General features: G+C 32.7%; 37 protein-coding genes and 3 pseudogenes (1 of these 40 running past the window's edge). 26 read left to right on the top strand and 14 right to left on the bottom strand.

The features are described 5' to 3' along the window. A protein-coding gene (accD, locus tag Z054_RS0123995; RefSeq protein WP_024772561.1) for an acetyl-CoA carboxylase, carboxyltransferase subunit beta crosses the window boundary here: on the top strand, positions 1–805 show its 3' portion. Its footprint begins 53 nt before the window's first position; only the last 805 of its 858 coding nucleotides appear in the window; its start codon lies beyond the left edge, outside the window; it ends in the stop codon at positions 803–805. A gap of 86 nt (positions 806–891) precedes the next feature. Here the strand turns inward: accD and Z054_RS0123990 are convergent, their stop codons facing one another. Then, positions 892–1,719: a hypothetical protein gene (locus Z054_RS0123990; RefSeq protein WP_024772560.1), complete on the bottom strand. Its 828-nt coding sequence runs from the start codon at positions 1,717–1,719 to the stop codon at positions 892–894. A gap of 165 nt (positions 1,720–1,884) precedes the next feature. Between Z054_RS0123990 and rpsO the strand changes: the two genes are divergently transcribed. From rpsO to Z054_RS0123935, 11 genes are all read left to right on the top strand, one after another. After that, entirely contained in the window at positions 1,885–2,154 is a 270-nt protein-coding gene (gene rpsO, locus Z054_RS0123985) for a 30S ribosomal protein S15 (protein WP_024772559.1), read from the top strand. Positions 2,155–2,370: 216 nt separating this feature from the next. Next, positions 2,371–4,557: a polyribonucleotide nucleotidyltransferase gene (locus tag Z054_RS0123980; RefSeq protein ID WP_024772558.1), complete on the top strand. Its 2,187-nt coding sequence runs from the start codon at positions 2,371–2,373 to the stop codon at positions 4,555–4,557. A 197-nt stretch (positions 4,558–4,754) separates the two neighbouring features. Further along, positions 4,755–5,813 carry a hypothetical protein gene (locus Z054_RS0123975; protein WP_024772557.1) on the top strand — a complete coding sequence of 353 codons (1,059 nt, stop codon included), beginning with the start codon at positions 4,755–4,757 and terminating at the stop codon, positions 5,811–5,813. Positions 5,814–6,037: 224 nt separating this feature from the next. Further along, positions 6,038–6,592, top strand: a complete 555-nt coding sequence (locus Z054_RS0123970; protein ID WP_024772556.1) for an RNA polymerase sigma factor — start codon at positions 6,038–6,040, stop codon at positions 6,590–6,592. Further along, positions 6,585–8,069: a hypothetical protein gene (locus tag Z054_RS0123965; protein ID WP_024772555.1), complete on the top strand. Its 1,485-nt coding sequence runs from the start codon at positions 6,585–6,587 to the stop codon at positions 8,067–8,069. The genes Z054_RS0123970 and Z054_RS0123965 overlap by 8 nt, the downstream gene beginning before the upstream one ends. 255 nt (positions 8,070–8,324) lie before the next feature. Continuing rightward, on the top strand, positions 8,325–9,188 hold the full coding sequence (locus tag Z054_RS0123960; RefSeq protein ID WP_024772554.1) for a sigma-70 family RNA polymerase sigma factor: 864 nt from the start codon (positions 8,325–8,327) through the stop codon (positions 9,186–9,188). A gap of 252 nt (positions 9,189–9,440) precedes the next feature. Then, the gene (locus tag Z054_RS29155; protein WP_051473886.1) at positions 9,441–9,848 is read left to right on the top strand and encodes a BLUF domain-containing protein; all 408 of its coding nucleotides are present in this window, start codon (positions 9,441–9,443) and stop codon (positions 9,846–9,848) included. Between the two features lie 265 nt (positions 9,849–10,113). After that, entirely contained in the window at positions 10,114–10,776 is a 663-nt protein-coding gene (rpe, locus tag Z054_RS0123950) for a ribulose-phosphate 3-epimerase (RefSeq protein ID WP_024772552.1), read from the top strand. A 10-nt stretch (positions 10,777–10,786) separates the two neighbouring features. Continuing rightward, positions 10,787–11,917 (top strand): helix-turn-helix domain-containing protein, encoded by a 1,131-nt coding sequence (locus Z054_RS0123945; RefSeq protein ID WP_024772551.1) that lies wholly within the window; start codon positions 10,787–10,789, stop codon positions 11,915–11,917. 94 nt (positions 11,918–12,011) lie between these two features. Next, positions 12,012–13,781, top strand: a complete 1,770-nt coding sequence (locus tag Z054_RS0123940) for an FG-GAP-like repeat-containing protein (protein ID WP_024772550.1) — start codon at positions 12,012–12,014, stop codon at positions 13,779–13,781. Between the two features lie 150 nt (positions 13,782–13,931). After that, positions 13,932–14,894, top strand: coding sequence for a YpdA family putative bacillithiol disulfide reductase (locus Z054_RS0123935; RefSeq protein WP_024772549.1), 963 nt, complete (start codon positions 13,932–13,934; stop codon positions 14,892–14,894). Between the two features lie 51 nt (positions 14,895–14,945). Here the strand turns inward: Z054_RS0123935 and Z054_RS29150 are convergent. From Z054_RS29150 to Z054_RS0123920, 3 genes and pseudogenes are all read right to left on the bottom strand, one after another. Next, positions 14,946–15,647: pseudogene (locus tag Z054_RS29150) on the bottom strand (Bax inhibitor-1/YccA family protein). A gap of 68 nt (positions 15,648–15,715) precedes the next feature. After that, a complete protein-coding gene (locus tag Z054_RS0123925) occupies positions 15,716–16,582 on the bottom strand; it encodes a zinc-dependent peptidase (RefSeq protein WP_024772548.1) in 867 nt (288 codons plus the stop codon). A 573-nt stretch (positions 16,583–17,155) separates the two neighbouring features. Continuing rightward, positions 17,156–18,100, bottom strand: a complete 945-nt coding sequence (locus Z054_RS0123920; RefSeq protein ID WP_024772547.1) for a tryptophan 2,3-dioxygenase family protein — start codon at positions 18,098–18,100, stop codon at positions 17,156–17,158. A 629-nt stretch (positions 18,101–18,729) separates the two neighbouring features. On the opposite strand from Z054_RS0123920, the gene Z054_RS0123915 reads away from it, so the two are divergent. Continuing rightward, positions 18,730–21,033 carry a hypothetical protein gene (locus Z054_RS0123915; protein ID WP_152538665.1) on the top strand — a complete coding sequence of 768 codons (2,304 nt, stop codon included), beginning with the start codon at positions 18,730–18,732 and terminating at the stop codon, positions 21,031–21,033. 3 nt (positions 21,034–21,036) lie between these two features. Further along, positions 21,037–21,315 carry a DUF1360 domain-containing protein gene (locus Z054_RS0123910; RefSeq protein ID WP_024772545.1) on the top strand — a complete coding sequence of 93 codons (279 nt, stop codon included), beginning with the start codon at positions 21,037–21,039 and terminating at the stop codon, positions 21,313–21,315. A 450-nt stretch (positions 21,316–21,765) separates the two neighbouring features. On the opposite strand, the gene Z054_RS0123905 is transcribed toward Z054_RS0123910, so the two are convergent. The 5 genes from Z054_RS0123905 to Z054_RS0123885 all read right to left on the bottom strand — a co-directional run bounded on the left by Z054_RS0123905 (position 21,766) and on the right by Z054_RS0123885 (position 27,447). Next, positions 21,766–22,389: a class I SAM-dependent methyltransferase gene (locus tag Z054_RS0123905; protein WP_024772544.1), complete on the bottom strand. Its 624-nt coding sequence runs from the start codon at positions 22,387–22,389 to the stop codon at positions 21,766–21,768. A 183-nt stretch (positions 22,390–22,572) separates the two neighbouring features. After that, positions 22,573–23,985, bottom strand: coding sequence for a TolC family protein (locus Z054_RS0123900; RefSeq protein WP_024772543.1), 1,413 nt, complete (start codon positions 23,983–23,985; stop codon positions 22,573–22,575). Further along, positions 23,986–25,338 carry an HlyD family secretion protein gene (locus Z054_RS0123895; protein ID WP_024772542.1) on the bottom strand — a complete coding sequence of 451 codons (1,353 nt, stop codon included), beginning with the start codon at positions 25,336–25,338 and terminating at the stop codon, positions 23,986–23,988. Beyond that, positions 25,331–27,004 carry a peptidase domain-containing ABC transporter gene (locus tag Z054_RS0123890; RefSeq protein WP_024772541.1) on the bottom strand — a complete coding sequence of 558 codons (1,674 nt, stop codon included), beginning with the start codon at positions 27,002–27,004 and terminating at the stop codon, positions 25,331–25,333. Before Z054_RS0123890 ends, Z054_RS0123895 begins: the two co-directional genes overlap by 8 nt. Before the next feature lie 125 nt (positions 27,005–27,129). Next, positions 27,130–27,447, bottom strand: a complete 318-nt coding sequence (locus Z054_RS0123885; protein WP_152538664.1) for a hypothetical protein — start codon at positions 27,445–27,447, stop codon at positions 27,130–27,132. 709 nt (positions 27,448–28,156) lie between these two features. On the opposite strand from Z054_RS0123885, the gene Z054_RS0123880 reads away from it, so the two are divergent. From Z054_RS0123880 to Z054_RS0123840, 9 genes are all read left to right on the top strand, one after another. Further along, complete coding sequence (locus Z054_RS0123880) at positions 28,157–28,636, top strand: glycine-rich domain-containing protein (protein WP_024772539.1); 480 nt, start codon at positions 28,157–28,159, stop codon at positions 28,634–28,636. Between the two features lie 2 nt (positions 28,637–28,638). Then, entirely contained in the window at positions 28,639–29,556 is a 918-nt protein-coding gene (locus Z054_RS0123875; RefSeq protein ID WP_024772538.1) for a hypothetical protein, read from the top strand. A gap of 71 nt (positions 29,557–29,627) precedes the next feature. Continuing rightward, positions 29,628–32,003, top strand: coding sequence for a TonB-dependent receptor (locus Z054_RS0123870; RefSeq protein WP_024772537.1), 2,376 nt, complete (start codon positions 29,628–29,630; stop codon positions 32,001–32,003). A 16-nt stretch (positions 32,004–32,019) separates the two neighbouring features. Beyond that, positions 32,020–33,204, top strand: coding sequence for a DUF4374 domain-containing protein (locus Z054_RS0123865; RefSeq protein ID WP_024772536.1), 1,185 nt, complete (start codon positions 32,020–32,022; stop codon positions 33,202–33,204). Between the two features lie 7 nt (positions 33,205–33,211). After that, positions 33,212–33,910 carry an ABC transporter ATP-binding protein gene (locus tag Z054_RS0123860; protein ID WP_024772535.1) on the top strand — a complete coding sequence of 233 codons (699 nt, stop codon included), beginning with the start codon at positions 33,212–33,214 and terminating at the stop codon, positions 33,908–33,910. Between the two features lies 1 nt (position 33,911). Then, on the top strand, positions 33,912–35,348 hold the full coding sequence (locus Z054_RS0123855; RefSeq protein WP_024772534.1) for an ABC transporter permease: 1,437 nt from the start codon (positions 33,912–33,914) through the stop codon (positions 35,346–35,348). Further along, on the top strand, positions 35,345–36,784 hold the full coding sequence (locus Z054_RS0123850; protein WP_024772533.1) for a DUF3526 domain-containing protein: 1,440 nt from the start codon (positions 35,345–35,347) through the stop codon (positions 36,782–36,784). The genes Z054_RS0123855 and Z054_RS0123850 overlap by 4 nt, the downstream gene beginning before the upstream one ends. Continuing rightward, positions 36,781–38,991, top strand: a complete 2,211-nt coding sequence (locus tag Z054_RS0123845) for a DUF5916 domain-containing protein (protein WP_024772532.1) — start codon at positions 36,781–36,783, stop codon at positions 38,989–38,991. The genes Z054_RS0123850 and Z054_RS0123845 overlap by 4 nt, the downstream gene beginning before the upstream one ends. 2 nt (positions 38,992–38,993) lie before the next feature. Continuing rightward, entirely contained in the window at positions 38,994–40,358 is a 1,365-nt protein-coding gene (locus Z054_RS0123840; RefSeq protein WP_024772531.1) for an MATE family efflux transporter, read from the top strand. Between the two features lie 26 nt (positions 40,359–40,384). Here the strand turns inward: Z054_RS0123840 and Z054_RS0123835 are convergent, their stop codons facing one another. The 5 genes and pseudogenes from Z054_RS0123835 to Z054_RS31125 form a co-directional block, all read right to left on the bottom strand. Then, entirely contained in the window at positions 40,385–40,993 is a 609-nt protein-coding gene (locus Z054_RS0123835) for a methyltransferase domain-containing protein (protein ID WP_024772530.1), read from the bottom strand. A 10-nt stretch (positions 40,994–41,003) separates the two neighbouring features. Continuing rightward, positions 41,004–41,432, bottom strand: a complete 429-nt coding sequence (locus tag Z054_RS0123830; RefSeq protein WP_024772529.1) for a Fur family transcriptional regulator — start codon at positions 41,430–41,432, stop codon at positions 41,004–41,006. 539 nt (positions 41,433–41,971) lie between these two features. Beyond that, positions 41,972–46,330 (bottom strand): cellulase family glycosylhydrolase, encoded by a 4,359-nt coding sequence (locus tag Z054_RS32350; protein WP_024772528.1) that lies wholly within the window; start codon positions 46,328–46,330, stop codon positions 41,972–41,974. A gap of 363 nt (positions 46,331–46,693) precedes the next feature. Further along, positions 46,694–50,668, bottom strand: a complete 3,975-nt coding sequence (locus tag Z054_RS0123820) for an ATP-binding protein (protein ID WP_024772527.1) — start codon at positions 50,666–50,668, stop codon at positions 46,694–46,696. Between the two features lie 228 nt (positions 50,669–50,896). Continuing rightward, positions 50,897–51,100 (bottom strand): annotated as a pseudogene (locus Z054_RS31125) (type IV secretory system conjugative DNA transfer family protein); the annotation flags it as partial. A gap of 228 nt (positions 51,101–51,328) precedes the next feature. Between Z054_RS31125 and Z054_RS0123810 the strand changes: the two are divergent. The 3 genes and pseudogenes from Z054_RS0123810 to Z054_RS0123800 form a co-directional block, all read left to right on the top strand. Then, positions 51,329–55,417 (top strand): hybrid sensor histidine kinase/response regulator transcription factor, encoded by a 4,089-nt coding sequence (locus Z054_RS0123810; protein ID WP_024772526.1) that lies wholly within the window; start codon positions 51,329–51,331, stop codon positions 55,415–55,417. A 157-nt stretch (positions 55,418–55,574) separates the two neighbouring features. After that, the gene (locus Z054_RS30560; protein WP_024772525.1) at positions 55,575–57,212 is read left to right on the top strand and encodes a leucine-rich repeat domain-containing protein; all 1,638 of its coding nucleotides are present in this window, start codon (positions 55,575–55,577) and stop codon (positions 57,210–57,212) included. A 38-nt stretch (positions 57,213–57,250) separates the two neighbouring features. Next, positions 57,251–57,671: pseudogene (locus Z054_RS0123800) on the top strand (hypothetical protein); the annotation flags it as partial.

Raw genomic sequence — 57,671 nt, 5'->3', positions numbered from 1 at the left:
AAAGGATGTCCCTAAAGGGCTTTGGTATAAATCTCCAACGGGAAAAATTGTAGATGCAGAGCAACTTGAAAAAAACTTCTATGTAAGTCCAGAAGATGGATATCATGTAAGAATAGGTAGTAAAGAATATTTTGAAATCCTATTTGATGACAATAAATTTAAAGAACTTGATAAAGGTGTTACCTCAAAAGACCCTCTTAAATTCGAAGACAAAAAGAAATATGTTGATCGTCTTAAAGACGCGCAAGAAAAAACAAATTTAAAAGATGCCGTAAGAACAGCAGTAGGAAAATCCTTTGGTAATGATTTAGTTATCGCATGTATGGATTTTGCATTTATTGGAGGTTCTATGGGTAGTGTTGTAGGTGAAAAAATCGCAAGAGCTGCTGATTATTCATTAAAGCATAAAATTCCATTTATGATTATCTCTAAATCAGGAGGTGCTCGTATGATGGAAGCAGCATTATCGCTAATGCAATTGGCAAAAACATCTGCTAAGTTAGCTCAATTAGCCGATGCAGGAATACCATATATATCCTTATGTACAGATCCAACAACAGGAGGTACAACAGCTTCTTTTGCCATGTTGGGTGATATTAATATTGCAGAACCAGGAGCATTAATTGGATTTGCTGGCCCGCGTATTGTTAGAGATACCACAGGAAAAGAATTACCTGAAGGTTTTCAAACCGCCGAATTCTTAAAAGAACACGGGTTTCTGGACTTTATAACTCCAAGACACGAACTAAAACAAAAAATAAACCTATATCTAAGTTTAATTCTAAATCGTCCTTTAGCAAATTAAAATATAATATATCAGTTATATAAAAAGGCTCGACTTTAAGTCGGGCCTTTTTATATAATCACATCAAAGACTTGTAGATCAACAGGCTATAATCGAATCTCACGCTCTTCTCCATTATCATTAGTAAATACTGCTAAATTATCGCACTCTTCATTACCATAATCTAACGAACCACTATAATTTGTTCTTACTAACTCAACAACACCACTCACCAAAAATCTACAGCTCGCCTCTCGTCGTAATGGTGTTATAATTGTGGTACTATGTGTGCTTCCATTTTTGAAATTAGTTTCCCAGGCACCTGTAATTAAGAAAACATTATCTCCCCAATTACCATTAAAAGAACCTTCGATCCATTCACGAACCTTCGACCCTGTTCTGGATGCCTGCGTACCATCAGCAAAAGTAACCGTTAAACCAAGACTCATTGTATATTGAGGATTACCATTATCATTAGCTTTTTGTCTGGTTACTATTTTAGATCCAACAAATTGAACATCATCAACAAAAAAGTCTTCGAGAGTATAGTTAATAATCCTTGTCATTGCTTCGGTATCTACCACGTATGACATATTCACCTTTCCTTTTACAATATGCCCTCCTCTAACTTCACATCCTTCAGTGCCAAAATCTACAGTTACTTCTTTAGAAGTATCTGTATCCTCAACGGTTATAGTTGCACAGTCTGGCAAAAAAGGATGTATGGGGCTTTTTACAGCGCTTTCCTCATACTCATACACTTGTAAAAATGTATCACTTATTACCTCGGTCGTATTATCTACCTTGGCATTAAGTTCTGTTTCTTCGGTAGTGAAAGATGTTACCAATTGATCTTCAGTATCATCTTTATTACATCCTACTAAAATCAAAAAAAATAATGCGATTAAACTAAATTTAAATAAGTTACTTTTCATAATATTTAATTTTAACGTTACGATACTAAGACCGTATATTATGCAAAACGTTTAATTGCATTATGTTTTTTCATATAAAATGCATTTCTAATCCAAAAAATATTATATTTGCACGCTAATAGCAAAGAGCTATTTATACATAAAAATCATTTAAATAATATTGGAATGTATTTAACGAAAGAAGTTAAAGAAGAAATCTTCGCAAAGCACGGTAAAGGAAAGAATGACAGTGGTTCTGCAGAAGGTCAAATTGCATTGTTTACGCACAGAATTACTCATCTTACTGAGCACTTAAAAAAGAATCGTAAAGATTTTAATACAGAGCGTTCTTTGGTAAAGCTAGTAGGGAAACGTAGAGATCTGTTAGACTACCTTATTAAAAAGGATATCATGAGATACCGTGCAATTGTAAAAGAATTAGGATTAAGAAAGTAATAAAAAAGAGGCTGCATGCCTCTTTTTTTATATTAAATAATTAAAAAACATTTGTACTTCACTAGAGTATGGATGCATGCCTTAGTTTTTCATTGGTCGCGCAATTACTACAACAACACAACCTTGTCCGTCCGAGTAAGACGGAAACCAATGTTTAATTAAACATATCAGGATTTATCTGTATGATAAAACTGATACGTTAGAATCAAAAAAATTATGATTCCAAAAGTTTATAAAGAGGTCATTGACCTTGGTGACGGTAGAGAAATTTCTATCGAAACCGGAAAATTAGCAAAACAGGCTCATGGTTCTGTTGTTGTACAATCTGGCAAGTGTATGTTATTATGTACAGTTGTTTCAAATTACAAACAAAGTGATGTCGATTTTCTACCATTAACAGTAGATTATAGAGAGAAATTCGCAGCATCTGGTCGTTACCCTGGCGGTTTTTTCAAAAGAGAAGCAAGACCAAGTGATGGTGAAGTACTAACAATGAGGTTGGTAGATCGTGTATTACGACCACTATTCCCAAAAGATTATCACGCAGAAACTCAGGTGATGATCCAGTTAATGTCTCATGATGATGATGTTATGCCTGATGCAATGGCTGGACTAGCAGCATCTGCAGCGATACAATTATCTGATTTCCCTTTTGAATGTGCCATTTCAGAAGCACGCGTAGGACGTGTAAATGGTGAATTTATCATTAACCCAACAAGAGCGCAGTTAGAAGAATCAGATATCGATATGATGATTGGTGCTTCTGCAGATTCTGTAATGATGGTTGAGGGAGAGATGAAAGAGATTAGCGAAGAAGAAATGGTAGAAGCTATCAAATTCGCTCATGATCATATAAAAATACAATGTGCTGCTCAGCTTAAATTAGCCGAAGCCTTCGGAAGAAAAGAAGTTAGAGAGTACGATCCAGAAAGAGAAGATGAAGACTTAGCTAAGAAAATTCATGAAATGGCATATGATGAAGTATATGCTGTTGCAAAAGCGGGATCTTCTAAAAAAGAACGTGGTTTAGCTTTTTCTGAAATAAAAGAAGAAATAAAAGCTACATTTTCTGAAGAAGAACTTGAAGACTTTGGAGATTTAGTATCTAAATATTATTCTAAAGCAGAAAAAGCTGCTATTCGTGATCTTACTTTAAACGAAGGATTACGTCTAGACGGTCGTAAAACTGATGAGATCAGACCAATCTGGTGTGAAGTTGATTATTTACCATCAACTCATGGATCTTCTATATTTACACGAGGAGAAACTCAAGCACTAGCAACAGTGACTTTGGGAACTTCTAGAGAGGCAAATCAAATTGATATGCCATCTTATGAAGGAGAAGAAACATTCTACCTTCACTACAACTTCCCTCCTTTCTGTACTGGTGAAGCAAGACCTATACGAGGAACTTCTCGTAGAGAAGTTGGTCACGGTAACTTGGCACAACGCGCCTTAAAAGGAATGATTCCTGCTGATTGCCCATATACTGTGCGTATAGTATCAGAAGTACTAGAATCTAATGGTTCTTCTTCTATGGCAACTGTATGTTCTGGGACTATGGCATTGATGGACGCCGGGGTACAAATGGTAAAACCAGTTTCTGGTATTGCTATGGGATTAATTTCTGATGGTGAAACAGGAAAATATGCAGTTTTATCTGATATTTTAGGTGATGAAGATCACTTAGGAGATATGGACTTTAAAGTAACTGGTACTGCTGATGGTATTACGGCTTGCCAAATGGATATTAAAGTAAAAGGTCTTTCTTATGAAATTTTGGTAAACGCATTAAAGCAAGCTGCTGATGGTCGTATACATATTCTAGGAAAATTAACAGATACTATTGCATCGCCAAATGCGGATGTAAAATCACATGCACCAAAAATGGTAACTAAAACAATTCCTGGAGACTTTATTGGCGCTTTAATTGGCCCAGGAGGTAAAGTAATTCAAGAATTACAAAAAACTACAGGTACTACTATTGTTATCAATGAAGACCCTGTTACAGAAGAAGGAAATGTAGAGATTCTTGGTACAAGCCAGGAAGGAATTGATGCAGTATTAGCAAAAATCGATTCTATTACTTTTAAACCTGTTGTTGGTAGTGTATATGAAGTGAAAGTAATCAAAATGTTAGATTTTGGTGCTGTAGTAGAATATATGGAAGCTCCTGGTAATGAAGTTTTACTTCACGTTTCAGAATTAGCATGGGAACGCACAGAGAATGTTAGCGATGTTGTAAATATGGGTGATATCTTTGATGTAAAATATTTCGGAATTGATTCTAGAACTCGTAAAGAAAAAGTGTCTAGAAAAGCATTATTACCTAGACCTCCAAGACCAGAAGGTGACAAGCCAAGAGGAGATCGAAAACCTCATAGAGATAAAAAAGAAAATTAATTTTTCTATACTATTTAAAAAAACGCCTTCAAGAATCTTGAAGGCGTTTTTTATTTCACTACACACAATCCAAATTCCAAATACATTCCTTCCGTATAAATTTTACCAATTATTATTGATTTGGATAAATAAGTTAATGTTACGCAACCATTTAAAGGCTATCAGTCTATAAGACAAAGACTTTAAATAATGCAACTATGACAACGTTTAAAACCCTACTACTTAGCGCCCTACTAATTTCAATGGTTTCCTGCCATAATGAATCCTTCGATCTATTTCCTGATAATATTCAAAAAATAGAAACAGATTCAGAATTATTTAATTCGTTAAAAAGTATTTCAGAAAGCAAAAATGAAGATAATAAGCCCGTCTGTATCACTTTTGTTTACCCTTTTAATGTATATCTTTTTGATGAAAATTCTGAAATTGTAGATAGCAGAATAGTCTATGATAATATAGATTTTGTGGGTCTTCTGGAAGACTCAGAAGGAACTAATAGCGCAATAGGCCTAAGTTATCCTATAACTACCATTCTAGAAGATGGCAGTTCGTTTAGCATCCAGGACAATGCCGAATTAAAAAAAACCATAGAAGCTTGTATCGAATCAGAGATTATTATCTATTGTAATAGAATATTAGAAGAAAATTGCATTTGGAAAATTACCTCTTCAACTAATAATCAAAACTATAATGATGCACTACTAGATTTTTATGACGATGGAACCGGTATTTTTTATGATAATGGTAATGCATACAGAACCTCGTGGATATCCTTTTTCCTTGAAGGTAAATTACATATTAATATTCATCTTGAAGGAAATTCTAAAACAGCCAAAGATTGGAATTTTGATTGGAAAGCCATGATAATAGATGATGAAACTGTAGAAGTATCCAATGAAACCGATAAATATATCATCAAAAGACAATGTAATATTAAAAATTCATGCGATTATGTAGAATTTAAGGAATGTGAATTGAAAAATTTTGAAGATACCGCCAATTTTGTTTTTGATGATTACAAAGACTGTATTCTTTCTTTTCAGGAAAATATAGATCCTTCTTTATTAACATTATCATTTTACCAAACCTATGAGCATGCAGAACAAGAAACAAATATATTAGACTCGTCTGTTTATCAAAACACAACTAATCCTCAGTTAGTTTTCGTTAACATCAAAAATACAGATACCAACGAATCTAAAATAATTAGAATAGTTTTATTTGCTGAAGCCTGCGATAATAATAACGAGAGCTAATTGTTATTTTCGGCAATCTTTCCTTGTTTTCAGGAAAGATTGCTTTTTTTTAAATCTTTTACGCAACCATTTAAAACAATTCAGTCTAAAAAGTAAACTAGTGATAATTTATGTGGTATTTTAAGTACCACATAGTGAAAATTAAAGGTGAAAATTGAGTTCTTTTTTGTTTATTAAAAATATTTCAGATTTCGATAAATAGTCTTTGCTAAGCTTAAAACCAATTGGACACAAGAAAGCTAATTAAGAAGTGCCAAAAAAACAACAGGAAAGCACAAAGTGAATTGTTTCACCTTTATAGGGATATACTATTTGCTTTGAGTCTTAAGTATTGCAAAAATTATGATGAAGCAGAAGATAATTTACAAGACTCCTTTATTACAATTTTTAAAAAGATAAATCAATATAATTTTAAAGGTTCTTTTGAAGGTTGGATGAAAAGGATAACGATTAATAAAGCTATCGATAAATATAAAAAAACATCTTTTACTGATATAAATATCAATGAAGAGAATATCGCAGATACCAAAATTGATCCTGAAACATTAAACCTTTCATTAGATGAATTACTAAAACACATACAGGAATTACCCGACAGATATAGATTGGTTTTTAACTTATATGAACTAGATGAGTATTCTCATAAAGAAATAGCCAAAATGTTACATATTTCTGAAGGGACCTCAAAATCAAACCTACATAGAGCAAAAGTTATACTAAAAACCAAAATAACATCTAGTAACAATTATTTAAAAAAAATTGCAATAAGTAATGGCTGACCCAAAAGACATAGGAAAAGCTTTTAAAGAAAAACTTAAAGGCTTTAATCAATCACCTAGTAATTTATCCTGGGAAGATATCGAACCTAAATTACCCAAAAAAGAAGATAACACGCTTTTTTATTGGGCAAAAGTAGTAGGTGTACTTATATTTCTTTTGTTATTAATACTTTTTGCTGCTAATACATATAACTATAATAGTATCACAGAAAACCCAATTAATACTAAAACAAAAAGACCAGTAGCTCCAGAAAATTGCGAAGAAATAGATCTAGAAAACAACAAACTACAAATATCAGGCAATGAAGATATAACAACAGTATCTATGTCACCCAAATCAAAACCTGATATCAATGATCTATATACAAATAAGGTAGAAAACAATTGGTCTTTACTATATAGTGAAACTAATAATGGTATTGGTTTATCATCAAATAAAAATGTTTCGAATTCTAGTCTTTTAATAACAACAAATAAAATGCCGCTTCCTACTCACAAAACTAATCAACAGGCATCCAGCGCAAAAAAAGGAACCAATAGAGGTATCGAAGAAATAAAAAATAAACTAAACACTTCTATTTCTAGTACAAAAACGAACCCTATAAATGAAGGAACCTCAATATCTTCAACCGTAACTACAAGCAAAACAAAAAATAAAGCAGATCAAGTTTTAAATCACAATCGCAACAGAGCATCTAAAAATGAAAAGCATAAAGAACGTAAAGATGATTCTCTAAAAACTTTAATAACACCCAAAAAGAATACCACTATCACTAACCGTAAGAATAAGGATACATTAGTATATATGAATCCTATAAAGAAAAAACCATTTCAAAAATTTAGCATAGGAGCGCAGGTCATCCCAACATATACTATCGCCCCTAATGGGTCTTTGATAAGCAACCATCTGGCAAAAAACACAAATCGTGGTAGAATAAGTTTGAGCTATGGTGTTCTCTTTAAATCATATTATACAGACAAAATAGCGCTAAGGGTTGGATATAACCGACTAAAGTTAAGCAACAAAATAAAAAACATCCAAACTGATCAACTACCCATTATACTTAATGATTTAGGAATAATTTTACCCGTTAATGATATTATAGGAAATTCTGAAAAAGTAGATGTAATACAAAAGACAATTTACAACGAAATTTCATTTGGGTTACAATATCAAATCTTAGATAATCAGATTAGCACTTCACTAATAGGAGAATTAAGTTTTCTGTTTCTAGATGAAAATAATATTGCCATAAATACTGCATCTAACAATTTTAAGTTAGGAAGCAATACTAATATTTTGAAAACAAATTTCAGCATTAACATTGGAACAAATCTTCAATATAAGCTATCAAAAAAAATGTTTTTAAATGTTGAGCCCTTACTTAAGTATCAATTAAAAAATGCCAGCCAAAATTCTGAAAGTTATCGACCTTTGTACTTTACAATTCAAACAGGAGTTTCTTATGAGTTCTAAATAATGTTTCTACAGCATTGTTTTCTACATTCTTTATAAAATTCATTATTTTTTAAATCTTTTTTCAAAAAAAAATATTTTTATAAAAAATAACCAAACTCCCTTATATCCGCACTTGGTAAGGTACAACAAGCTATTCAAAAGATTGTTTTCTATAAAAAAAACAATCTTTTTGTAACATTTCTATAGCATATTACGTATAATAAGTAAAAGGCCCTAAATATTCACAAAATTAAATTTCAAGGAGAACTATAGATGAGACAACTTAAAATTACGAAGCAGGTAACGAATCGTGAGACTGCATCGCTAGATAAGTATTTGCAAGAAATAGGAAAAGTAGACCTTATTACTGCAGATGAAGAGGTGGAATTAGCTCAGCGTATAAAAGCTGGTGATGAGAGAGCTCTTGAAAAACTAACAAAGGCTAACCTTAGATTCGTAGTATCGGTTGCAAAACAATATCAAAATCAAGGTCTTACTCTTCCGGATTTAATTAACGAAGGTAACCTTGGACTAATTAAAGCTGCAAAACGTTTCGATGAAACTCGTGGATTTAAATTTATATCCTATGCCGTATGGTGGATTCGTCAATCTATTCTACAAGCTTTAGCAGAACAATCTCGTATTGTTCGTCTACCATTAAATAAAATTGGTTCGATCAATAAGATCAATAAAACATATGCATTCTTAGAGCAATCACATGAGCGCCCACCAAGTGCCGAAGAAATTGCAAAAGAATTAGACATGACCATCAATGATGTTAAAGAATCAATGAAGAACTCTGGGCGTCATGTAAGTATGGATGCTCCACTTGTTGAAGGAGAAGATTCTAATCTTTATGATGTATTAAACTCTGGAGAGTCACCAAACCCTGATAGAACACTATTGCATGAGTCTCTTCGTACAGAAATAGAACGTGCTCTAGAAACGCTTACTCCTAGAGAAGCAGATGTAATACGATTATATTTTGGTCTTGGAGATCAACATCCAATGACTCTTGAAGAAATTGGAGAAACTTTTGATCTTACACGTGAACGTGTGCGTCAAATCAAAGAAAAAGCAATTCGAAGATTAAAACATACATCTAGAAGTAAAATATTAAAGACTTATTTAGGATAAATTCCTAAATTGCGGTTACAAACAGTTTTATAACATAACTGTTCGTTTTTTGATTGATGAATGACCTCCGGCTGATTACCGGAGGTTTTTTCTTACGGTAATCCGTAAAAATCTTACGGTAACCCGTAAAAAATTCATTTTTAGATCTAAAAATGAAGAATTTCCCTAACAGAACCCCCAATATTTTGGCAAAAGTATCTCAAAATTCGTATCTTTAAGTAGCTACCCCCCCTTCTTAATATATTGTTCATTATGAGATATATAATAAGCTATGTTAGCACGGTAAATCCAAACATATCAAATTCTGATATGACAGAGCTTATGGATTATATTAGACTTAACAATAATACAATTGGCCTTATGGGAATATTAATATATTCTGAAGGAAATTTTTTTCAAATTCTCGAAGGTGAAGAACAAGTCGTTAAAATGATGTTCGAAAAAATAAGAAAAGATTATCGACACCATAATATTATTAAGATGCTGGATAAAGAAATAATGGGTTCTTCTTTTTCAGAATCTCGTTCTTCTTTCACTGTAATATCTGATCATTACAATCAAAGTGAATTACATCAATTCTTAAAAAAAGAACAAGAAAATAACCCTGAGCATTATAAAAGTATTTCCTACCTAGCTCAAAAATTCATGAAATTTAATTAAGAGCATCATAGATTTTAAAAACAAAACACTCTCCAATATAAAACTTATACTATTTATCTTTTTAAATTTACTAGAACAGAAAAATCAGTTTTTTTTACTCTAATAAATAGAAAAAACTCGCCTTCGGTTCGACTGGCTATCAAGCATAGCGGGCTTACCATTTTTTCTTATTCTGAAACAAGGCCGAAAAAAGAGCATTTTATTATAGCAAATTCAAAGGATAAATAGTATTAAATAGTACTTTTGCGGGAAACAACACAGATTTATGGCTTTAAAACGTATAGCCCCTTCAGTATTAGCTGCAGATTTTGCTAATTTGCAACGCGATGTAGAAATGATTAACAAAAGTGAAGCAGACTGGTTTCATATAGATATTATGGACGGTGTTTTTGTTCCTAATATTTCTTTTGGAATGCCAGTTTTACGAGATATCGTAAAACATGCAACTAAAACAATTGATGTACACCTTATGATTGTTGATCCAGATCGATATATTAAAACTTTTGCTGATCTGGGAAGTAATATTCTTACTGTACATTATGAAGCTTGTACACATCTTCACAGAACATTGCAAGCTATTAAAGCCGAAGGAATGAAAGCTGGCGTTGCTATAAACCCACATACCAATGTAAGCTTATTAGAAGATGTTATTAATGATATAGACTTGGTATGTATAATGAGTGTAAACCCTGGATTTGGCGGTCAATCATTTATAGAAAACACTTATAAAAAGGTGAAACAACTTCGTGAGATTATTGTAAAAAATAATGCAAGCACGTTAATTGAAATTGATGGAGGTGTAACCAATAAAAATGCTAAACAACTTATAGATGCCGGAGCAGATGTATTGGTTGCCGGAAGTTTCGTTTTTAAAAGTACTAACCCAAACCAAACCATTAAAGAATTGAAGGAGATTATAAACACTTAGTCAATAAAAAATGGAGCAGAACCCTATTCCGTCTTTTGATACCTGGACATCAATTTTCCTAATCGTAAGTTCACTAGGGTTCTTTTTAAGTATTATTCTAAGTATTCGTAAAACAGGAAGAATGAACAATCTTCCTGTTGTTTTACTTATTTTAGGATTTTCTTTTATTCTACTTCAATACGTGTTTTTCTGGACTAACTACGGGTCTGTATATCCTTACTTTTATTTTTTTGACTCTAGTTGGTATCTCGCGTTTGGACCTCTGCTGTATATTTATATTACAAGATTTTACAGTAAAAATTTCAAAATAAGATGGTATCACTTTGCCCCAGCGATACTATCATTTATTATTAATGGATATTTTCTTATTGTATCAGAAGGTTTTCAAAACCTTAAAGAATATAAAGATGATTTTCTATTTTATCTTTTTTGGTCACTTCGCTCTCCCTGGTTGGTAGCGTTATCGCTAATAATTTATGTAATCATAATAAAAGATTTCATCTCTTTTCATAAAAATGATAAAAAGTCTCAATATGAGATTATCAGAAAAAAATGGTCAACTTTCCTCATCAATTTATTCTTAGTCTTTATTATAGCCTATATAAGTTATTATGTATTGGTTAAATTCTCATTTTTCAACATTCATTGGGATTATGCAATTTCTTTTTCAATGTCTATAGCTATTTATGGTATTGGTTATATGGTATATAAAGAACCTTCTATCTTTAACGGAGAATTATTATCTAATCTATTTTTAAAAGGAGAAACTCATCAAGAGCTAACCGAATCCACTAAAGATGAGTTCTATGATACGCTATTATCATATATTAAAACAAACAAACCCTATTTAAACAATGATTTACGTTTGGTTCAATTAGCAGATAATATTGGTTTTTCTAGCCATATACTCTCAAAGCTTATAAACGAAAAATCTAAAAAGAATTTTAATCAGTTTATAAATGAATATAGATTAGAAGAAGCAAAAAAACTACTTCTAGAAAATTCTAAAGCTAGCATTAAAACAATTTATTTTGATGTTGGGTTTAATAACAAAGCTACTTTTAACACTGCCTTTAAAAATAAGTTCAATTGTACCCCATCTGAGTACAAAAGAAAAAAAATTGAAGTTCAGAATAATTAGATTCAAATTAAAAGGTAAAAAATTATAATTCTAAACCTATCCTCTTCTTGTTTTAGTGAACTTTAATCTTATAACTCTTAAAAATCTTGAGCTTATGAGAACTTTATTTTTATTCATTTTTTACAGTTTTACTAGTATCACTTTTGCACAAAAATTTACACTCATCAAAGACAGTATTAATCCTATAGTATCTGATTCAACTATTCGAGGGACCTATTTTGGTACAGGATGGACAGATATTGATAATGATAGTAATTTGGATTTATTCTATGCCGGGACTATATACAAAAATCTTGGAAACGGAAATTTTAAAATTGCAGAAGGTAGTACAACAATACCTGTTGCTACATCACTAAACAGCTGCAGCTGGGCAGACTATGAAAATGACGGAGATCTGGATTTAATTTATTCGCGATTTACTGCACCGTCTACCTTGCAAACCAGGATTTATGCTAATGATGGCACTGGCCAATTTACCGAAACGAATACAATTCTAAACACAATCAATTCGGCAACCTGGAGTGTACAATGGTGTGATTATAACAATGATAGCTATGTTGATTTTATTCTTACATTCGCCGACTTATTTCTTGGATCAAATCGATTTCCTAATCGTTTATACCGGGGAAATAGTGATGGCACATTTACCGAAGTAACAGAACCCTACGACTTTCTTACAGAAAAAGCAGCCTACACTGTATCTAATTGGACTGATTACGACGAAGATGGAGATACCGATTTATTTATTGCCAGTGGTCCTGCTGCCGGTCCAACAGGAATCAAACACGATTTTTTATTTAAAAATCTACAAGTCGAAACCGGAAGCGAAGGATTTATAAAATTAACCAATACCGACCTTTCATTTGCAGAAGATCCACAAGATGGACAATGTTATAATGCAATTGATTATGATAATGATGGTGATCTTGATATTTGCCTTACCAATTATTCTGGAATCAAAAACAAGTTTTATATTAATAATTCTGGTGCTTACCAAAGTACCAATACCCCATTTACCGCCAGTAACAATCAAAACTTATCCAATGCTTGGGGAGATTTTGATAATGATGGTGATTTAGACGTCATCATTACAGCTTCTAGTGCAATTGGTAGTGGGTATTTTATCAATAATGGAGATGGGACTTTTACAGAAAACAGTTCTAATCTTATTAATACAGCCACCTCTGGAAACTCTACCGGGGCAACTATCGGAGATTACGATAACGATGGTGATTTGGATTTCTTTGTTGTTGGTCAAGGTGTAAAGGGTCTTTTTAGAAATGATTTAGCAGTAAAAAATCATTTTGTAAATATAAAACTCATTGGCAACCCATCAAATAAAGCCGCACTAGGCGCCAGATTAGAATTGATCACCAAAATAAAAGGGAAATTGGTTACTCAAAAAAGAGAAATCTCTGCCTCAAATGCATTTATGGGACAAAATAGTTTGCGAGCTCATTTTGGACTTGGTAAAGCTCCAAAAATTGAGAAACTCATTGTGTATTGGCCTTCTGGAAATATAGATACTTTTTTAAAACTAAGAGTCAATAAATTTTACACTATAGAAGAAGGTAAAAAAAAACCAATTGACCCGCCTATTAAAAAGAGAAACGACGATACTTCTAAAGTAATCGTGTATCCAAATCCTTCTAAAAACATAGTAAAAGTCAAAATTGATAATTTAGACACAAATATTCCGGTTACGATTAAAATCGTAGATGCCACCGGGTTAAAAATTTCGGAAACTAATTTTAATATTAATCAGGAGATTATACTAAACACTGCTTCTTTATCTCCGGGAAATTATTTTTTGAATATTATACTAGGGAAAAAAACAGTTGTGAAAAAATTAATTATTAAATAGTAGTTAACTACTATTTAGAAAAGGTGAGGTTCATAACAGAACCTCATCTTTTTTTACATTAGAGATTACAAAAATCATTAGTTTTACAAGAGTAAGAATAAGGTATTACTCTAAAAGCTAGAATTAGAGCCTTGTCAATATGATTTTTTAATGAAACATATAGATTTGATAATTGTTGGCGGTGGACCTATTGGTATAGCTTGTGGTCTCGAAGCGAAGAAAAAAGGACTTGATTATTGTATTATCGAAAAGGGGCCTATCACTAATTCCTTATATAATTACCCTCTTAATATGCAGTTTTTCTCGTCTTCAGAAAAACTTGAAATTGATAATATCCCATTTATCAGTAATGAAGCTAAACCAAAGCGTAATGAAGCTCTTGAATATTACCGTAGGATTGTAACTTCTAACGATTTAAATATTAATCTGTTTGAAAAAGTTAATACAGTTCTCAAAAAACAAGATACTTTTTATATCAAAACCGATAAAGAGCAATATACTTCTTCTCATGTAATCATTGCTACCGGGTTTTATGATCTTCCAAATACTATGAATGTTCCTGGAGAAGATTTACCTAAAGTTTCCCATTACTATAAAGATCCTCATTTTTTTGCTAAACAAAAATTAGCTGTTATTGGTGCAAGTAATTCTGCAGTAGACGCAGCTTTAGAATGTTATAGAAAAGGTGCAGAAGTAACAATGTTGGTTCGCGGACCAGAAATTGGAAAACGTGTAAAATATTGGGTAAGACCAGATATTATAAATCGTATTGAAGAAGGTAGCATTAAAGTTTTCTACAATGTTACTATAAAAGAAATATTACCAAAAAAAATCGATATCCAAACACCACAAGGAGAATTTAGTATTCAAAATGATTTCGTATTGGCCCTAACTGGTTATAAACCAAATTTTGAATTTCTGCAAAAGATAGGAATCCAACTTTCTAACGATGCAAAATTATATCCTCAATATAACGAAGAAACAATGGAAACTAATATCAAAAATCTTTATTTGGCCGGAGTAATATGTGGTGGTATGGATACTCATATTTGGTTTATCGAGAACTCAAGAATTCATGCCAAAACAATATTAAAATCAATTACAGAAAAATAGCTACAAAAAAAGCCAGACTAAGTCTGGCTTTAATTTTATAGTAATTGTCGTTTAATCTCTAGAGAGAATACTTAATATGTACCAAAACAATAACATCAAAGAAGCAAATAACCCCAATGATGCTCCTACGTATTGGTCTTCAGAATATTTATGTACCATGTTAGAGGTTTGATATAGAATTGACCCAGAAGCCAGAATTACCATCCCTACACTAAACCAAAGGCCAAGATTAAATCCGAATAGTAAACCTGCTGCAATAAGTCCTATCGCAATAAAAAGTCCAATTGCCAGTATGGATTTCAAAAACGAAAAATCTTTTTTGGTAATTAAAACAACAGCCGAAAGCCCTGTAAATAATGATAGAGTCAAAATTGCTGCCTGATTAAGAATATTAGCGCCTCCGCTTTCTGCAATCATCATAGCAATCCCAATAAGTGGAATAAAGATAAAAGCTTCTGCCACTACAAATAATAACAATCCTAAATATTGTTGATTGATATTATGATTCTTAAATGCCATTTTCTCTGCATAATTTGTTGCCAGCATAAAACCGCCCAACATAACAAGCCATCTCCATCCTTATGTCATAGAAAATGCAAAATTTACAATAGGTTCTATTTGAAAAAATATCCATTCTACGATTACAAAAAGTAGAACAGCCATAGCAAGATGGGTATAGGTCTTTTTATAAAACGCAACCCTTTTTTCATCGGTAAGCGAACTAACAGGTAGTATTTGCTGAAATTCTTCCATATATGATATAATAAATTAAAATTATTGATGGCTATAAATATAATCGTTTCTTGAGAATGGTATCATAATTAATCCTCAAAATATCTAAAATTGAACATCTGTACTACATAATAATATATCTCAGGAAATTGTTTTTTTAACTCCTTTGGTGACTCCATAAAAACTTCAACCAGAACTGCAATAAATTCAAATTTATCGGTATATGCATAATCCCTCAATATCTTAGAATCTACTATCTTTTTCCTTATTTCTTCAGCACCAAGATGCTTTTCTAATAATAAAAAAGTGTCATAAAAAATTTCACAGCTAATATTGTTGTTTTTTATAGAGTTATGATGAATCGCATGTGTTATTTCGTGGACACCCAAACTTTTTCCTTTATCCATGTGCAAATTTCCTTTCTGAAAATCTTTCCAGGATAAAGCCAATGCTCTAGATATAGGATTAAACTCTCCTATGTTTTCTGTTTTATTTAAAATTGAATAGAATGATGTTGGATATAAAACTATGGTTTCTAAATATTCTAACAGATAGTGACGCATCCCAAAGGTAAGCTGTGTAACCATGATGGTTACTTGCATACGCATAAAATCATCAATAGCTAATCCTTCTCTTCCTACAAAACGAGTATCTTCAAGAAACCTGACTGTTCTATGTGCAAAATATCGCTTTCTTCTTTTATCAAGAGTAGTATAAAAATCATTCTCATCCAGAAATGCCTGTAAATGAGATGGTAATTTCTTCGGAGTAAGGTAAAAATGAATAAAATAAGGTCTTTTCTTATACTTTACATAAATTGATTCTAAATATCGCAAAACATAATATATACATATCGAAACAATTCCAACAGTAACAAATACTCCAAGTATGTTTTGGAGTAATGTATTAGAAGTTTCTTCTTCAAACAATACTAAAGATGCTATATAAAGATTCAAAAAAAGATAATGTAGGTTAAGGTTACTAAAAATAACGTTTTAGAAGCAGAAATGGTATTAAAATAACAATTTAACATTAATCAATGCTATTTTACACACTACCAACATCTTATATTTCAACCTTATGATATAGGCTCATACATTAAACACAGCAAACATCTATAAACTTATTCTTATCAGAAATTTAACTATTCTGTATGGATTTGGGAATGAAATTTGATACTCATTGGCAGTTGGTGTTTATTTTTAAAGCCACCATACCTAACACTACTAAAATTACAGCCAATAATGTTTTCATTTAAGAGGAATCCCCCAGACTCATTAAGGAACTTAGATCAACTATATAAAAATGTTATCTCAAAACTCCCTATTTCTAATCGAATTAAATATTGTGAATCTCTAATGTATCGTACTAAAGAAGATATATCAAATTCTAATTGTAGATTCACAAAAAGAAAATTAAAAAAGCTCTTAAAAGTTACCGAAATGGAGCTACAGGAACTTAATACCAATTAAGTTCCTGTTATAAGTTACCAGACATTATATCAATAACTATACATAGTTAAAATGAAGTTATGAAATCTTCTCATATCCTTCTAGATTGGTGATTCCCCAATTCTCAAGCTCTTCTTTGTTCCATAATTCTGGAAAAAATATGCGCTTTTGATATTTTGGATGCATGTATTTATGCCAATCACTACCTCCGGTTGCTTCCACATTTACTTTTCCGTGATCCAAATATTTTGCTGCTGCATCATAATGGTGCATTACCCAATTAATGTTTACTGTGTGATCATAGTGACGCATAGCATTAATTAACTCAGTATTTTTCTGATATTCTTCGGGAAGTTCTTTAAACTTTGTCCATAAATTAACTGTATTATATTCTTTCATCCATTCGATCAATTCCTTTTTATACTTTGTTTCAAAATTGATCATCAATTTACTCTTCTCACCTGTTTTATGATCTGTACCGGCCGCTTGCCAATACATATTATCAAAGGCATACTCATATGGAGTGTTTCTATCAATTGTTTTTCTATATCTAAAATCGATTAAATTAATTAATTCTGTAGAAGCAATCTCTATTTTACGATATTGTCCAGATTGAAATCCACTTGCAGGGGTTAAAGTATCTCTAAACTTCATATACTGATCAATCTCCATTCCCTCCCCCATGATATCAAATGAATTTGAAAGCATATCAAAATATCTACTCACACGCATAAGATGCATTTCAAATTTTTTAGGCTCTATATTTTCAGTATGAGAAATTTGACTCATTTCCCAAAGAATCATTTTAAACAATAATTCATTAATTTGATGATACATAATAAACACCATCTCATCAGGCAATTGTGTTCGTTGGGTTTGTAGCCCTAATAAGGCATCTACCTGAATAAAATCCCAATATTTCATGGGTTCGGCATGCAATAAACCAGACAGGTGTACATCTGGATCTTGCCCCATTGCATTATATTTTTTATCTATAGCTTCTAATAATTCTTTTCTAGTCATAATGTTTATCTGTATAATACGGATTTAAATATACTCTCTATATAATTCTGCTTTTACCATGCTTTACAAAATTATTCGAAGAAGGATAATCATACCAAATGAGTATTGTTATGAAAAAATTCAAACTCAAATAGCAGGTAATAAATTAGTAATCAAATTGAAATTATTATGAAAAAGGAGATTTTATATTAATGTAATTTGCAACACTAAGTAATAGATGGGTAGACCGATTGGAAATAGAATTTTTAGCCTTGTTCATTTTATAGATTTTTTTATGAATCCATCATTTTCTTTCTAAAACAGGAATCAGGAAACTATACTTACCGTATTGATAACAATAATTATTTCCCAAGAAACAATCAAAGGTAATAAAGTGATCAATAAATCTATATAAAGTTGCTAATAAATATTAATGATATTTTTTATGAGATACTGTACTTTTAATATATCGACAAAAACCTGAATATATAATTCTCACCGTTTTACCACTCAATAAATTCGGGGTATACACACTTAAAAAACACAATCTAAACACCTTTAATTAAGGGTTTTACACACCTTGACAACCATTTCTTTGTATTCTATTTTTATAATCTTCATTAATTCATATTAATTTAAAAAAGTATATTATGATTATTTCAATGCAAGGGGATTGGAATGTAAAGGTAAAAGCAAAATCTGCTTCTTATCCCCAAAGATTTGTCGTCATCGGAGCGGATACCGGAAACGGAGTTCACTCAGGAACCGTAGGGACTACTGTTAATGTTACAGGTGATCAATGGGCAATTGCCATACAAAACGATCCGGGAGGAGGGTATCAACAATCTGATACCAAAATTAAATTTCCAAAAACTATCGGAGGCAATCACTCTTTCGAAATTCTATCTAATGATGCCGGAGGTGATTCTGATTTTAACGACCTGGTACTCGAATGTTCTACACCAGTAAACATTAATGATTTTCTTATTTATGGTCATGTTTCTATGTATAGTGGAAGATGTCTATTTAACCCATGTTGGAGAGGGCCTTTTGTAATTGACACCTATGTTGGTTTACTCGAAGCACTAAAGAATAATAAAATCAAAAAGTATATAGAAAAAATATACCCAGAGAGAATCCCAGAAGATATAGGTCCATTTCCACCAGACCCTGCTCCTTTTAAACCCATAGTAATCGACTTAAAAGGAGAGGCTACTACCCCAAAAACCGAATTACTGTATCAAAAGTTAGAGAATCCTGATTTGCTGTCTAAGAAAAAAGCTGAAGAAAAAGCTTCAGAATTTGCTGCTACAAACTACAAGCTTATCAACACTAGAAAACGAGAAGTTTCCTTGGTTGATAGATCAAGAGTACAGGATCTAAAATTGGTAAAAGCCATTGAGGGATTATATTTTAGATGTAATACAGAACCCGCAAATAATATCACATTAACTTTTGAGGAATATGATCGTACAGCTGCGGAGCTTGCAGGAGATGCGTATACAGGAGAAGGGAACAGAAGATTGTTGGGAGACACTATTACCGATATGAATGGAAACTATATTTTCAGGTTCTCATTCGATATGAGTTTCCCTGGGATCGAAGATTCTAGTGATCAGGCTCCAGGTGAAAACATTAATGTAGTTGCGTATCCAGATGTAATAGTAAAAGTTACCAGCCTTGCTCCTAATAATGTTTTATATGAAAGTGCTCCTTATTATAATATTCCAAACAAAAAAAGAATAAACCTTTGTTTGCCAAAATCACAAATACAACCTTCGTCTGCATGTTTTAACGGAAACTTGATTGGCAGCTTAGGAAATGTTTTCATTGGAGGGAATCAAAACACAACAGCTTCTTTTTTTCCCTCTCAATTACACCGTAATGGTTTTAATAATGATTTAGAACCAAGTGGTAAAATTTCGGTAAACAGTAGTCTGGCAGGTTTCAAAATAGATTGTGCTGCCTGGGGAGGTACTATAGATATGACTGGTTGCATGTATGATGTGAGTAAGACAGCCACACAAAATAAAATTAAATGGTATACCATTCGTATAAAACGTTCAGGAACCATTCCTTGGGTATTTGTTAGTCAAAATTACAAGCACCCTCGTTATTCTAAACGTAATTTACCTAATTATAACGGTGATGATGTGGGTCCATTTTATAATCAACTCCTAAAAGTTGATGGTGGTCCTGCCGTGAGTGTACCCGCCTACAAGAATATTCAGAGAGAAATGAATGTTGATCATATTGACTGGGTGCCAGATAAAATTGGTCGCTACATGCAGCTTAGAACCAGTATTTATGATAAGGTACAAGGTGAAACCAAACCAGGAACATTCTATGTACGTGTAGATGGTTATGACAGTAATGGTAATCCAGTAGCCAATGCCACAGATATGGTTGCCTTGTATATTCATAACAAACCATTGAATTTTAATTTATCTGCTCTAACCTTTGCTGATTCCTCAATTGTAAATGCAGGTTGCGGATTATATCGTTTAGAAGATTATGAACTTAATACCGAGATCAATTTCAATTTTAGAGCAAATGATCCATATGGATTTGTTGATTCTTATGCCTTAACGATGAGCAGATGTCCTGGTCCGATGATTGGGTTAAGAGTTAATGAGCCTAACCCTCCATTATCTGATACGGTTTCTGGGGATACTATATTTTCTTCTGGAAATGCTTCTGGAAACGAGCCTCATGCCTGTGCTGGATATAGCGGAACTCTTCAGGAATTTTCAGATGCAGGACTAATAAATGTGGGTATACAACCAGCACTGACAGAAGGAGGATGGATAAAGGCTGATGAATATTTTACTCGTCTTTCTTTTCACCTTACCGCTCGTAAGCGAGTTACTAATGGGTATAATAGTGGGTTAAGCAGTTTATACCAAGCTCACAGAGGTATTTTGATGGAGCGTATAAATCTACCAACTCCATAGCCAATGGATTGGTTCATATTTATTCTAAAGGGGCTTTGTATCTGGAGAATTACACATTTGTGTAGTGCCGAAGACGGCCCCTTTGATATGATAATTACGATCAGAAAATGGTTAGGGCAAGGATTCTTCGGATCCTTATTAGATTGTTTTTATTGCCTTAGTATTTGGGTAAGCTTACCCTTTGCAATTTGGAAAGGAGAAAGCTGGAGTCAAATACTCTTGCTTTGGTTTGCATTATCTGGACTTGCTTGCTTGTTAGAACAAGCTACGTCAAAACAATAATTAAAAAAAGAAATCTATGTCATGTTGTTCACAAAAACGTTTGGAACTAACCAGAGAACTCAGTTCCAAAAAAGAGTCAAAAGAAAAATCTTCCTCACCTATTTTGAAGAACGTAAATACAAAGTTTAAATACACAGGAAATACTGCATGATTTTATAGAGGTGTATCAACTCATATTCGATATCATTTTAAATATCATGGGCATATTATCATTATTGATCCCAGAGATACATCTGCAGCCATGGCAGAGCCTTTTTTAGAAAACATTGTTTAGAGATTTAGCTTATATCACCATCGATACCTAAATTAATTATTTTTATAAAATTCTTTTAAAATTTATCTTTCTTTTCTGAAAATGAATTTTCTGGTAACCGTAGCCATCTTATTGATAAAAACTGTTACTATCCAGAAACAATTAAAGCTTTAACAATATATAGTTAATCATAAGTATTAATGGTTTTTACTCAATTTTCTTGCTACAAATCTAATTACGGCACCCTTTCCTATGTGAAATTTACCTTCATCCAAAAGAACTTCTTCTTCCTCTAATAGTACTATTTCATAATTTTTAAAGTCAGCTATTATTTCTTCTTTAGAGTACAGCATGTCAATATCCTTAGGACCTCCAACTTTAGGATTATGATTTCTAAAATGTATATGGTTTTTGCTAAAAGCTTCTAAAATAATGATGCCACCTTCTTTGAGATAGTCATTTAATTTCTTGTGAAATACTGATTTCTTTTCGGCAGAAAAATGAGCATACACAAGTCCAATAGCATCGAATGTTTCTCTTTTAAACTTGAGTTGTTCTAAATCTCCAACAATATACTCAAGAATAACACTGTTCTCTTTTGCAAGTTGTACTGCTTTTGACTGCCCTTCTATACTTAGGTCAAACGAAGTCACTTCCCACCCTAGTTGCGCCGCAAATACTCCATTACGTCCTTCTCCGTCTGCTGGCATCAATATAGATCCCGGTTCAAATTTTGAAAGCCATTCTTTAAAAAACATATTTGGCTCTTTGCCATAAGCAAATTCTTGACCTTTATACCTTTTATCCCATTTCTGATTCATATCGATTCGGTTTACATTTTACTAATCAATTGTAATTGATTATTTATCTACAAAAATAGTTCTCGCCGCAATCTATAGAATAGGATAAAATTATAATTTAACAGTACTTACATAAAGTTATATCTAAGATGAATAACCTGATATGCTTTTTCTAAAATCTGTTGTCACTTACTCAATTTTTGTTTAGATAGATACTCCCAAAGTATTATACAAGCCAGCTGTCGCCATAAGTCGTTTAATGAGCAAAGTATTTTCTTTTAATTGTACATCAATTAATTTTTGTTCTCGCAAGTTTATAATAAACAATGAGCTTTCTCCTAAAAAGAATTTACGTTCTTCTGCATTAACCAATGCTTTATAATCTGTGACTATGTTTCTTACTAATTGATTTTGTTTAGTAAGCGAATTAATCTCGGCATATACAGCATCAATTTTATTTTGAAGAGTAATCGTTGTCGATACACGTTCAAGATTGGCATCTTGTAATTTCAAATTAGCCAACCGTAAATCTCCTCTTGCTTTGCGCAAAAATAATGGAAAACTAAAATTAACAAATGCTTTATAATTCTCTGTATTAAAAGTACGTGCCTGATCTATTTTTGATGTTAAGAAATTGTACTGAACACTTATTTTAGGCAATAACTTATTTAGTTTTAAGGAACGCTCTACTGTGAGCCCATCAATTTTGGCATCAAGGCTTAATAATTTAGGATGATTACGAAGTAATCTCGAAGTATCTGTGATGCCTTCTAATAAAAGTGAAGCTTCTAAAGTATTTAGTTTTGGCAATACGGGAACCACTTCTTCCCGAATCTCCATTGGTATATCATGTAACCACAAATAATTGCTAACTATTAGAGCAGCTTTTCTTCTTTTTAAAGAAGCTGCTTCTAGATTAAGTTGCCTGTTTTGTGATGCAATTCTGGCTTCAGTAATGTCAATAGCTGCTTTTTCACCTATTTCAACACTACGTTCTATGGCAATAAGACGCACATTTGCATTTTTAAGAAAAGTTGTATAAATAAGCTCTTCATTAGTAGCTTTTAACCACTCTAAATATGCTACACTAGCTTCGAACAATAGCGTATTAACAAGTAAATCTCTATCTGCTTTGGCCTGCTCTCTAAAAAAACGCGCTTTTTTAAGTGAGGCCATACGTTCGTTGATCAAAAAACCTTGGGCTAGTGAAAATGAGACACCTGCACTATACAATCCACCATCAGGAACAGTGTGATCAGGATTCAGAAATTCACCCGTATTCTCTTCAAAATTTGCTTTGAACTCAACGCCATACCAAGTAGGTATTTTAAAGGTAGCATTTAGTTGATCGTAATATTCTGTGTTTTTAAATTTCTTTCGATCATAATCTACTTCAATTTTCGGATCAAATCCACCACGTGCTTTTAACAAATTTGCTTCGCCTACACTCAATGCAAGTTCGGCTTGTTTCATTAATGGGTGGTACTTTTTTACATAACCCAAATACTCTTCAAAAGAAAGTGCATTCTCTAATGAAACGGGCATGGTTTGGGCTGTTACTATTTCAGAATAAACAAAAACAAAAAGCAGCAATGTATATTTTAAAAGTGTCTTCATTTACTTCTTATCTTTTTTAACTTGTCCATCTTCTGGAGTGTAATAATTAGGAGGAAAACCATTAAGTTGTCGCCATAATTCGTACCAAATAGAGACATCTTCTAATAAAGCAATGGTGTATGCTCCTGAGCCTACACGAACATTTTCGGGCCATGAATTTTCCGTATCATCCGGGGCTATGAGGATTCTAAATTTTCCATTAACGCTTATAAAGGTTTCTATCGCAACAATTTTTCCTGCATAGGTTCCATAAGATGCATTGGGCCAACCGCTAAAAAAAATAGCAGGCCATCCATCAAACTGGACACGAACACTTTCACCTATATGCATTAACGGTAAATCGATAGGGTTTACAAAAGTTTCTACGGCAAGGTCATAGTTTGCCGGCATTATACCTACCAATTTTTCTCCTTCTTTAAACGTTTCACCTATACCTCCTTTTATAGCTTTATTTATATAACCATTCTGTGGAGCAGTGATATAATACATCTCATTACGTATTTTATAACTAGAGGATTGGTTGTCTAGTTTTGATACCTGCGCTTCTGCTTCGAATTGATTTGACTCGGCTGTAAAACGTTCACTTCTTGACTTTGCAATTTTGTTAGAATACTCTGCCGTTATACGGCTTATTTCTAGTTGTGCATTCATAACTGAATTCTGACTCGCAAGTAGTTTATTTTCTTGTGATATGAGTTTTGCTTGAGTTTCTTGTAATTTCAAGTGCTTTTTTTCTACATCCGTTACAGCCTTAAGGCCTTCGTTTTGAAGCGTTACTGTACGATCATACTGTTTTTGAGCAATATCAAGATTAGTCTTTGCTGCCTGAAAATCAATACTATCACTCTTTACTTTAAAGTGCGTTTGTTTTAATTTATTTCTAGCTTGAGAAAGTTTTAATGTGCGTTCGTTCATTAAGGCCCTCACCTGCCCTTTTAGTGTTTTAACTTTCTCTTGGTATGAAACGACCGAACGGCTTTTTGCTTCGCGTTGCTGATTAGTGTGCTCTACTAAACGAGGATCTTGATACTCAGTTTTAATTTCAGAAATAAAGAGAATGGTATCACCTTTGGTAACATAATCACCTTCTTTTACGTGCCATTTTTCAATACGACCAGGAATAGGTGATTGTATGGTTTGAGGCCGCTGATCAGGTGTAAGTGTTGTAACATAACCATTACCACTCACGTTTTGAGTCCAAGGTAGAAAAAGCACAATGATTAGTATAAGTGCAAATGCCCCTAAAAAGCGATTAAAGTACTTATTATGTCTTGGGGCAAAAGCTTTCGCAAAAGCGGTATATCCTTTTAATGACACTTTCTTATTTAATTGATTATAAGAGATATTAAGCATTGTTCTTATTTTTTGAGGTTATTTTTCCTTCTGAAATTTTAATCGTCTGATTACAATGAGTTTTCCAGTAATCATTTCGACTAGAAACAACTAATATCCAAGGTCTTTCTGGCCCGGTCAAATATTTGATTATTTGTTCTGTTTCTTCCTTTTCAAAATGCTCTAAAGGATCTTTAAGTAATAGTAATTTGGGGTTATGTATAATGGCTCTGGCCAAAACAATGCGCTTAGAAACTGTAAATGGTATTTGTTGCCCTTCAGGATATAGTATTGTGTTTATCCCATTTGGTTGTTGCTTAATGAACGTAAGTAAACCAAGTTCTTTAAGCACTGTATGTAAATGTTCTTGAGATACATCTTTTCTCCCAAATGTTATGTTTTCGAGTATAGTACCTTCAAATGGTAACTGTGAAGGAATTACCTGTCCTACATGTGAACGATATTTATTAGGCCAAACTCCTTTTATAGAGACATCATTCACATATAAAGAACCCTTGGATGGTGTTAAAAGTCCAGATAATATTTTTAATAACGTTGTTTTACCAGAACCAGAAGCACCTTCAAAAAGTATTCTATCCTTGTGCTCTATATTAAAATTAATATTGCTTAAAACTTCTTGACCTCCTGGTGTGATATATTTTAAATCATCGAGTTCTATATGTAATTCATGATTATTTATAAATGGGTCTTCACCGTCTTGAACTTCTAATTTTTTATCTACCACCTGCCCTATTTTTTCGAGTGATGTCAATACATCATAGAAAGGTTCTAACCCTTTTATCAATTTTTCTACAGAACTGAGCACTAGTAATATGATGATTTCGGCAGCTACAAACTGTCCTATATTCATTTGCTGGTTAAGTACTAATAAACCACCTATACTTAAAAGTCCTGCGGTCACTAATACCTTAAAACTTATAAGCTGAATAAACTGGGTTATCAAGACTTTAAAGTGATTTTCTCTTGCTTCTAGGTAGTTTGTTGTGAGATCATCGTTTCGTTTCATAGCCAGACTGGTTGTACCAGATAGTTTAAAACTAATAAGGGAACGTGATATTTCTTGTATCCAATGTGCTACCTTGTATTTACTTTTAGATTCGACAAGACTGGTTTCTAGACCTTTCTTTGCAGTGAACTTAAATACAATGTAAATGAGCAATACTAGCAAGAAACCATAAATGATAAAGAATGGATGATAGAACGAGAGCAACATTAAACCAAATATGATTTGTAAGACTGCAGCTGGAAAATCAATCAATATTTTGGATAACCCTTTTTGAATGGTTAGTACATCAAAAAAACGATTTGCTAACTCCGGTGGATAATAATTACTCAATTCTTCTATTTTGATTTTAGGGAATCTGTATGCAAATTCAAAAGAGGCTCTGGTAAAAATCTTTTGTTGCATATTTTCTAGAATGCGTATTTGCATCAATTGTAAAATTCCTTGAAATGCTACTCCCATTGTTACGAGAACCACAAGTACAATCCAGGAGGTAGACACCTGCGCTCCCTGAATAAGATTTATGATGGCTTGTATTCCTAATGGTAAGGTTAGAGCTACTAGACCAGCAAAAATAGCATAGTAAAAAATCTGACGAATATCTTTTTTGTCGAGTTCAAGAAGGCTTAAAAACCTCTTCCAGGGTGATATTATATTTTCCATTTAACTTATAATTTGGGTGTTAATGGTTTGGGATCAATATGTATTAATCCTTACTTTTTTATGTAATTTGAATGAAATGTTTCCTTAAGAATTAGGAAAGACATATGAAATAACTGAGGTCTTTTTTATGCCACATCAGGTGGTGGAATAAGGATTTCTATATAAAAACTACCATACATTTTTTGAGATGAATAGGTAGAAAGTCCTATGTCATATTTCAAAGAATGATTATGTACACTTAAAATCTGTAATTCGTTTTTCCCATCTTCCTGTTGCTCTTCTTTTTCTACATTTTCTTCGTCATCTACTTGAACTAATCCATAAGAAGAATCTGTAAAAAAACTTATGGTTTGAGCTAGAGGTTGAATAACTATAGCAAACAATACTACCAATATTGGGAGGCTTTTAAAAAACATTAGTATGTTCTTCCTATACAAATTCATTTTATAATTTTTAGTATGAGATCTTGGTAAAACGAACAATGATATTTTAATTATTTCAAAGCAAAGATATAATAGTAATACTATTAAATAAAAAAGTTTAACTATAATTTATAATAGTTAAACTATTATTTATTGAATTATTCTCCTAGTTGATCATCAAAAAATATCTTCACAATTTTCTTGCTAAAATTCATCTTTTAAGCTCATAGCCATATACTTATAAATTGGAGAATAAAACAATCTAATTGGGAACGTATAGAAATTTGGTAGTATCAAAAGCTCTCTTTTTACGTGTTAAGAACCTAATTCTTAAAGAGTTTACAACATTTGATTGATCAAATAAAGCAGTTTATGGTTTTGATGATTTACACTAAAACTTTGTAGGCCCTGTAGAACAGAAGAAAGTCATTTTTTAACATTATTTTAAATGCAACAACATTGCATCTGACATGTGTATCCTATATATTGCAACAATGTTGCAACAAAGGGCGAGCCGAAAACCTTAAAAAACAGAGTAGGTATAATCTTAATTTATTGTAATCATGCAAATTAAAAAAGAAGCGCTAATCTCTCAGATTCTAGCCGAAAAATCAGCTAATCCAGTTGGAGGTACACATTGTAGTAACTGTGGACATTGTTCATCTACATTGTAGATATCTATTGCGGTAGTATGATAAATCGTACTACCGTTTTTCAATAAGATTTAAGCATGAAAAGGTTAGACAAAAAACAATTAGAAAATATTCTTCAGTTTAAAAATGAAGACATTATTTCGAGGTTTAATGATATGTATCAGATAGAAACCGAAGAAGTAAATGATATTTTTAACGAAACACTCAAGTTTTTATTCATAAGTCAGATTCCAGGAGTTTTTATACCAGATGATCTTTTAATTATCGACGAAATGTGGCATAATATGATTCTTTTTACTCCTCAATATCACGAGTTTAGTAAGGAATACTTTAACACAACTTACTTTCATCATGTTCCTGCTTCAAAAAAGGAAAAAGAAGATCGTACAAGAAATATGATGAAAGACCCAGAAAAAGCTAAAAAAGAGTATTTGCAAAAGTTAGAGTTTTTACTATCTGTAACCTATGATTATTTAGGAGAAAAAACGGTTGAAAAATGGTTTAGGAAGTATGCAAACCAATATAGTAAAGAACAACTTAAAGCGTTAAGAAAATAGCCATGAGTATTTTTCCAAAAAGAGCTATCCCTGGTAAGACTGTTACTATTCACTGGAACTTTAATATCTCTGCCTTAAAAAATGTACATGTGTTTCCTTGGGTTAGAATAGGTGTCAAAGACCCTAACGGAAATGTTACTATGCTTTTTGAAGAACATGTTTTGGGATTACCAAACCCCATAAACGATGTAACACAAGAGAAAGAACAATCACTTAAATACTTAAATAAAAATGTTCCATTACTGTTATTAGCAGATTATTTGAGTGGAGCTTGTAAAAGAGAACAATTAATACAAATACTCAAGAATATTCAATCCGGAAGACACTATTATTTTACATATACCATTCCTAAAAATGCACCTTTAGGCAAATACACACTTATTTCAGAAGTACACAGTTCTGGAGAAATAAAGTATTCTAAAACGGCAGTTGATGATTTCTTTTTTGTTGAAAGAATAACACTGAACAATATTGTAGAAGGAGAAAAAAAGAACGCTGTAGTTATAAATCATTCACCAGAGAAAACTCCTATAAAAATCGTTGAATGTTACCAAAACAAGCAAGGAGAATTAAAAACTAAAGTACGTGTTTTTGAAATTGAGCCTCTTCAGAAAACAACAATAAAACTTTCTTCAAATAAAGAATTCTTATTATACAATGAAGAAAGAGAAGTACTCCCTCTAACTACCTCATCATCCTATTTATTAAGAAATCAGCAGGTACTCGAAATTCATAAAAAAGATGAAAAAACCTATTTGCTAAAGAAAGATAAAGATGAAGCCTATCAATTAACTACTGAAACAAAACAACTGTGGGAAAAATCAAATGGTTTATTTCATAAAGATGAAATGTCAGAGATAGAAAAAGCAATTTTTAAAGAAATGAGTTCAGAAGAGTTGATTCAGGAAATCAATTTATAGCAAATCACGCTCTATCCTTATTGAAAAATCGAAAATATAATCAAATACAAAAAATAGTTTACTCCTTATATATGCAATATATCTCATATTTTATATTTGTTTTTTTATTAATCCCGCAAGTTTCTTTAAGTCAAGAAGGAGTAATTTCTGGTACCGTAACCAACGAAAAAGGAGCCCCTTTATCTGGTGCCCATATATATATTTCTGAAACAAACAAAAGTACGGTAACCGATAATTCTGGGGTTTTTAGAATAGAGCACTTAACATTCTCAGACCATCAAATTGTAATTTCACATATAGGATATCAAACACAGCAAAAAACGATAACACTACTTAAAAATCAACCCGAAATAAAAATAACAATTCGCCTTGCTAAACAACTTGATGAATTAAGTGAAGTAACAGTATTGAGTACATCTGAAGCAACAAAAATTAGAAATAGTACAACTGCTGTGTCTCTAATAGAAGCTAAAAAAATTAATAACAGATCTGTCACTACATCTGATCTTTTAAGCACAGTCTCTGGAGTACAAATAAGACAAAGCGGAGGAGTTGGAAATGCTACAGAAATCTCTATTCAAGGATTAAGTGGCAGGCAAATAAAACTATTTGTAAATGGGGTTCCCATGGATTTTTTACTACCCGTAGAAGAGTTAGGAATAGGTCCCTCTCTGGCTATGCTTCCTGTTAATCTTATTAAACGAATGGAAGTATATAAAGGAGCCGTTCCTGTGAGTATGGGAGCAGATGCACTAGGAGGTGCTATTAACATAGTGACAAGAAAAGAAAAGTTTGATTTTCTTGAAGTATCAGCAGCATACAGCTCATTTAATACATATAAGACTACAGTAAATGCAAGAAAAGTAATGCCCTCTGGGCTAACAGCTGGATTGACAGGCTTTTACACCTATTCAGACAATAATTACACATTACATGATGTAAACCTTATTAATGAACAAGGTAATCCAGAATCAATTTCTGCAAAGAAGTTTCATGATGCCTTTAGAAGTTATATGATTAAGGGAGATATAGGGTTAATAGATAAACCTTGGGCGGATCAAATAACTCTTAATTTTTCTTATGCAAATCTATATGATGAGATTCAACATAATTTCGAAATGAGGCAACCGTATGGGGAAGCACTTAACAAAGTATCTGCACATAATACTGCATTACAATATGAAAAAAAAGACCTCTTAAGGAACCTTGATGCCAATTTATACATGGGATATAATAGAATCATTACCGATTTTAACGACACAACACTTAATATCTATAATTGGAGAGGAGAAGTTATTGGCCAGAGAACATCTGGAGGTGAGATTACACCTTCTCAAAATAAATTAAAACTTAACGGAGATAATATTTCAGGAAGAATTAACCTTAACTATAACGCTAATACTACCACCCGATTTCTCTTTAACGGTGTGACTTCTTTCTTTAAAAGATCAGGAGAAGATCCGGTTGCAGCCGCATTTTATGGGCAAGACTACTATAAAAACTCTGTACATATCTATAAAGCTACTAGCGGTATAGGTGTAGAAAAAAACTTTCTCGATAAAAAAATAACAAGCCATAGCGCTATAAAATTATATCACTATACCGCAAAAGGTTTTGAAATTAACAATAATGAAGTCGATGAGATAGAACAGCAAAAGACAGAATTTGGAGCAAGCCAATCTTTTTCCTGGAAATTTGGTCACAACGTATTAAGTAAATTATCATATGAATATGCCACAAGATTACCCGACAGAATTGAAACTTTAGGAGATTTTAGTATTGCTGTAGCAGCCAATCCCAATTTAAAACCCGAAAGAAGTCATAATATTAATCTTGGTGGGAGTCTTAAAAAAGAAACATGGAGCATAGAAGCCAATGGCTTTTTTAGGGAAATAGAAAATATTATTATACTTCAAGCGGTTCCTCCTCCCGTTTTGAGTACTTACCAAAATTTACTAAAAACGAGAATTCTAGGAATCGAAGGTGAAGTTAGTATACAACCATTATCCTGGATAAACATTACACTAAATGGTACTTATCAGGATTTGAGAAACCGATCCAAAAAAGAAAATTCGGGAGTATCTAATGATCGCTATTTTGGAGCTCGCCTACCTAACAAACCATATCTATTCGGAAACGGAGAAATTCAAATCACTAAAAACAGTTTTATTAAGAATAATGACCGCTTACAATTCTGGTGGTCCACCCGATATGTAGAAGAATTTTTTCGATACTGGGAGGTCGATGGACGAAAAGAAGACAAACTGGTCATCCCAACTCAATGGCTTCATAATATAGGAATTGCATATACAGGAAGGCATAAGCAATATACTGTAACTCTCGAAACTCACAACATATTTGATCAACAAGCCTATGATAATTTTGGAGTTCAAAAACCAGGAAGATCATGGCATCTTAAAGTAAAAACCTCACTATTTAAATCATAATACAAAAACTAGAGTAATGAAAACGAACACATTAAAAAAAGCAGCACACATACTTTTTACAGGATTTATTTTTACAACAATAATTATACTATCAGGATGTAAAAGCGACGATAATTCTATTCCTCCAGAAGAGACGACAGTAAAAATAAATCATGGATTGGCTATAGTATCAGGTGCAGGAGATGTAAAGACCACATTCATACAAGGTCTTACAAACCTAAATAACTCTTCTATAGACAATAGCAGTAGTACAGAAGTAGGCCAATTCTCTTCTATATACTCTGATGGAAAATCAATGTTTACGGCAGGTTTTGGTGCTCCAGCAACTATGAAAAAATTTGTGTTTGATAAAACGGGGAAAGCTATTTTAGATCAAGAAATAATAATTCCAGGATCTAATTCTTTTTCTTCTCTCGAGATTCTTAATGAAACTACTGGCTATGCAACAGTTGGAGGCGGAATATCCAAGGTTATTCAATTTAACCCAACTACTATGAGAATTACGGGAGAAATAAATCTAAAAGATGCTGGCGATGGTCTTTTTTACTCTGATATGATTATAAGAGACACCTATCTATTTATCACTCTTAATGATTTTGGAGGATCAGGTATTGCCAAGATTGCCGTAGTAGATTTAAACACAAACTCCTTAAGCAAAATTATAACAGATGATCGTACAGCCACACTTTTCAATACGCTTACTTCTGAAATTATGACAGCAGACGCTCAAGGAGATATTTACATCCAAGCTTCAGGGTTGTTTAGTGATAAACCAAGCGGTGTTCTTAGAATCAAAGCAGGAGAAACAGAATTTGATAAAGATTACTTTTTTGATCTGAAAGCTGCCACTGGTAAAACATGTTTTGGGTTATATCATTTTGGTAACGGAGTGGCATGTACTACTATTTCTGAAAATGATGACAATTTTTTCGGTACAGACGGAGCCAATCCAGCTTTTAGGTATCGTAAAATTAATCTTTCCAACACTACCGATTTAGGAGATTTAGAAGCCTCTTTGCCTAATACTTTTGCAGCATCTCGTACATCATTTATGAAACAAGTTTCCGAAGAAGAAGTTCTTTTTGCCATTGCGGGTACAGAAGAAGATGCTTTATACAGTTTTGAAATTAGCTCTGGTACCGTTTCGAGAAAAATGAAAAGTAATAGTGGCTATATAACGGGATTGATCTCATTAAAATAATATAAAAATGCTTGAAGCAATTGATTTAACAAAAAAATTTGGAGATTTCATCGCTCTAAAATCTTTAAATCTTATCATAAAAGAAGGTGAAATTTTTTGCCTGTTGGGAGCAAATGGAGCAGGAAAATCTACTACCATTAATTTATTTTTAAATTTTATAGATGCCACTCATGGCAAAGCAATGATCAATAATATGGATGTCTCCAAGCATAAGGAAACCAAACAACTACTATCCTATATTCCTGAAAACCTAATGCTATACAAAAACCTTAGCGGGCTAGAGAATTTGCGCTTTTTTTGTGGATTAGGAGGAGGAAATCAAAGCAAAGGTGAGCTGGAAGAACTATTAGAACAATCAGGTTTACAAATAGATTTTATACACAAAAGGGTAAGTAGTTATTCGAAAGGAATGCGTCAAAAGGTAGGTATTGCTTTGGCAAGAGCACGAGGAGCAAAAGTATTATTGCTGGATGAACCTACGTCTGGACTTGATCCCAAAGCCAGTAACGAGTTTTCTGAATTGCTATTGAACATGAAAGAAAAAGGAGTTACTACATTAATGGCAACACATGACCTTTTTAGAGCAAAAGACACTGGTACACATATTGGCATTATGAAAGAAGGTATGTTATTAGAAAAATTTGAATCTAAAGATGTTAGTTTCCAGGATCTTGAAAAATTGTACTTAAAACATATGCACAATTAAAATGAAGAATCCAGTATTCCTGATTGCTAAAAAAGAAATACAAATTGCATTACGGCAGAAATTGATCGCAGCTCTGGCAATTGTCATCATGGGATTGCTTAGTGTAGCCTTATATGCAGGATATATAGCATACACACAACAACAAACCGTAGTAGAAAATGCACAAGAAAAAAGCAGAAAAGAATGGTTAGAACAAGGGGACAAACATCCGCACATAGCCGCACACTATGGGACTTTTGTATTTAAACCAAAAACCATTTTAAGCCTATTTGATTTTGGGCTGGATACTTTTACAGGGACTTCGGTATATCTGGAGGCGCATTATCAGCATGAGTTTATGTTTCGTCCGGCACAAGATCACAGCAGTATGATTCGGTTTGGAGAACTTAGTGCTTCATTGGTATTACAAGTACTAATTCCTTTGCTCATTATATTTTTGGCATTTCCTGCATTTACAGAAGAAAGAGAAAACGGAACTCTTAAGTTATTGGTAAGTCAGGGAGTTTCTTACACTCCAATTATTTGGGGGAAAATACTAGCATATTTAAGTATTCTTTTTGCTATAGTATTCCCATTTTTTGCCTTAGCGATTATTCTATCTACGGGAATAACAACTTCGGACAGTATTCCCGATCCCTGGCTACGTGTACTGTTTTTGATACTTATATATGCATTGTACTTGCTGATTTTTGTTTCTTTTTCAGTATGGGTTTCTATTCAATCATCAACGGGGAGAAATGCATTACTTACTTTACTAACCTGCTGGATTCTTTTTACCATTATTATCCCAAAAACAACGGCTAATTTAGGAGAAAGTCTCTACCCTCTACCCTCTATGAAAATTTATAGAGAAGCTATCCAAAAAGATATTAGAAATGGTTTAGACGGTAAAACTCCAAAAACTACTCGAGAGGAGCAATTAAAAAAGAAATATCTCCAGGAGTATAAAGTAGATTCAATTCACAAATTACCATTAAATTTTGAAGGAATACGTATGCAAGTGGGAGAGGATTATGGAAACAAGGTATATGATATACATTGGAAAAGATTAATAAAAATTTTCGATAAACAAAACCGTATCAGCAGTCTATCAAGTTTTATCACTCCATATTTGTCTATACGTAATGTATCTATGGGGCTTACAGCCACAGATCTCCATACTTCTATTCATTTTCAGAAAACAACAGAAAAGTACCGCAGAGAATTAATCCGGAAAATGAATCATGATATGGCTCAAAACTCCAGGTATGGAGAGTTTTATGAATATAAAGCAAGTAAAAATTTATGGAAAACAGTCAACGGTTTTCGTTATAAAACAATGCCAGTGTATAAGATACTACTACTATATCGAATAGAACTACTGTCATTATGTTGTTGGGCAATTCTCATTTTTTTCCTTCTAGGATATTCATCCCGTAAAATCAAACCAGTATTATGAATAGAGTAACCATAACATTATTACGTTTTGAGTGGGTTTCTTTTACTCGAAATATTTTCCAAATAGTAATGCTGGGGTGCACTTTTTTATTAGGGCTTTATGCAATCTATTATGGGCAATCAGAGATTAAGGTACAGCGAGAAACTATTAAAGATGTTATAGAAATTGAAAAAACAGAATTTCATCAATATCAGGCAAGTTTTAAAGAAGAGTTGGCTTCTGTAACACAAAAAAAGAAACTAACAATTGCATCCGATCCAGCTTACGCATGGCATAGACATGGATACCATGCCATTTTACATCCGCATGATTATGCTGCTTTAGCAATTGGACAATGTGATTTACATCCATTTTATTATCGTCTTACAGGAATGAGTTTACACTATCAGCTCTTTGAAAATGAGATAGCAAATCCCGTAAAGCTATATGTTGGTAATTTTGATTTGTCATTTGTTCTAATTTACCTCTTTCCGCTATTAATTATAGCCTTTTCTTATGACTTATATTCAGGAGAAAAAGAAAGTGGAGTATTACCTTTATTACATATTCAAACAGTAAGTATTAGAAAAATCATTATAATACGATTAGTTTTTTATTTCTGTCTCATCACGGGATTAGCGCTACTCATTTCTTTTATTGGACTTACTACTTCGGGTAATATTATGATTTCAGAAAATAGATTGGCAACTCTTTTTTGGTTACTGGGAGTCATTGTCTATTCTGCATTCTGGTTTGCGATATTGTTTTGTATCGTAAGTTTTAAAATGAATTCATCCTTTACTGCTATAAGTGCGGCTGGAGTATGGCTACTATTCCTTATCATAATACCTGCGGTACTCAATGTTTGGATAACTGCTAAATACCCTACAAACAGTACATCACTTGCAGAAATCACCCGTAGAACAAGCCTGGAAAATGAGGAAGATGAAAATGAAGCAAAAGAAGTCATCACCGAATTTTTGGCACATAACCCACATCTTAAGGATTCTGATAGTCTGATGCATAATAATACACTGGCAAAAGCATATGCAGCATTAACATCACTAAAAGATATGCATAGCAAAGAGGATGTAGATCACTATAACAATCAAATATATCAAAGAAATCAATGGACCTCGGATTTACATTGGATAAATCCCGCGGTAAATATGCAAGGAGTATTTATTCACATTGCCAAAACAGATCTTAATACCTTTCACCAGTTTCATACTTCTATTGAGTTATTTCATCGCAATATTTCAGATTTCTATTTCCAGAAACTATTTTGGGATAAACCTATACAACCTGAAGATTATTCTCGATTACCATCTTTTACCATACAAAGAGATGAGGTAAAATGGAGCACTCTTATTTTATTAGGAATAGCAAAGGTTAGTATCGCAATGATTTTGTTTTTTGTGATAGGCTTTATAATAATGAAAAAAAAGAGAATATGAGAAATTCACTTTGTGTCATAGTAATTATTATGCAACATATGATCGGTATTGCACAACATACAAATCAAAATTTTCCACCCCCTAGTGACCCTCCCGAAGTTTTTGCAAAACGTGTTAAGGGTTCCATAAAAATCGATGGGAAACTAAATGAGTCTGATTGGCAGGAAGCTCCTGTTACTAAAGATTTTTTTAGAATGGAACCCCGACAGGGAGGAGCTTATACTTATAAAACCGAAGTACGTGTTTTATTTGATGAGAAACAGTTATACGTAGGAGTGTTTTGTGAAGATTCATTAGGAAAAAAAGGAGTTCGTGTACAAGATTTAAGAAGAGATTTTAGTGATGGTGAAAATGATATTTTTAGCATACAATTAGATCCTCAAAATCTCAAACAATACTGTGTTTCTTTTCAGACAACTCCGTATGGTAATCAACGAGATTTACAGAATTTTAATGATAATAGTACCGATAATGACTGGAATGCACTTTGGTCTGTACGTACTCATAGAACCGATATAGGGTATTATGCAGAGTTTGCGATACCTTTTACTTCTATTCGATATGATACACAAAAAAAAGAAGAAGATATTACCTGGGGAATTACGTTTAGCAGATTAGCAAGAAGAGACTATGAACGAACCGTTTTCCCTGCTATTCCTCAATCTTTTTCTCCCTACAGAATGACATATGCCGCACAATTAAAAGGATTAGAACTTCCCAATTCGGGTGTTAATCTTCGCGTAGAACCTTATTCGTTATATCAATATACTACTACCAATAACAAAGGAGAGAAAAACTCTGAAGGTAAAATAAAATTTGGAGGTGATGCAAAATGGGCTATAAGTTCACGATCTGTTTTGGATGTAACTGTTAATACCGATTTTGCTCAAGCAGATGTAGATAGAGCTGTTAATAATCTTGGTCGGTTTAATATTTTTTTCCCAGAGCGAAGGCAATTTTTTTTAGAAAATTCAGGAATCTGGGCTGGAGCTTCCAGTAATTTAATTCGTCCTTTTTTTAGTAGAAAAATAGGGCTCGAAGGGAAATTTAATGCCATTCCCGCTCCAATCGATGTTGGAACACGTTTTACAGATAGAAATGATAAGCGCACTCTGGCCGGGTTATATATTCATCAAAGAAAAACGGATAATACCCCCAACGCTAATTTCGGAGTATTTCGGTATCTACAGAATTATGGAAAAGAAAATAACGTGGGCGTTATGATCAATCATCGTTTAGATGAAAATAGCAAAGCATTAGATACAGATGAGAATAATAATACAACTGCAACGATTGATGGTCTGATACGAATAAAAAACAAATGGACGATTTCTTATCTTGCTTCGTCCTCATATGATGATCAAGCGAGCAAATGGGGACAAGCAGGAAGTGTTTTTTCAGGATATCGAAGTAATAAGATGTACTGGGGGTGGTCTACAGATTTTGTTAGCAAAGATTATAATCCCGGAACAGGTTTTGTTTTTCAGAATGATGTGATAAAGCATAATCCAGGTGGGTATTTTATTGTTAGGCCAAAAAAACTTCCTTGGATTCGTCGTTGGGACCCTGGTTTTTTTGCCAGTTATTATCATGATTTTCAAAATCCTGAAAAGTTTCAACAGGCAAGCTTGTATCTTTTTCCTGTATACATCTTTTTTAAAGATAACAGTTTTGTAGAATACTCTGTTACACCTTCCTGGCAAAATATAAATTTTGATTTTAATCCTTTAGGAATATCAATTGAAGAAAAAAGATATTTCTATACTCGACAGTTTGTACGATACAACTCTGATAGATCAAGAAAATTATCTGCTTCTTTCAAATACGAATGGGGAGGTTTCTATAATGGCCATAGAAATACAATTACGGCTGGTATGCGATATGCTCCTTTACCACATATTGCCTTAACCGCAGATTATGAGCATAATAATCTTAGGAAGATAGGTCTACAAAAAGAAAGTTTAGAAACCGATTTATATTCTGCCAGCCTTCGTCTTGCACTCTCCCCCCGAATGCAATTATCTACCTTTTATCAGTATAATTCATTTAATAAGCAAGGAAGATGGAATGCCAGATTTAGTTGGGAATACATGCCTTTATCTTTTATTTACCTGGTGTTTAACGATTCTCAAATAAAATCATCTCTAGACCCCATACAGAGCAATCAACAGTTCATTAGTAAAATTACTTTTTTGAAACAATTTTAAATGTGAAAAAACAGCCGGATATATTAAAAGATAATCTCTGGAAATTAATGATTAAACTTTCTTTACCAGGTATATTAGGAATGATGGTTATCTCTATCAATTCTCTGGTAGATGCTGTATATGTGAGTCATTTCATAGGAACAGAAGCATTTGCAGGGATTTCTTTATTATTTCCTCTCACCTTGGTTATTACCAGTGTTACTGTTTTTATTGCCGCTGGGTCGTCTTCAGTTTTGAGCAGAGCTATTGGTGCCAGTGATACAGAAAAACAACAAAAAGTAATTCCAAATATGATTGCGCTTTCTCTTATTAGTTCGCTGGTATTAATGATTGTAGGGATACTTTTTTCTGAAGAATTGGTAACTTTTATGGGAGCTACCGGCGCTATGCTAGAGTATGGTATCTCATATTTTAAAATATCTATTCTTGGGGCTTTTTTTAGTATTTATGGTCTTTCTGCCAATGGACTGATTAGATCCGAAGGTAAGATTAAACAAGCAATGACATTTACTGTACTATCTGTACTACTAAACATCGCATTAACCCCTCTATTTATTCACACTTTTTCTATGGATATTGCTGGTGCCGCCTGGAGTAGTATCATATCCATGTTCATATATGCGATAGCAACTTCGCTTTATTTTGTTAATGGAAAAGCATCTTTTAGTACAGGGAAATTTAGTATCAAAATTGAAAAAAATATCATAAAAGATGTGATTAACGTAGGTACATCTGCTTTTGTTATGCAATTGTCTAATGTTATAAAACAGTTTTTTTTATTTAGAACTTTAGCATGGTATGGTACTCCTCATGATATTGCTTTTTTTAGTGCTGCATTTAGATTATTTTCATTTTTGGCAATACCTGTATTAGGTTTATTACAACCAATGCAACCCATAATAGGAATCAACTATGGAGCATCTAATATATCAAGATGTATAGAAGCGATAAAGATATTTAGAATAGGAGGTGTTTCCTTTATACTTATGTTTATGATTCCTGTATTGATTTTTCCTGAATATTGTATTCGATTGATGCTTCCGGATATGGTTTTAGATACACAAGAAATTTTTAATCTAAGAAGTATTTTGGCCGTATTATTTCTATTACCTATTGCCTCAAGTAGTATTATTTTTTTTCAAGCCATAGGAAAAGGAAAACTTGCCAGTATATTTCCGATAAGCCGACAAATCGTTCTGTTTCTACCACTAATCTGGTTTTTTCCTAAAATTTTTGGTATTAATGGAATATATTATACTCTTATTATAGAAAATATAATCTATGCATTACTATTATGGGTAGTATCTTCGATTGAACTTAAAAAACTGTTGAGTTCAACTTCTGAAAAAATTGTGTTTCAGAAATAGTGAATTCAAATGGTAAATGGTATAGCTTACTTTTTTTGAGCTACTATATGGAATACATGCCAATATTTTTCTTTTCCAGATATTGTTTTGCCTTGCTTTTCTATTTCATTATAATATTCAATATCAAAACGGTTAAACAATTCTGTTATCTGTTTTTGAGTATGAAAGGTCATTTCGAGATTAGAATTCCAAGAATCATTAATGCCAAAAAAATGCCCACTGAAAATTCCTTTTTTAGTTATTGAAGAAGTAATGATATTCCACAATTTGTCAAAATGATCAGGGTGACAAAATGGTAAACTAAAAGTAGCATTAATGAGTTGACAATTAGGAAGCTCTTCTATATTTTCAAAAGAATTTAAACTAAGTTGAAGTTGTTCCTGATATGTATCCGGAGTATTTTCTTTAATTCTCGACAAAGCTTCATTTTGTTTATCAACTGCAAGTACGTTCCACTTATCTTGAAGAAGAGCAAAAGTATCTACACCATTCCCACAACCCAAATCAATGGCTAGTTTATCTTGTTGACTAATTTGTACTTTTCGAGAAAGAGCTATCGCATTACACAAAGTAGCCGCAGGAGGGTGTTTTTTCTGATCAAAATAATGATAATGAGTGTTCCAAGAATTATTCATTCATTATTTTTTAGTTGGAGAGACATGCATTACAAATACCATTAATCGTATAGTTTATTTTTTGTGCTAAGAATTTTTCTAAAACTTCAATTTTTGGAATTTTAATATCTTCCAGACAGTATGTATGTGAACATTTTTCACAGATAAGATGAACATGTTCATCTGTATGTACTTCTTCAGGGCATTCATGACTACATAACGCATATCTAATACCATGACTATCTTCTGAAGCTTTATGTAATATTCCATGCTCTTCAAAAGAATTTAAAGTTCGATATATTGTTACCCGATCATGACTTATCTTCATATGAGAAATTATTTCTTTTGCAGATAATGCATAATTATAATTCAGAAATATTTTGAGCATTTCTATTCGAACAGAAGTCTTTTTTAAAGTATGTGACTTAAGTAACTCTTCTATATATTTTTGTGTATTCATGAATAATTAAAATTCCAATAGACTAAAAAAATAAAGAATATAATATTCTATTATTCCTTAGTCCTTTTTTTGTTTTTATCCCTATTTCAAATATACTTATTTTATAAAAAACAGTATACTAAAACCTTGATATTAACAAATTTATTGCAGTTTGAATTTGCTACAAAATAGCCCCCCAATACAAATATAATAGCCAATACTATTGCGACACACAGACTCGGGTTTACATTAGGTTCTACTAATTTTATTGTAGCTAGACACACCTGCACAGCTAGAACAGCAAATATTTGGTGAGTAAGGATTAAAAATTGTTAAAAATAAAGATCCTGCTTTTATGTTATTTTTCTATGCTTTAGAAGAAAACATCAATCTAATCATAAGATTATCAGCTACAGTAAAAAACTCCTCCTTTTACATAATCTCAAAATTCAATTCATAAGTAATGATAATTCATGAATTTCGATTTTATTAAAGAAAGCTGTCTCATTGAGGAGTGGACAGCTTTCTTAATAACTATTTGAGATGAGTATTTGATGGGATTATTTGATCAAATAGTTATAAATGGACTTACCTTTATCTAGTTGCATTCTATATATATAAATACCACTACTTAACGAAGTACCATCATATTTAACAATGTGATTTCCTGCTGGTAGAACTTTGTCAATTACTACATCGATCTCTGCTCCCTTTAAGGAAAATAATTTCAAAGTTACATGAGTTCTTTCTTCTAGATCAAATGCATAATCTATATTATTTGTAAAAGGATTTGGATATGCTTTTACATCAATACCGCTTAATGGTTCTATAGTATTAAGTGCTCTATTTGCAAAGACTCCATAAACTTCAAATTCATATAATGAATATCCATAGGTAGTTCCTCTAGCTGTTCCATACATCCTAATATATCTTCCTGTTCCTGAGATATTTAAGTCATCCACTACTCCATCACCACTCGATGTAGAATATATAGACGTCCATGCTGAGGCGTCATTTGAAACTTCAATGCGATAAACTTTAGCATAGGCTGCTTCCCAATGTAGAACTACACGCTCAATATTGGCAATTGCACCCAAATCAATAGAAACCCACTGTGGATCAACCCCTTCTAAAGAAGCCCAACGTGTAGTATTGCTACCATCAACTGCAAAAGAAGCTGGAAAACTTGATGTTTCTAAAGATGAGGCACTAGTTGTTTTATTAAGAGCTATATTCTCTAAAGGTGGGATTCCACTAGGTGGAGTAGCTGCATTAACAGTATTTGAATACGAGGAATTACCAGTCTTATTTTCGGCTCTTACTCTATAATAGTAAGTTGTATTAGCCATAAGGCCTACATTTGAGTATGAAGTTGCATTTATAGTAGTGGTAGCAACAGATGCCCAACCGCTAGTGCCATTTGCAGAGCGTTCAATTCTAAATGAATCTTCATTGTTAGCATTATCAGTCCAACTTAAATCAATCTGGTTTTTTGAAGCTGCGGTAGCTGATAAAGAACTTGGTGCTTCAGGACCAGTTCCTTCCCCAATAGTACCATAAACTTCAAATTCATATAATGAATACCCATAGGCAGTTCCTCTTGCTGTGCCGTACATTCTGATATATCGTCCTGTTCCAGAAATATTCAAACCGTCTATCTTACCATTCCCAGTCGATGTAGAATATATAGATGTCCATGCTATACCATCGTTTGAAACTTCAATACGATAGGCTTTTGCATAGGCGGTTTCCCAATTTAGAACTACCCGATCAATATTGACTGCTCCTCCTAGGTCAATAGAAATCCATTGAGGATCAACCTTTTCTTTAGAAGCCCAACGTGTCGTATCTTTGCCATCAACTGCAAAAGAAGCTGGAAAACTTGATGTTTCTAAAGATGACGCAGTGGCTGTTTTACCAAGAGCTATATTTCCTGCTGTGGTCGTTACATTAACTGTATTAGAATAGGCAGAGTTTCCTATAGTATTTTCGGCTCTTACTCTATAGTAATAGGTAGTATTAGATGTGAGGCCTGTATCAGCATATGAACTTGTATTTATAGTAGTGGTCCCAACAGATGTCCAACCACTAGTGCCATTTGCAGAACGTTCTATTCTAAATAAGTCTTCATTATTAGCATTATCAGTCCAACCCAAATCAATCTGAGTACTTATAGTAGTAGTTATAACTAGACTGGTTGGTGCTTCAGGAGCAGTACCACCGCTAAGAGTAGTTGCATTAGCGATATTAGAATATTCAGAACTTCCTCCAGTATTCTTGGCCTTTACCCTGTAATAATAGGTGGTGTTTGCAGTTAAACCAGCATCTAAATAGTTGGTCATATTTGCTGAAACATTTGCTATCGAAACCCAACCACTAGTACTATCTGCAGAGCGCTCCACCTCAAATTCATCTTCATTGCTGGAATTATCTGCCCATGTGATATTAATCTGATTATTAGAATTAGACGTTGCTGATAAACTACCTGGTGCTACAGGTGCATCAATAGTCTCTATTTGGCTATTATTAGGTGGGTCATAATTGTTTGACACATCAGTTAATGCTACCGGGTCGCGCACCCAATCAAGGATTTGCTTGGTACTAACAATTCTAACTTCTGGAAAGGTTAAGGCATAGTTCAAAAAGTCTTCAATAACTTTTCTTCTTTCTGCTGGTGTTATTTGATTGGCCGCAACAAAAGTAGAATTATCTGCATAGATTTCGGTATGCCCTCCAAATATCATTGGAGACCTGTTTCCTTTCATTCGCAAATCAAGTGTATGCTTTAAAGCTCGCAAAAACTGGTCAGCCTTCCAGCCATTTTTCAATAATGTATAGTCCGTGGATGAATATCTCACACCATCAGTATCTATAAGGCCATGTTTGGGCATTCTCCATATCCCAGGATGACTATTAATAGAGCTTTTTCCTGGTAGACCATTATCCAAGGTATAAGGCCAGTAATAATCCTTCCCATCACCTACTGTATGTTCTGTACTGCCACTGTAACCACTGCAGTCATACATTATCCCAAGCTTTTTTATTACTTTATAAGTATTGTTATTAAATTCATAACGTGGCGCTCTAAATCCAAATAATCGGGTAAGACCAACACCTTGTTCTGGGTAAGGTTTCTTAAAATCTTCAGTACAATTATTGATTTCCTCAAACCACTGAGTTTCTGTCATGGTCTTACCATTTAAATTCTTCAAATGTGTACGAGTGTGATTTCCTACTTCATGTTTTTCCATCATCGCTCTTCTCAAAGCTTTACGTGACAAACTGGGGTCTTCTCCCCATGATCCATTGACAATAGGGTTTGAGGTGCTTAGAAAAGTATTCCAGGCAGGTTCACCATCATAGGTTCTTTTATTACCAACTCCTTCAGGGTTCTTTTTTGTTTTAAGAAAATCAAGTATCCATTTCATCCCTCCTGGTTTGTAGAAATCACCATATCCTGAAATTGCGTTATCATCCCAACCTATAGATACAAACATAGGAACATCTGATACAGCTAAGTTATCTGGGGGATTAACTGATGGCGCAACATTATCGGTATAATCGTATGGTGGCGGTATAGATGTTTCGCTTTTAGTTGTGGCATTAGCGGTATTAGAATATGAAGAATTTCCTCCAGAATTTTCAGCTCTTGTCCTGTAATAATATGTTGTATTTGGTGTAAGACCTGTATCAAAATATGAAGTTACATTTGCAGTAGTTGTAGCAATAGAGACCCAGCCACTAGCGCCATCTGCAGAACGTTCTATACTAAATAAACTCTCATTATCCGAATTGTCTAACCAGCTTAAGTTAATCTTACTATTAGAGTTGGTCGTTGCAGATAGACTACTAGGAGAAGCAGGAGGACTTACTGGGTCAATGATAAAATCATCGGCAGGATTTAATATTTTGTCTTTTATCCATGCTCCGGCTTCTTTTAGATTAGCATCTGTCCAATTTCCGCTTGCGCATGTTCCTTGTTTCCATACTGCACCAGTGCGAAAATCATCAGAATAATTCCAATTTGTCCAACTGATCTTTTTTCTACGTAATAAATCCAGATATTTCTGGGTCATAACAAAATCATTTGGGCCTTCACCAGCATAATTTTGTGTACCAAATTCTGTCACAAATATTGGTAACCTATCTGATGCCCAATCAAGTTCATTATAATATAGATCTTGATGTGATGCAGCATAAAAATGGAAGGTGTACATGATATTTGGGAAATTTAAAGGATTATCTACAATATCCTTAGCACTTTTCCCGTCTGATATACCAAGGGAAGCCCAACCATGTGTTCCTATTAATATTGGTGCATCTGCATCAATGGCACGAATTACAGGAATAATGGTATCCCCATAATTTTTAATCTTTGACCACGGAACTCCTCCATTTTGTTCACTTCCCGATTTGTTTGGTTCATTACATATATCATAAATGATATTATTGTAGTCTTTGAATTGAGTAGCAATGTCTGTAAAAAAAGTCTTTGCTTTTTCGGTGTTGAAATTTGGATCTCCCGGAGTTAACTGGTGCCAATCTACCAGAGCATACATCCCTCGATCAGTCGCCATATTAATCATCTTTGCAACTTTGGCAGTAAAACCAGCAGGATCTGTTTCATACCCTCCCTCTTGAACATAAAGAGAAATACGAAGAATATCAGCATCCCAATCATTTGCTAAAACATCTAAAGAAGAGTCGGTAACACATTTTCCATACCATTGGATACCATGTGTACTCATTCCTCTTAATTGAATTGGGTGGCCATACTGGTTACATAATTTCAAGCCTTTAACTTGTAGTTGGCCGTTAGTTGATACTGCATCATTTGTTATCGTTTGTGTATACCCATTCCCAAAAAAGAATAATAGCAACACCATTGACAAAAAAACTTTTGAAAATAATTTTTTCATGGTTAAAAATTTTGGTTAAAAGATTAATTTTTATCTACAAGCAAACTGTTCGCGAATTTTATTTTTATAAACCAGTTCGTCTTATAGTAAAACCAAAGCAACCAAATTTTAGTTTTTACCATGTTCAATACTATCCAAATAATGTTTGATTTTGTCCAATATGCTTTTAAACCAATAGTATGTGATCAAGTGGAGAAGTTGTTGAAGCTATTTTACATCGAATCTTTTATTCAGATTTGCCATTAATTTATCACCAACACTTAAAACCCTTAACATCGGTTAGGGAAAAACTTTGCTTTCTTTAATTATTGCACTATTTATTAGCAACAAATGATTAAAAATCTAAGTTATTCTTTAAAATTATTACCTTTCAATTTCACGATATTGAGTAGGTGTACAGTTTTTCATTTCCTTAAAAACTGTGCTAAAATATCGTTGGTTATCAAAACCAACCTTAGTGGCTATCTCGTTTACAGGGAGGCTTGTGTTTTTTAATAGTTCGGCAGCAAAATCAACTCTGATGAGTTTAATAAATTCATTAACACCCAAATCAGATATAGTTTTCATTTTTGCATAAAATGCAGATCTACTCATTGCAAACTCAGCATTTAACATATTTACATTAAAATTAGAATCATCGAGATTGTTTTCTATTATAGTAATAACCCTTTTAAGAAAAATCTCATCGGTATTGTTATAGGTTATCAATGCTGGAACAATTTTTTGTTTTACTCTTACTAATTCTTTTTGATGGCTTCGATTTTCGATAATATTCACTAATCGAACGCACAATAAATCCAAACTAAAAGGTTTTGACAAATAAGCATCTGCTCCTCCTTTGTATCCTAATAATCGACTCTCCTCATCACTCTTGGCCGTTAGTAATATAACTACTAAGTGACTCACACGAACATCATTTTTGATTTTTTCACATAATTGAAAACCATTCATTTTTGGCATCATTATATCAGAAATAATAATATCAGGAAAATGAGACAAAATCAAATGCCATGCTTCTTCTCCATTAGTAGCTTCAACAATCTTACAATGCTGCCCAAGTCCTTTAACAATAAAGGTTCTCAAGTCAATATCATCTTCAACAACCAAAACAACTTTATCTTTCAACAATTCAAAATCATTATTCTGCACAAATTCATTTTTATCAAAATATGCCTCGTCATATACTAATGTATTATTCTTTTCTGGTTCCAAATTATTTGTACAAGGCAAGTAAAAACTAAACTCGGCTCCACCTTCAGGTCTATTATTCACCCAAATTTCACCGTGTTGGAACTCCACTAGTTTACGAACAAATGTTAATCCAATTCCCGAACCTCCTAAATGATTACTTCCTTGAAAAAAACGATCAAAGATTATTTCCTTTTCTTCTTCTAAAACCCCCGGCCCTTCATCTGCTATGACAAATTCAATTTTATCAACTTTTTTTGTATAGCTTAAAAACACTTGTCCATTCTGAGGAGAATACTTAATGGCATTGATTAATAAATTGCTAAGAATTTTATCCAATTTATCTTCATCGAATGCTACAACTTCTTCTTTTTCTGATAATTCGACAACAAGGGTTATTCCTTTAGTTTCAAATTCCAATTCAAACTGTTTTAAATATTGATTTAACCAATTATTTAAATGCAAAACATCCAATTGAATCTCTCCTGTTCCTACTTCAAACTTTCGAATATCCACAACCTGCTCTACTAAACGTATCATTTTAAGAGTTGCTCCATGCATTACTTTTATATTCCGAAACACCTCTTCTCTTGTAAAAAAATCTTGACCTAACAAACGATTTAACGGACCATATACCAGACTTAGAGGAGTTCTTAATTCATGTGAAATATTAGTAAAAAATTCTTGTTTTCTTTTGTAAAGCAATTTCTCTTGTTCTTTTCGTTCTCTTTCAATAAATAATTCTGCTTTTAGTTTTTCTTGCTTTTTAAAATCTAATGACATCTGAATAAAAATAAATAATGTAAGAGAAATGACACCTCCAATAAACCACCAACGTTTCCACCAAGGTAATGGGACAAAAAGTGATATTGATGTATATTCTTTAGGCCAACTTCCATCTGTAAGATTGCACCATATTTTTATTTCATAAGTTCCATTCGGGATATGAGTAAAATAAACTTGTGGATTAGTGGTTTCTATGACATTATTTAAATATCCATCAAATTGGATTCTATATATTCTGTTACGAAAAATATCCTTTTCGTTTACTACCAAATTGAAACGTAAACTTGAATTATTCCAAACTAATTTAATTTCATTGTTTAGTAGATTTCCCTCTTGATTTTCTGTTTTTCGAGCACCATCAGTAATTATATCAACAATAGAAACTACAGGAGCAGTTAATGATTGATTAGTATCTTGATTAGCATTAATTTTCACTAATCCATCTGCAGCACCAAAATATACATCTCCATTCCTACATTTTAATACTGAACCACTCATATATTCATGGATACGAACTCCCTTAAATCTTCCGTAAAGTTGATAGCTTCCATCAGAAAGATAATAACGATAAAGTCCATTATTGGTTCCCAGCCATAAACTGTTGTCTACTCCTTCTGTGACACTATGTACAGCGGAGAAAAATTTGTTTTTATTATAATGAATTTGTTTTTTTTTCTTGTCATAACAGAAGAGTCCTATTGAAGAAGCCATCCATATGCTATCCCTTATCTTAATCATCGAGTAAATAGAATTATTATACCTTTCACAATTCCATTTCTCATTAGATAATGAAAAAACATTACTAACCGATTTTTTTGAAGTATTTATTAGATATGCTCCACCCACTCCACCCGCAATAAACTCTTCATTATTGATTTCTTGTAGAATGTTCATCGTTATGGGCTGTTCTATGTTCCACCCATTACTCTTCGCTAATATATCTATTGTACCATCATTAGTTCTTAGTTCGACTTTTTCCCTACCAAAATTCCAGATATTACCATATTTGTCATCAAAAAGATATGTAGGAACATAAGAATCTGACTCACTCCATTTTTTTAACCAGGAGTTGTTCTCTTCCTTTTCAAATGTATTTCGTTTTATATCAAATATTCTAATTTTATCATGATAAAAGCTCACTAAAAGTTTATTCTCTCCATACCCACAGATCGAAACAATTTTTCCTTCTCGAAATTCTTGTATATGTTCAAATGTATTAGACTTTGGATCAAACATATTTAGTCCTCCTCCATCGGTTCCTATCCATATTTTATCATCATTACCTTCGAATAATGTCAAGACAGTTGGGTTAGACAATCCAAAATGATTACCAAAAGGGACTTCAGCAAAAGATTGAGCAGCTACTTCATTGATCCAGATCAAACCAGTACGAACTGTTCCTACAAAAAGATTTCCAAAATGATCAAAATATAAATCGGTAATGGAATTACTGGGTAAAGAGAGTGATGAATTTTCAACTCTTTTTTGATGCTGTAATTTCTGAATCTTCCTTGTTATTTGATCAAATATTATTATCCCTCCTCCATCGGTTGCGATGTATACTTCACTTCCTTTTTCAACAAGATCCGTTACAAAACGGTACTGAGAGTTTATCAACTGATTTATGGTCTCATCAAAAACCTCTTCTCCATTTTTTTTAAAAAGTTTTATCCCGTTTTTATTAGTAACAACCCACAATATTCCTTTTTTGTCGACCAAAACATCATAAACACCATCAATTTCTTTATCACCAATTTGAGTTATATCGGTCGATGTCTTATTATATATCCATAGCCCATTCCTAGTTGAGCCAATAACAAAGTTTTCATTATCGAAACTAGCCAGTTTAAGAATAGAATTATCCGGGCCTTTTCCGTTAAAAAGTCTTACATCAAACTCATTAGTTTTATAGTTAAAGAATGCTAACCCTGTAGAAAACCCAAAGACAAGCTGATTATTCTCCTTACTAAAAGAATGTACTCCCGCAGAATTTTCATCAAATACAATAGTTGAAAATGAATCTTCTTCTCTATTATAACGCGCTAATCCTCGTCGTGTGCCGATCCAGAGATTTAAGGAATCATCCTCAATGATGAAATTAATATGATTGTTTGGTATGGATTTATCACTTTCGTCATCGTATAAGAACTTTTGCATATAAAAACCATCATACTTATGCAGTCCTCCAACGGTTCCAATCCATAAATGACCTAAATGATCACGACAGATAGAACGTATATTGTTACTAGCCAGGCCATCTTTAACTGTAATTTGCTCAATACTATACTTCTTATTAGCTAGAGCATTATCTATACAGCAAAGCAGTATTAGAACAATAACTATTTTGGTATACAATTTTCCCATAGATTTTAATTTCAGATTCAACTTTAAATCTAGATTGGAATTCCTATCATTTTTAAGGTAACCTTAAAAAGTCTTTAAGTCTCTTGTTTTAATTGATTAAACTTTAACTACTAGTCTTCCCAAAGCAAAATGTATTCTACTCTTTGTTACACCAAACTTCAATATATTAAAATACAGCTAATTCTATTTGATTTTTGTTTGTAAATTGATTTATTCTCTTTTAGGGAGAACTTCGTCTTTTGACAATACCATAAATAGTTTTTGAGAGCCTATCTTTTTAAAGGCATTGGCCAAGGTGCTTTTAACACCTGCCGTTTGCTTGTCGGAATCCATTCCACCAATAAAAGTACTTGCCATACTCTTAGATGTTATATTGGAATTCAAAAAAGAAATCAACCTTTTGGTAGTTAAAGATTGAAAAATAGCAATCAAAAGTTTCAACAAGATTTGCTGTAAAACTTGATTATTTGTTTAAATTTATCAGTTATCAGTTATTAGTTATTTGATTATCAAATAACTATGTTAAAAAAACAATCATTAACACCGCTTTATCGTGTTAGCCTCTTGCTTTTTCTATTACATTTGCAAAAGCAAATTCTATAGGAAAACTATTTCAAAATCTACCTTTAGTAATATTTTTGTAATATAGGGGCTTAGGAAATGAAACAAACAAAATCTATATTTAGCGCTACGAAAGGAAGATATTTTCTTTATATCTTTTTTGTACTATTTTTATTTACCTTTTTTAGTGCATTTTCTCAGAAAAAAAAGAATTCTAACCTAAAATTTACACCAAAAGAAATTTGGGAAGCTGGGGTACCCTATATTGAAAACTACACTTCTGCCGATTATAAAAACAGTCCTTGGAACTTTAAAATTATTGAAGGAAACAATGGGTTTATGTACATAGGAAATGGCGAAGGAATTCTTGAATATGACGGTAATTCTTGGGATTTCATACCTACAGAGCATAAAAATTGGATTATGACTTTCTCAAAAACAGATAATGAAAAAATATTTGTAGGTGGAAATCAAGAATTAGGATACTTAGAACCAGACAAGTTGGGCGAAATGAAATTTCATTCTCTTAGAGATTCTTTAGAGACTAACTATAAAGATTTTGGAAATATTTGGTCAACTGTTACTATTGGGGATAATGCCTATTTTTCATCCCCTAAATATCTTTTTAAATGGGATGGCAAAAAGTTCACAACATGGAAAGCAAAGAAAGAATTTGGTGAAATTTTTAAGGTGAATGGTTCATTATATTTAAATGACCAAAGTGTAGGATTACAAAAACTTATTGATGATTCGCTACAGGTAGTTTCGGGATCAGAAATTTTAATAAGCAATGATGATAAACAACCAGAAAGAATCCGGGAAATGCTCCCCTATAAAAGTAATCAAATATTAATTATTCATTCCCATCAAGGATTACTATTATACAATGGAGAAAGGTTTGAGAAATTCAACCAAAAAAGCAATGCTATTTTATTAAAAAGTAATGTGTACGCAGGGGTAGCTTTATCTAACGGAGATTACGCTCTTGCAACACTTATCTTTGGAGTATATATAATCGATGGAAAAACAGGTGAGATAAAAAAAAGGCTTGGAAAAAAACATGGTTTGACCAGTAATGAACTCTATGCGATTTATGAAGATAGTAATGGGGCCATTTGGGTGTGTGGTGGTGAAGGTATTTCTAAAATAGAATGGGCATCTCCTTTTAGAATATTTAATGATTTAAGCGGATTAAATGAAATTGTGACATCAGTATGTTATCAATCAGGGAAGTTATTGGTTGAAAGTAATGGTATATACTATCTAACAAAGAGTGATTTATACACAGAAGAAAAGGGCCTTGTTTTTAAAAAAACAGAAGGTCTCAGAGCTGGCAGGCTTGTAGATATTATTTCTACCAAAAAAGGGATATTTGCCCGCAATGAAAGTCAAGTTTATGAAATTAGTGATATTTATGCTACACAACTGATAGCAGAAAAGGGTTCTAATTTTTCTTCCTTTATAAGATCAGATATATATGATTCCAAATTTTATTTTGCTACTAATGAGAAAGAGCTATTTGATTTTACTCTTGTAGATAATAAATGGATTACAAGACATCTTCTTCAAGCAGATGGTGTTATAACTAGTATAGTAGAGGGGTCTATGGGAAATCTATGGCTTGCTGTCCAGGAAAAAGGGTTGTATTTTGGAAAATATATATCTGAGAATTCTGGTGGACAAACCAAATTCCTGATTAAAAAATATGATACCTTATCTGGACTTCCTTCAATGTCAAACAATTCTATTACCCAATTCCAAAATAAACTTGTCGTATCAACTGAGGATGGATATTATAAATTTAATCAAATTGACCAAACTTTTGAAAAGTACAGCTTATGGTCAGGTCAGTACAACAAATCTAATAAAGATTTTGGTTATGAATTTATAGATAGTAAAGGCGGCTTATGGCATACAACTATAACAGATGATGAGAATAAAGTATTTAAGGTTTCTAAAAATAAACTATCAGAAATTTCAGAATACAAACTATTTTCCGATTTTAGACTAGATTACCTTGAAGTAATGGATGAGATAGCTCTTTTTGTTACAACGAATGGTATTCTTATGTATAATGAAAATGAGGCTAGATCTTTAAATAGAAACCTATCTACTAAACTAAGAAAAGTTTGGGTTAATAACGATTCATTAATCTATTCAGGTGCTAGTAAACATAAACAAACAAAAGATCGTTTTGAAATTCCCTTTAAAAATAACACATTAAAATTTGAATATACACTTCCCTTTTATACCAAATCAGAAAAAAACGTATATCAATATTTTTTAGAAGGTTTTGAAGATGGTTGGTCTTCTTGGTCTACTGAGACTAAAAAAGACTATACTAACATGCCTGAGGGTAATTATACTTTTAAAGTACGCTCAAAAAACATTTACGATGAAATTGGCAGTGAAGACCTATATTCTTTTACCATTTTACCACCTTGGCAAAGAACGTGGTGGGCATATTTAATTTATGGTATGGCAGCTATTACTTTTATGGTTTTGTTTTCTAAATGGAGATCTCAGGAATTAAAGAGAAAAAATGTAGCTTTAGAAGGAGTGGTTAAAGAACGAACTCTGGAAATAAGTTACAAAAATGAGTTACTAGGTGCGCAAACCGAGAAACTTATAGAAATGGGTAAAGCCAAAACAAAGTTATACTCTAATATTACGCATGAATTTAGAACACCACTTACCGTAATACTTGGTATGGCAGATTCGCTAGAATTAAATGTTGAAAACAAAAGTTTTGAAGGTGCAGGAAAATCCTTAGAAATGATTCATCGTAATGGTAAAAATTTGTTGCATTTGATTAATGAGATGTTAGATCTAGCTAAGTCTGAAAGTGGAAATATGGAGTTACAATTAATCCAAACCGATGTGGTTCCCTTAGTAAAATATCTCGGTGAAAGTTTTCATTCGCTAGCAGAAGAAAATCAAATAAATCTAACAATTTATTCAGAAATAGATGAATTAATAATGGATTTAGATCTTACTAAATTAACGTCTATTCTATCCAATGTTTTATCCAATGCAATAAAATTTACAGCTCCTTTTGGTAAAATAATTGTGCACATTAATCAGGTAGTACAAGAAGAAGGGGAATATTTATTGATAAAAGTAAAGGATAATGGTAAAGGTATTGCAGAAGAAGAACTACCTAATGTTTTTAATAGATTCTATCAAACAGATGTACCTGTCTCTACACAAAATAGAGGGACTGGTATTGGTTTAGCTTTAGCCAAAGAACTCATTGAATTAATGAATGGAACCATAAGTGTTAAAAGCAAGCTTGAAAAAGGGAGCGAATTTAGTATTGAGATTCCTGTTACAAGAAACGCTCCTACTTCGAAAGATGTCCCAACTCCTATTAAACCATATATTTCTGATTCAGATCCTATGTTTGAAGACATAGATCAAGTACAGATTGATGATCCTGAATTACCTATAGTACTCATTATAGAGGATAATGTAGATGTTGCGCATTATTTAAAAATATGTCTTAAAGAAACGTATACAACCATACATGCCATAGATGGTATTCAAGGTATAGAATTGGCATTAGAAAGAGTACCCGATGTCATTATTTGCGATGTAATGATGCCCGGTAAAGATGGATTTGAAGTATGTGCCACCTTGAAATCTGATGAACGCACAGATCATATCCCCATTATAATTCTAACTGCCAAAGTAACCGAAGAAGATAGAATTACAGGCTTGTCTCATGGAGCAGATGCCTACTTGCCAAAACCTTTTAATAAAAAAGAACTATTTGTGAGATTAGATCAACTTGTTTTATTGAGAAAAAAACTAATAGAGAAAATCCAAAATAATGGTTTTTATCAATTTTTGAACAAAAGCCCTGAAAAGCCGGAAGCAAAGTTTCTTCAAAAAACGATGGCAATAATTCATAAGGAAATGGATAATTCTAATTTTGGTTCGGGTGAACTTGCAAAAAAAATGTATTTAAGCGAATCTCAGGTCTATAGAAAATTAAAAGCCATTACAGACAAGTCTACTGCAGTTTTCATCAGGTCAATACGTCTTCAAAAAGCTAAAGAATTAATAACAACTACAGATAAAACGATATCCGAAATTGCATATGAAGTAGGATTTAATGATCCTTCATGGTTTAGTCGTGCATTTAAAGAAGAGTTTGGCCTCTCTCCTAGCGACATTAGCAAATAATTGATTATCAACTCTTAGTATCCAATTTTATAATATTCTTGCAATAATAGTACTAGCGTTTTTTTTGTTATGCATGAATACTTCAAGGAAACGAAATAATAGTACAAGCCATGTAGAGAGTTAGGCTGTTATTTTGACCCTAAATAAAAATGGGGTCATGAAAACTATAAATTCATCTAAAAAAAACGTTTCTAAAATAAGTTCAATTATTCTTTTGTTAACCATCTTCTTTATCACCGGATGTAGTAAAGATGATGAGCCAGCACCTGTCGAAATTGTAAAAAGCAATGCTAAACAAATTACAAGTTTTAAGTTTTTGTCTGCTAACAATTCGGTATTGTCGATAGATGTAACAGCAAATATAGATGCAACAGCCAAAACCATTGTTGCTACATTACCTGTTGATACTCCTTTAACAGGATTAATACCCACAATTGATGTATCTGCAAAGGCTAGTTTTAATCCTACGGGATCGCAAGATTTCACCAATCCTTTAATTTTTACTGTTGTTGCAGAGGATAGATCAACAACGAACTACTCGGTAACCATCACTCGAGAATTGAGTGAAAAGGGAGTCTTACAGCTCATCCTAGATGTCAATCCTGATAACACTTTAGGCTGGGATCTGCAAAACACTACCGACTTAGATAGTTTAAACGGGGTAACTCTGAACACTCAAGGTAACATTAGTGAATTAAACCTGCCGAATAAAAACCTGAACGAATTACCCGCAGAAATTGGGCAATTAACGAGTTTAGAAATTTTGTTACTAGGGGAGAACAACCTTAGTACCCTTCCAAAAGAAATTGGTTTATTATCTAGTTTGAAAATATTGCGTCTATCAGTAAATCAATTGACTACTCTACCTAATGAAATATCACAGTTAACAGATTTAGAAGAATTATACTTAAATAGTAACCAATTTACAATCCTACCATCAGAAATAGAAGCATTGACAAAGCTTATCATTTTGTCAATAAACAGCAACCAGCTTAGTTCAATACCAAAAGGAATTGGAGCGCTGAGTAGTCTAATTAATTTGAATTTGAATAGAAACCAGCTTGAGGATATTCCATCAGAGATTGGTCAATTGACCAATCTTGAGCATTTGATTCTAAAAAATAATCGACTAACGACTTTACCTCAAGAGATAGGTTTATTAACGAACTTAAGTGTTCTTAATTTAAGTGATAATCAACTTAATTCTATTCCGATTGAATTAGGTTTTCTTATCAATCTAAACTTCTTAGACATTACAAACAACAATTTAACAGCCATTCCTCGATGTCTTCGTTTTTTGGAGTTGTTTACCGCACCAAGCATGGATTTCTTGCATGATCTTGTTACGTTTCAATCTACTTCTCAAAAAGATGCACTTATTAGTATCTATAGTGCCAATCCCGGTAATGCTTTAGAATGGGGGGTTGATAATTTTCCTGATGTTGATTTTGATGCAAATGGTAACCCAACAGGTTTGCGTTTAAATAACAAAAACCTTGCCCGATTACCTGATTTTATAGGTGTACTCACTTCATTGGATATTATAATAGTAAATAATAATAGTATAGAAGATATTCCAACATCTTTGGGAGATGTAAATACGTTAATGGTTCTAGAATTTGGGAATAATAAATTGGCGACAGTGCCATCAGAGCTAGGTCAATTAAGCAATCTGCAACTATTAAATTTAACCAACAACCCGTTAATAAACATACCTACAGAAGTCTGTGATCTGCAAACGTCGAACGGGGGAATGCTTACTATACTCACTGATCCTGGAGAAGAATGTAACTAGTGAAAAAACGAGGCCATTCACTCTTTAATGTAAAAATCATGAAAACATATATACATAATAATCTATACATAATCGTTTATCTCTTAATCATTTTTTGTGTTATAAGTTGTAGTAAAGATGATGAACCAGCATCTGCAGAAATTGTAAAAAGCAATGCTAAACAAATTACAAGTTTTAAGTTTTTGTCTACCAACAATACAGTATTATCGACAGATGTAACGGCAAACATTGATACCATTGCCAAAACCATTATTGCTACATTACCTAGTGATACTCCTTTATCAACACTTACTCCTACGATTGATGTCTCTGCAAAGGCTAGTATTAGTCCAACAGGAGCACAAGATTTTACTAATCCTGTAACGTATACCATTAGTGCAGAAGATGGAAGTAGAAGTAATATTGAGGTAAGACTTATCAGTGATAGTAGTGCTAAACAAATTACAAGTTTTGTATTTC

The organism is Aquimarina macrocephali JAMB N27, from assembly GCF_000520995.1.
GTDB classification, from domain to species: domain Bacteria; phylum Bacteroidota; class Bacteroidia; order Flavobacteriales; family Flavobacteriaceae; genus Aquimarina; species Aquimarina macrocephali.
This window is presented reverse-complemented; position numbering and strand designations above follow the sequence as displayed.

Bases quoted from the DNA above. Each gene is read 5' to 3' on its own strand.
- Z054_RS0123945 (WP_024772551.1), top strand. From the start codon at position 10,787: ATGGAGCAGAACCCTATTCCGTCTTTTGATACCTGGACATCAATTTTC.
- Z054_RS0123810 (WP_024772526.1), top strand. From the start codon at position 51,329: ATGAAACAAACAAAATCTATATTTAGCGCTACGAAAGGAAGATATTTT.
- Z054_RS0123875 (WP_024772538.1), top strand. From the start codon at position 28,639: ATGAGTATTTTTCCAAAAAGAGCTATCCCTGGTAAGACTGTTACTATT.
- Z054_RS0123900 (WP_024772543.1), bottom strand. From the start codon at position 23,985: ATGAAGACACTTTTAAAATATACATTGCTGCTTTTTGTTTTTGTTTAT.
- Z054_RS0123860 (WP_024772535.1), top strand. From the start codon at position 33,212: ATGCTTGAAGCAATTGATTTAACAAAAAAATTTGGAGATTTCATCGCT.
- Z054_RS32350 (WP_024772528.1), bottom strand. From the start codon at position 46,330: ATGAAAAAATTATTTTCAAAAGTTTTTTTGTCAATGGTGTTGCTATTA.
- Z054_RS0123910 (WP_024772545.1), top strand. From the start codon at position 21,037: ATGGATTGGTTCATATTTATTCTAAAGGGGCTTTGTATCTGGAGAATT.
- Z054_RS0123890 (WP_024772541.1), bottom strand. From the start codon at position 27,004: ATGGAAAATATAATATCACCCTGGAAGAGGTTTTTAAGCCTTCTTGAA.
- Z054_RS0123935 (WP_024772549.1), top strand. From the start codon at position 13,932: ATGAAACATATAGATTTGATAATTGTTGGCGGTGGACCTATTGGTATA.
- Z054_RS0123990 (WP_024772560.1), bottom strand. From the start codon at position 1,719: ATGAAAAGTAACTTATTTAAATTTAGTTTAATCGCATTATTTTTTTTG.
- Z054_RS0123895 (WP_024772542.1), bottom strand. From the start codon at position 25,338: ATGCTTAATATCTCTTATAATCAATTAAATAAGAAAGTGTCATTAAAA.
- Z054_RS0123835 (WP_024772530.1), bottom strand. From the start codon at position 40,993: ATGAATAATTCTTGGAACACTCATTATCATTATTTTGATCAGAAAAAA.
- Z054_RS0123865 (WP_024772536.1), top strand. From the start codon at position 32,020: ATGAAAACGAACACATTAAAAAAAGCAGCACACATACTTTTTACAGGA.
- Z054_RS29155 (WP_051473886.1), top strand. From the start codon at position 9,441: ATGAGATATATAATAAGCTATGTTAGCACGGTAAATCCAAACATATCA.
- Z054_RS0123980 (WP_024772558.1), top strand. From the start codon at position 2,371: ATGATTCCAAAAGTTTATAAAGAGGTCATTGACCTTGGTGACGGTAGA.
- Z054_RS30560 (WP_024772525.1), top strand. From the start codon at position 55,575: ATGAAAACTATAAATTCATCTAAAAAAAACGTTTCTAAAATAAGTTCA.
- Z054_RS0123885 (WP_152538664.1), bottom strand. From the start codon at position 27,447: ATGAATTTGTATAGGAAGAACATACTAATGTTTTTTAAAAGCCTCCCA.
- Z054_RS0123870 (WP_024772537.1), top strand. From the start codon at position 29,628: ATGCAATATATCTCATATTTTATATTTGTTTTTTTATTAATCCCGCAA.
- Z054_RS0123915 (WP_152538665.1), top strand. From the start codon at position 18,730: ATGATTATTTCAATGCAAGGGGATTGGAATGTAAAGGTAAAAGCAAAA.
- Z054_RS0123845 (WP_024772532.1), top strand. From the start codon at position 36,781: ATGAGAAATTCACTTTGTGTCATAGTAATTATTATGCAACATATGATC.
- Z054_RS0123920 (WP_024772547.1), bottom strand. From the start codon at position 18,100: ATGACTAGAAAAGAATTATTAGAAGCTATAGATAAAAAATATAATGCA.
- Z054_RS0123960 (WP_024772554.1), top strand. From the start codon at position 8,325: ATGAGACAACTTAAAATTACGAAGCAGGTAACGAATCGTGAGACTGCA.
- Z054_RS0123965 (WP_024772555.1), top strand. From the start codon at position 6,585: ATGGCTGACCCAAAAGACATAGGAAAAGCTTTTAAAGAAAAACTTAAA.
- Z054_RS0123905 (WP_024772544.1), bottom strand. From the start codon at position 22,389: ATGAATCAGAAATGGGATAAAAGGTATAAAGGTCAAGAATTTGCTTAT.
- Z054_RS0123850 (WP_024772533.1), top strand. From the start codon at position 35,345: ATGAATAGAGTAACCATAACATTATTACGTTTTGAGTGGGTTTCTTTT.
- Z054_RS0123975 (WP_024772557.1), top strand. From the start codon at position 4,755: ATGACAACGTTTAAAACCCTACTACTTAGCGCCCTACTAATTTCAATG.
- Z054_RS0123830 (WP_024772529.1), bottom strand. From the start codon at position 41,432: ATGAATACACAAAAATATATAGAAGAGTTACTTAAGTCACATACTTTA.
- Z054_RS0123880 (WP_024772539.1), top strand. From the start codon at position 28,157: ATGAAAAGGTTAGACAAAAAACAATTAGAAAATATTCTTCAGTTTAAA.
- rpsO (WP_024772559.1), top strand. From the start codon at position 1,885: ATGTATTTAACGAAAGAAGTTAAAGAAGAAATCTTCGCAAAGCACGGT.
- rpe (WP_024772552.1), top strand. From the start codon at position 10,114: ATGGCTTTAAAACGTATAGCCCCTTCAGTATTAGCTGCAGATTTTGCT.
- Z054_RS0123940 (WP_024772550.1), top strand. From the start codon at position 12,012: ATGAGAACTTTATTTTTATTCATTTTTTACAGTTTTACTAGTATCACT.
- Z054_RS0123855 (WP_024772534.1), top strand. From the start codon at position 33,912: ATGAAGAATCCAGTATTCCTGATTGCTAAAAAAGAAATACAAATTGCA.
- Z054_RS0123820 (WP_024772527.1), bottom strand. From the start codon at position 50,668: ATGGGAAAATTGTATACCAAAATAGTTATTGTTCTAATACTGCTTTGC.